At 27.8% G+C, this 57,309-nt stretch carries 69 protein-coding genes, 1 other RNA gene and 5 pseudogenes (2 of these 75 only partly in view); 19 read left to right on the top strand and 56 right to left on the bottom strand.

Annotation, left to right across the window (positions count from 1 at the left end; translation table 11 throughout):
- The 29 genes from OXH55_RS17715 to OXH55_RS17575 all read right to left on the bottom strand — a co-directional run.
- A protein-coding gene (locus tag OXH55_RS17715) for a hypothetical protein (RefSeq protein WP_268051450.1) crosses the window boundary here: on the bottom strand, nt 1-147 show its 5' end (the start). The gene continues 195 nt to the left of window position 1, outside the view; only the first 147 of its 342 coding nucleotides appear in the window; its start codon is at nt 145-147; its stop codon lies beyond the left edge, outside the window.
- A gap of 71 nt (nt 148-218) precedes the next feature.
- Entirely contained in the window at nt 219-1,157 is a 939-nt protein-coding gene (locus OXH55_RS17710; protein WP_268051449.1) for a hypothetical protein, read from the bottom strand.
- Nucleotides 1,157-2,614, bottom strand: a complete 1,458-nt coding sequence (locus tag OXH55_RS17705; RefSeq protein ID WP_268051448.1) for a phage portal protein — start codon at nt 2,612-2,614, stop codon at nt 1,157-1,159. The genes OXH55_RS17710 and OXH55_RS17705 overlap by 1 nt, the downstream gene beginning before the upstream one ends.
- Complete coding sequence (terL, locus tag OXH55_RS17700; protein ID WP_268051447.1) at nt 2,614-4,311, bottom strand: phage terminase large subunit; 1,698 nt, start codon at nt 4,309-4,311, stop codon at nt 2,614-2,616. Before terL ends, OXH55_RS17705 begins: the two co-directional genes overlap by 1 nt.
- Nucleotides 4,295-5,167 carry a terminase small subunit gene (locus OXH55_RS17695; protein WP_268051446.1) on the bottom strand — a complete coding sequence of 291 codons (873 nt, stop codon included), beginning with the start codon at nt 5,165-5,167 and terminating at the stop codon, nt 4,295-4,297. Before OXH55_RS17695 ends, terL begins: the two co-directional genes overlap by 17 nt.
- Before the next feature lie 75 nt (nt 5,168-5,242).
- On the bottom strand, nt 5,243-5,443 hold the full coding sequence (locus tag OXH55_RS17690) for a hypothetical protein (RefSeq protein ID WP_268051445.1): 201 nt from the start codon (nt 5,441-5,443) through the stop codon (nt 5,243-5,245).
- 152 nt (nt 5,444-5,595) lie between these two features.
- Nucleotides 5,596-5,904 carry a hypothetical protein gene (locus OXH55_RS17685; protein ID WP_268051444.1) on the bottom strand — a complete coding sequence of 103 codons (309 nt, stop codon included), beginning with the start codon at nt 5,902-5,904 and terminating at the stop codon, nt 5,596-5,598.
- Between the two features lie 143 nt (nt 5,905-6,047).
- Entirely contained in the window at nt 6,048-6,422 is a 375-nt protein-coding gene (locus OXH55_RS17680; protein ID WP_268051443.1) for a hypothetical protein, read from the bottom strand.
- A gap of 229 nt (nt 6,423-6,651) precedes the next feature.
- Nucleotides 6,652-6,963 carry a hypothetical protein gene (locus tag OXH55_RS17675; RefSeq protein ID WP_268051442.1) on the bottom strand — a complete coding sequence of 104 codons (312 nt, stop codon included), beginning with the start codon at nt 6,961-6,963 and terminating at the stop codon, nt 6,652-6,654.
- Between the two features lie 296 nt (nt 6,964-7,259).
- Nucleotides 7,260-7,628 (bottom strand): hypothetical protein, encoded by a 369-nt coding sequence (locus OXH55_RS17670; protein WP_268051440.1) that lies wholly within the window; start codon nt 7,626-7,628, stop codon nt 7,260-7,262.
- Nucleotides 7,571-8,077 carry an antA/AntB antirepressor family protein gene (locus OXH55_RS17665; RefSeq protein WP_268051438.1) on the bottom strand — a complete coding sequence of 169 codons (507 nt, stop codon included), beginning with the start codon at nt 8,075-8,077 and terminating at the stop codon, nt 7,571-7,573. Before OXH55_RS17665 ends, OXH55_RS17670 begins: the two co-directional genes overlap by 58 nt.
- 445 nt (nt 8,078-8,522) lie before the next feature.
- Nucleotides 8,523-8,705 (bottom strand): hypothetical protein, encoded by a 183-nt coding sequence (locus tag OXH55_RS17660; protein WP_268051436.1) that lies wholly within the window; start codon nt 8,703-8,705, stop codon nt 8,523-8,525.
- A gap of 98 nt (nt 8,706-8,803) precedes the next feature.
- Nucleotides 8,804-9,886, bottom strand: coding sequence for a hypothetical protein (locus OXH55_RS17655; RefSeq protein ID WP_268051435.1), 1,083 nt, complete (start codon nt 9,884-9,886; stop codon nt 8,804-8,806).
- 267 nt (nt 9,887-10,153) lie between these two features.
- Nucleotides 10,154-11,221: an HNH endonuclease gene (locus tag OXH55_RS17650; RefSeq protein WP_268051434.1), complete on the bottom strand. Its 1,068-nt coding sequence runs from the start codon at nt 11,219-11,221 to the stop codon at nt 10,154-10,156.
- Between the two features lie 15 nt (nt 11,222-11,236).
- Nucleotides 11,237-11,590: a nucleotide pyrophosphohydrolase gene (locus tag OXH55_RS17645; protein WP_268051433.1), complete on the bottom strand. Its 354-nt coding sequence runs from the start codon at nt 11,588-11,590 to the stop codon at nt 11,237-11,239.
- Between the two features lie 207 nt (nt 11,591-11,797).
- Nucleotides 11,798-12,310, bottom strand: coding sequence for a hypothetical protein (locus tag OXH55_RS17640; protein WP_268051432.1), 513 nt, complete (start codon nt 12,308-12,310; stop codon nt 11,798-11,800).
- A gap of 380 nt (nt 12,311-12,690) precedes the next feature.
- Nucleotides 12,691-13,200: a hypothetical protein gene (locus tag OXH55_RS17635; RefSeq protein WP_268051431.1), complete on the bottom strand. Its 510-nt coding sequence runs from the start codon at nt 13,198-13,200 to the stop codon at nt 12,691-12,693.
- A gap of 4 nt (nt 13,201-13,204) precedes the next feature.
- On the bottom strand, nt 13,205-13,363 hold the full coding sequence (locus OXH55_RS17630) for a hypothetical protein (RefSeq protein ID WP_268051430.1): 159 nt from the start codon (nt 13,361-13,363) through the stop codon (nt 13,205-13,207).
- Nucleotides 13,357-13,587 (bottom strand): hypothetical protein, encoded by a 231-nt coding sequence (locus OXH55_RS17625; protein WP_268051428.1) that lies wholly within the window; start codon nt 13,585-13,587, stop codon nt 13,357-13,359. The genes OXH55_RS17630 and OXH55_RS17625 overlap by 7 nt, the downstream gene beginning before the upstream one ends.
- Nucleotides 13,588-13,659: 72 nt before the next feature.
- On the bottom strand, nt 13,660-14,448 hold the full coding sequence (locus OXH55_RS17620) for an HNH endonuclease (RefSeq protein WP_268051427.1): 789 nt from the start codon (nt 14,446-14,448) through the stop codon (nt 13,660-13,662).
- Between the two features lie 95 nt (nt 14,449-14,543).
- On the bottom strand, nt 14,544-14,876 hold the full coding sequence (locus OXH55_RS17615; protein WP_268051426.1) for a hypothetical protein: 333 nt from the start codon (nt 14,874-14,876) through the stop codon (nt 14,544-14,546).
- Nucleotides 14,877-14,889: 13 nt separating this feature from the next.
- Entirely contained in the window at nt 14,890-15,657 is a 768-nt protein-coding gene (locus OXH55_RS17610) for a hypothetical protein (protein WP_268051425.1), read from the bottom strand.
- 90 nt (nt 15,658-15,747) lie between these two features.
- Nucleotides 15,748-16,113, bottom strand: coding sequence for a hypothetical protein (locus OXH55_RS17605; RefSeq protein ID WP_268051424.1), 366 nt, complete (start codon nt 16,111-16,113; stop codon nt 15,748-15,750).
- The gene (locus tag OXH55_RS17600) at nt 16,094-16,288 is read right to left on the bottom strand and encodes a hypothetical protein (RefSeq protein WP_268051423.1); all 195 of its coding nucleotides are present in this window, start codon (nt 16,286-16,288) and stop codon (nt 16,094-16,096) included. Before OXH55_RS17600 ends, OXH55_RS17605 begins: the two co-directional genes overlap by 20 nt.
- A 126-nt stretch (nt 16,289-16,414) precedes the next feature.
- Nucleotides 16,415-16,963: a sigma-70 family RNA polymerase sigma factor gene (locus tag OXH55_RS17595; protein WP_268051422.1), complete on the bottom strand. Its 549-nt coding sequence runs from the start codon at nt 16,961-16,963 to the stop codon at nt 16,415-16,417.
- Nucleotides 16,964-16,972: 9 nt separating this feature from the next.
- Nucleotides 16,973-17,152 carry a hypothetical protein gene (locus tag OXH55_RS17590; RefSeq protein ID WP_268051420.1) on the bottom strand — a complete coding sequence of 60 codons (180 nt, stop codon included), beginning with the start codon at nt 17,150-17,152 and terminating at the stop codon, nt 16,973-16,975.
- A complete protein-coding gene (locus OXH55_RS17585) occupies nt 17,134-17,505 on the bottom strand; it encodes a hypothetical protein (protein WP_268051419.1) in 372 nt (123 codons plus the stop codon). The genes OXH55_RS17590 and OXH55_RS17585 overlap by 19 nt, the downstream gene beginning before the upstream one ends.
- Before the next feature lie 13 nt (nt 17,506-17,518).
- The gene (locus tag OXH55_RS17580) at nt 17,519-18,556 is read right to left on the bottom strand and encodes a nucleoid-associated protein (protein WP_268051418.1); all 1,038 of its coding nucleotides are present in this window, start codon (nt 18,554-18,556) and stop codon (nt 17,519-17,521) included.
- Nucleotides 18,557-18,805, bottom strand: coding sequence for an AbrB/MazE/SpoVT family DNA-binding domain-containing protein (locus OXH55_RS17575; protein WP_268051416.1), 249 nt, complete (start codon nt 18,803-18,805; stop codon nt 18,557-18,559).
- Between the two features lie 134 nt (nt 18,806-18,939).
- Here OXH55_RS17575 and OXH55_RS17570 point away from each other — a divergent pair, with 134 nt between their 5' ends.
- Nucleotides 18,940-19,122, top strand: a complete 183-nt coding sequence (locus tag OXH55_RS17570) for an alpha/beta-type small acid-soluble spore protein (RefSeq protein WP_268051415.1) — start codon at nt 18,940-18,942, stop codon at nt 19,120-19,122.
- A 151-nt stretch (nt 19,123-19,273) separates the two neighbouring features.
- Here the strand turns inward: OXH55_RS17570 and OXH55_RS17565 are convergent.
- The 8 genes and pseudogenes from OXH55_RS17565 to OXH55_RS17530 form a co-directional block, all read right to left on the bottom strand.
- A pseudogene (locus tag OXH55_RS17565) lies at nt 19,274-19,589 on the bottom strand (single-stranded DNA-binding protein); the annotation flags it as partial.
- Nucleotides 19,590-19,634: 45 nt separating this feature from the next.
- The gene (gene dcm, locus OXH55_RS17560) at nt 19,635-20,762 is read right to left on the bottom strand and encodes a DNA (cytosine-5-)-methyltransferase (RefSeq protein ID WP_268051413.1); all 1,128 of its coding nucleotides are present in this window, start codon (nt 20,760-20,762) and stop codon (nt 19,635-19,637) included.
- 170 nt (nt 20,763-20,932) lie between these two features.
- Nucleotides 20,933-21,886, bottom strand: coding sequence for a phage replisome organizer N-terminal domain-containing protein (locus OXH55_RS17555; protein ID WP_268051412.1), 954 nt, complete (start codon nt 21,884-21,886; stop codon nt 20,933-20,935).
- A gap of 416 nt (nt 21,887-22,302) precedes the next feature.
- Entirely contained in the window at nt 22,303-22,581 is a 279-nt protein-coding gene (locus OXH55_RS17550; RefSeq protein WP_268051411.1) for a hypothetical protein, read from the bottom strand.
- 17 nt (nt 22,582-22,598) lie between these two features.
- Entirely contained in the window at nt 22,599-23,537 is a 939-nt protein-coding gene (bet, locus tag OXH55_RS17545) for a phage recombination protein Bet (RefSeq protein WP_268051410.1), read from the bottom strand.
- Nucleotides 23,538-23,550: 13 nt separating this feature from the next.
- Nucleotides 23,551-25,227 carry an AAA family ATPase gene (locus OXH55_RS17540; RefSeq protein ID WP_268051409.1) on the bottom strand — a complete coding sequence of 559 codons (1,677 nt, stop codon included), beginning with the start codon at nt 25,225-25,227 and terminating at the stop codon, nt 23,551-23,553.
- 261 nt (nt 25,228-25,488) lie between these two features.
- The gene (locus tag OXH55_RS17535) at nt 25,489-25,638 is read right to left on the bottom strand and encodes a hypothetical protein (RefSeq protein ID WP_268051408.1); all 150 of its coding nucleotides are present in this window, start codon (nt 25,636-25,638) and stop codon (nt 25,489-25,491) included.
- 57 nt (nt 25,639-25,695) lie between these two features.
- Nucleotides 25,696-25,890: a hypothetical protein gene (locus OXH55_RS17530; RefSeq protein ID WP_268051407.1), complete on the bottom strand. Its 195-nt coding sequence runs from the start codon at nt 25,888-25,890 to the stop codon at nt 25,696-25,698.
- Nucleotides 25,891-25,969: 79 nt separating this feature from the next.
- Here OXH55_RS17530 and OXH55_RS17525 point away from each other — a divergent pair, with 79 nt between their 5' ends.
- Nucleotides 25,970-26,524 carry a hypothetical protein gene (locus OXH55_RS17525; protein ID WP_268051406.1) on the top strand — a complete coding sequence of 185 codons (555 nt, stop codon included), beginning with the start codon at nt 25,970-25,972 and terminating at the stop codon, nt 26,522-26,524.
- On the opposite strand, the gene OXH55_RS17520 is transcribed toward OXH55_RS17525, so the two are convergent.
- The 4 genes from OXH55_RS17520 to OXH55_RS17505 all read right to left on the bottom strand — a co-directional run bounded on the left by OXH55_RS17520 (nt 26,481) and on the right by OXH55_RS17505 (nt 27,903).
- Nucleotides 26,481-26,693, bottom strand: a complete 213-nt coding sequence (locus OXH55_RS17520; protein ID WP_268051405.1) for a hypothetical protein — start codon at nt 26,691-26,693, stop codon at nt 26,481-26,483. The two genes, OXH55_RS17525 and OXH55_RS17520, sit on opposite strands and share 44 nt — an antisense overlap.
- A gap of 288 nt (nt 26,694-26,981) precedes the next feature.
- A complete protein-coding gene (locus OXH55_RS17515; protein ID WP_268051404.1) occupies nt 26,982-27,230 on the bottom strand; it encodes a hypothetical protein in 249 nt (82 codons plus the stop codon).
- Nucleotides 27,231-27,282: 52 nt separating this feature from the next.
- Nucleotides 27,283-27,594, bottom strand: a complete 312-nt coding sequence (locus OXH55_RS17510) for a hypothetical protein (RefSeq protein WP_268051403.1) — start codon at nt 27,592-27,594, stop codon at nt 27,283-27,285.
- Between the two features lie 87 nt (nt 27,595-27,681).
- A complete protein-coding gene (locus OXH55_RS17505) occupies nt 27,682-27,903 on the bottom strand; it encodes a helix-turn-helix transcriptional regulator (RefSeq protein ID WP_268051402.1) in 222 nt (73 codons plus the stop codon).
- Between the two features lie 153 nt (nt 27,904-28,056).
- On the opposite strand from OXH55_RS17505, the gene OXH55_RS17500 reads away from it, so the two are divergent.
- The gene (locus OXH55_RS17500) at nt 28,057-28,470 is read left to right on the top strand and encodes a helix-turn-helix domain-containing protein (RefSeq protein ID WP_268051401.1); all 414 of its coding nucleotides are present in this window, start codon (nt 28,057-28,059) and stop codon (nt 28,468-28,470) included.
- Here OXH55_RS17500 and OXH55_RS17495 read toward each other — a convergent pair.
- The gene (locus tag OXH55_RS17495; protein ID WP_268051399.1) at nt 28,467-28,631 is read right to left on the bottom strand and encodes a hypothetical protein; all 165 of its coding nucleotides are present in this window, start codon (nt 28,629-28,631) and stop codon (nt 28,467-28,469) included. The two genes, OXH55_RS17500 and OXH55_RS17495, sit on opposite strands and share 4 nt — an antisense overlap.
- 312 nt (nt 28,632-28,943) lie before the next feature.
- On the opposite strand from OXH55_RS17495, the gene OXH55_RS17490 reads away from it, so the two are divergent.
- From OXH55_RS17490 to OXH55_RS17470, 5 genes are all read left to right on the top strand, one after another.
- On the top strand, nt 28,944-31,502 hold the full coding sequence (locus OXH55_RS17490; protein WP_268051398.1) for an AAA family ATPase: 2,559 nt from the start codon (nt 28,944-28,946) through the stop codon (nt 31,500-31,502).
- Nucleotides 31,503-31,752: 250 nt separating this feature from the next.
- Nucleotides 31,753-32,472, top strand: coding sequence for a hypothetical protein (locus OXH55_RS17485; RefSeq protein WP_268051397.1), 720 nt, complete (start codon nt 31,753-31,755; stop codon nt 32,470-32,472).
- 756 nt (nt 32,473-33,228) lie between these two features.
- On the top strand, nt 33,229-34,197 hold the full coding sequence (locus OXH55_RS17480; RefSeq protein ID WP_268051396.1) for a hypothetical protein: 969 nt from the start codon (nt 33,229-33,231) through the stop codon (nt 34,195-34,197).
- A 1,360-nt stretch (nt 34,198-35,557) separates the two neighbouring features.
- Nucleotides 35,558-36,007, top strand: coding sequence for a DUF6978 family protein (locus tag OXH55_RS17475; RefSeq protein WP_268051395.1), 450 nt, complete (start codon nt 35,558-35,560; stop codon nt 36,005-36,007).
- 11 nt (nt 36,008-36,018) lie between these two features.
- Complete coding sequence (locus OXH55_RS17470) at nt 36,019-36,786, top strand: DUF1829 domain-containing protein (RefSeq protein WP_268051394.1); 768 nt, start codon at nt 36,019-36,021, stop codon at nt 36,784-36,786.
- Between the two features lie 783 nt (nt 36,787-37,569).
- Here the strand turns inward: OXH55_RS17470 and OXH55_RS17465 are convergent.
- A complete protein-coding gene (locus OXH55_RS17465; RefSeq protein ID WP_268051393.1) occupies nt 37,570-37,926 on the bottom strand; it encodes a hypothetical protein in 357 nt (118 codons plus the stop codon).
- A 303-nt stretch (nt 37,927-38,229) separates the two neighbouring features.
- On the opposite strand from OXH55_RS17465, the gene OXH55_RS17460 reads away from it, so the two are divergent.
- The 8 genes and pseudogenes from OXH55_RS17460 (at nt 38,230) to OXH55_RS17425 (ending at nt 47,363) form a co-directional block, all read left to right on the top strand.
- Entirely contained in the window at nt 38,230-39,765 is a 1,536-nt protein-coding gene (locus tag OXH55_RS17460; protein WP_268051392.1) for a serine/threonine-protein kinase, read from the top strand.
- Nucleotides 39,766-40,126: 361 nt separating this feature from the next.
- The gene (locus tag OXH55_RS17455) at nt 40,127-40,300 is read left to right on the top strand and encodes a hypothetical protein (protein WP_268051390.1); all 174 of its coding nucleotides are present in this window, start codon (nt 40,127-40,129) and stop codon (nt 40,298-40,300) included.
- A gap of 15 nt (nt 40,301-40,315) precedes the next feature.
- Nucleotides 40,316-40,846: pseudogene (locus OXH55_RS17450) on the top strand (FRG domain-containing protein); the annotation flags it as partial.
- A gap of 942 nt (nt 40,847-41,788) precedes the next feature.
- On the top strand, nt 41,789-43,045 hold the full coding sequence (locus tag OXH55_RS17445) for a hypothetical protein (protein WP_268051388.1): 1,257 nt from the start codon (nt 41,789-41,791) through the stop codon (nt 43,043-43,045).
- A gap of 947 nt (nt 43,046-43,992) precedes the next feature.
- Nucleotides 43,993-44,179: non-coding RNA, 6S RNA (gene ssrS / locus OXH55_RS17440), on the top strand.
- A 239-nt stretch (nt 44,180-44,418) separates the two neighbouring features.
- Nucleotides 44,419-45,093 (top strand): hypothetical protein, encoded by a 675-nt coding sequence (locus OXH55_RS17435; RefSeq protein WP_268051386.1) that lies wholly within the window; start codon nt 44,419-44,421, stop codon nt 45,091-45,093.
- 221 nt (nt 45,094-45,314) lie between these two features.
- The gene (locus OXH55_RS17430) at nt 45,315-45,623 is read left to right on the top strand and encodes a hypothetical protein (protein ID WP_268051384.1); all 309 of its coding nucleotides are present in this window, start codon (nt 45,315-45,317) and stop codon (nt 45,621-45,623) included.
- A gap of 174 nt (nt 45,624-45,797) precedes the next feature.
- Entirely contained in the window at nt 45,798-47,363 is a 1,566-nt protein-coding gene (locus OXH55_RS17425; RefSeq protein ID WP_268051383.1) for a recombinase family protein, read from the top strand.
- On the opposite strand, the pseudogene OXH55_RS17420 reads toward OXH55_RS17425, so the two are convergent.
- Nucleotides 47,341-48,393, bottom strand: a pseudogene (locus OXH55_RS17420) (YifB family Mg chelatase-like AAA ATPase); the annotation flags it as partial. The gene OXH55_RS17425 and the pseudogene OXH55_RS17420 sit on opposite strands and share 23 nt — an antisense overlap.
- Nucleotides 48,394-48,608: 215 nt before the next feature.
- Between OXH55_RS17420 and OXH55_RS17415 the strand changes: the two are divergent.
- Both OXH55_RS17415 and OXH55_RS17410 read left to right on the top strand, forming a co-directional pair.
- Complete coding sequence (locus tag OXH55_RS17415; RefSeq protein WP_268051381.1) at nt 48,609-48,977, top strand: YraN family protein; 369 nt, start codon at nt 48,609-48,611, stop codon at nt 48,975-48,977.
- Between the two features lie 318 nt (nt 48,978-49,295).
- Nucleotides 49,296-49,643 (top strand): annotated as a pseudogene (locus tag OXH55_RS17410) (ATP-binding protein); the annotation flags it as partial.
- A gap of 705 nt (nt 49,644-50,348) precedes the next feature.
- On the opposite strand, the gene OXH55_RS17405 reads toward OXH55_RS17410, so the two are convergent.
- From OXH55_RS17405 to OXH55_RS20150, 4 genes are all read right to left on the bottom strand, one after another.
- Nucleotides 50,349-50,522 (bottom strand): hypothetical protein, encoded by a 174-nt coding sequence (locus OXH55_RS17405; RefSeq protein ID WP_268051380.1) that lies wholly within the window; start codon nt 50,520-50,522, stop codon nt 50,349-50,351.
- 133 nt (nt 50,523-50,655) lie between these two features.
- On the bottom strand, nt 50,656-50,856 hold the full coding sequence (locus tag OXH55_RS17400; protein ID WP_268051379.1) for a GNAT family N-acetyltransferase: 201 nt from the start codon (nt 50,854-50,856) through the stop codon (nt 50,656-50,658).
- Nucleotides 50,857-51,048: 192 nt separating this feature from the next.
- On the bottom strand, nt 51,049-51,186 hold the full coding sequence (locus OXH55_RS20155; RefSeq protein ID WP_336296795.1) for a hypothetical protein: 138 nt from the start codon (nt 51,184-51,186) through the stop codon (nt 51,049-51,051).
- 170 nt (nt 51,187-51,356) lie between these two features.
- Complete coding sequence (locus tag OXH55_RS20150) at nt 51,357-51,617, bottom strand: AAA family ATPase (RefSeq protein ID WP_336296794.1); 261 nt, start codon at nt 51,615-51,617, stop codon at nt 51,357-51,359.
- 118 nt (nt 51,618-51,735) lie between these two features.
- Here OXH55_RS20150 and OXH55_RS17390 point away from each other — a divergent pair.
- A pseudogene (locus tag OXH55_RS17390) lies at nt 51,736-52,602 on the top strand (IS6 family transposase).
- Between the two features lie 377 nt (nt 52,603-52,979).
- On the opposite strand, the gene OXH55_RS17385 reads toward OXH55_RS17390, so the two are convergent.
- The 8 genes from OXH55_RS17385 to ffh all read right to left on the bottom strand — a co-directional run.
- Nucleotides 52,980-53,765 carry a ribonuclease HII gene (locus OXH55_RS17385; protein ID WP_268051628.1) on the bottom strand — a complete coding sequence of 262 codons (786 nt, stop codon included), beginning with the start codon at nt 53,763-53,765 and terminating at the stop codon, nt 52,980-52,982.
- Between the two features lie 28 nt (nt 53,766-53,793).
- Complete coding sequence (gene ylqF / locus OXH55_RS17380) at nt 53,794-54,636, bottom strand: ribosome biogenesis GTPase YlqF (protein ID WP_268051377.1); 843 nt, start codon at nt 54,634-54,636, stop codon at nt 53,794-53,796.
- Nucleotides 54,637-54,743: 107 nt separating this feature from the next.
- On the bottom strand, nt 54,744-55,091 hold the full coding sequence (gene rplS, locus OXH55_RS17375; RefSeq protein WP_268051376.1) for a 50S ribosomal protein L19: 348 nt from the start codon (nt 55,089-55,091) through the stop codon (nt 54,744-54,746).
- Nucleotides 55,092-55,234: 143 nt separating this feature from the next.
- Entirely contained in the window at nt 55,235-55,951 is a 717-nt protein-coding gene (gene trmD, locus OXH55_RS17370; RefSeq protein ID WP_268051374.1) for a tRNA (guanosine(37)-N1)-methyltransferase TrmD, read from the bottom strand.
- Nucleotides 55,948-56,436 carry a ribosome maturation factor RimM gene (rimM, locus tag OXH55_RS17365; protein WP_268051373.1) on the bottom strand — a complete coding sequence of 163 codons (489 nt, stop codon included), beginning with the start codon at nt 56,434-56,436 and terminating at the stop codon, nt 55,948-55,950. Before rimM ends, trmD begins: the two co-directional genes overlap by 4 nt.
- An 83-nt stretch (nt 56,437-56,519) precedes the next feature.
- Nucleotides 56,520-56,747: a KH domain-containing protein gene (locus OXH55_RS17360; protein ID WP_268051372.1), complete on the bottom strand. Its 228-nt coding sequence runs from the start codon at nt 56,745-56,747 to the stop codon at nt 56,520-56,522.
- Nucleotides 56,748-56,766: 19 nt separating this feature from the next.
- The gene (gene rpsP, locus OXH55_RS17355; RefSeq protein ID WP_268051371.1) at nt 56,767-57,024 is read right to left on the bottom strand and encodes a 30S ribosomal protein S16; all 258 of its coding nucleotides are present in this window, start codon (nt 57,022-57,024) and stop codon (nt 56,767-56,769) included.
- A gap of 33 nt (nt 57,025-57,057) precedes the next feature.
- Nucleotides 57,058-57,309: the 3' end of a signal recognition particle protein gene (gene ffh, locus OXH55_RS17350; RefSeq protein WP_268051370.1), read on the bottom strand. 1,101 nt of this gene lie beyond the right edge of the window; 252 of the gene's 1,353 nt are visible here — the last part of the coding sequence; its start codon lies beyond the right edge, outside the window; it ends in the stop codon at nt 57,058-57,060.

The raw sequence follows: 57,309 nt of genomic DNA, 5'->3' as shown, positions 1-57,309 counted from the left end.
AGCATTTTTTATAAAGCTTAGAGCTTCTTCTCTCGTCACATTATGATTTCTCTCATTATTTATATGATTATCATCAAAAGAAAATCTACTTAAATTAATATTTTTGGCTGGAATATTAATTTTCCCTTTAATTCTAATCCCCCTCAAATCATTTTTTATATTTAAATTATACTATAATTTTCCTATTTTAATGCAGCTAATTCACCAAAAACTTTAGATTACCTTCTTCCTATCCCAAATTCTTGACCATAATCTCCTATCCATTTATCTAGTTTAGCATTCTCTCCTCCATTTACCCATTCTATAAGTTCTTCTCTAGCTTGTTCTATAGGTATTGTTTCTTGAGTAAAATAACATAAACAGTTTGGATGCTGAATAGGACATTCATCAGGTTCAAATATCTTTCCTGCATACTCATCACATATATCAGTTCTTCCATGCATTCTTAAACTATGACTAGGACTTAAATTCCACTTAAACCCTTCACAAAACGGATTTTTCTTTGAACCTTGAATATAACTTTCTGTGTTAGAATGAGTTAAACTTGTCCTGGCCAAACGCTGGGATTGATAAGCTATGCTTTTATTTATTCCAGGTACTCTTGTATGTGTTATCATCTTCTTTTTAGGATTAATATACTGTTCTAATTGTTTTGCTAATTCTCCAGCACTTCTACGTTGAACAGTATTAACTTTTATAATTCTATTAAGGTCCTTACCATTTCTTTTAGTTATGTTCCAAATTCGTTTATCTAAAGTTAATCCATCTTTGTAATAATCACCACTTACAATAGTTTTGGCTACATCTACATTAAGCTGAGTAAACATTTTTCTAAATGTAGAACTTAAATCCTCATGTAGATCCATGGTTTCAAAATAACTCAATTGAACATTTGATGCTATTTCTACACTAGCTTTTATTCCTTCTTTAATTGATTTACTTAATTGTTGTTGAAGTTCTCTAGTGTACTGCTTAATAGTTTTCTGTAATTCTGACAACTGCCTTTGTTTTAAACTCCCTGCTTTACTTTTAGCAAGTCTTTCAGTTATTTCTTTAGCAGCCTCTTTATAAATATTAAGAACTTCCTTTTCTTGCTTTAAAGTAAGTTTCAAAAACTTTTTGCGTGATTCTAGTACAGTTTGTTGATATAAATTCATTATCCATCATCACCATTCAAATCATCTTGCACTGATTTTTGAAATTGGTCCTGCTCTGCTTCATTGATAGTTTTTATATCTTCAGCTATTTCCTTCATTGCCCCTTCTGCATCCTCATCATCTGCAAAATCTTTTATATAACTCCTATGACTTCTAACGTTATTTTGAACTTCCTCCATAGCAAGACGTTTCTGGTCCTCTTCATCTTCTGGAATAGGATAGTTCTTTTTAATAACTATGTTGTGTTGAAGCTTATCCCATTCATGATTCCAGTCATCATAACAGTTAAATTTGCCACAAGCTTCTACTATTAGTCTCAACATTGACCTTATAACCGGTTCCCAATCATGCCATTTTTCTGAACATCTAGCTATTAAATCATTGTACATATATTTTATAGACTTTGCAGATGGAACATTAGCAAGTTGTTCTGGTCTTGGTATTCCTAACTTCTCATACATTGAATTCTCAAGCCTTGTAAGATATTTATCTACAGGTTCTGCATTAGTAAAAGCACTTTCAACTTTTTTTAGATCAGCTTTCCTATTATCAATACTTCTTAAAGCTATTACAGAGTTAGGTGCTACTTTTGCATTATTTACTCCATCTTCTTCTGCATCAATAAATACATTCATACCAAACATGTTAAATCTAAGAGCATCACTAAAATCACTCAACTTACTGTTGTATTGGTTTTGAAGTGGTTTTAAATCTTTCAAATCACTTGCGCCTAATGAACTAGTTAAACTTTGCTCATTGACAATTACCCAACATGGTAGCTTGCTTAATCCAGTATCTTTAGTTACCGTTTCTATAGGTGTCTCTAAATCATTACCTTTAAATTTTTCAGTTTTTAAATAACATTTATCATTTTGAATGAAGTAAGTATATCTAAACCATATCTGCTTACTTACCTCTTCCTTAGCTGTAGCTGAATCTTGCTTGACCAGACTTATAGAAACAATTTGACTTATATCATTGGGATTAACCTCATAATTAAAATCATTCATATCATGATAAAAGAGCCTTACCGGTTGTCCTGGATTAGCTTCCATTCTCAACAAGACTCTCTTTGTTACTGTTGCTAGTCTAAAGGCTTTTAGTGTATTGCTCCAAAACTTATTTCCGTTTAATATACCATCTATATACTGCCTTAACTCTTCTGCTTTTTCCTTATCAGCTTTATCATAAGATTTAAATAATATATCTGGTTCCTTACCAAACATAAATCTAGCTTGTTTTGCTATTAGTGGCTTTACTTTATTATCAACTACTTGTGAAGGTACATAATCTAAATCATCAGTTACTATCCAATTTTGACCTAAAAGGTCCATATCACATATGGCAGCTTCTTTATCTTCATATTCACCTAAATAGAAAAAGTAATCTCTTCTTGCCTTTTTTCTTTCATTTAACTCTGAATTACTTAGCTTAAGCAGCTGCTGTTTTATATCCATTAGAATATTGCACCTCCTCTCCTTTTATTTTTATAGATATTGTTTTTAAGGCCCATACCTTTGTTGTAAACTTCTTTGTTGTATTCAACCTTATTATTTTTAGCAAGTGTTCTACAACCTTCGAGTGCATCTGGACCATCATCATGATCTGCCATAGGAAAGTAACTTAATTGCTCTAGTAAAAGCTTAAATCTTTTATTAAACTTTATATATTTGTTCTTAATATCTGGTTGAAGAGTTTGAATTCTCATTACCTTATCTGAAGTTTGTTGAATTTCTTTTATAGGTAAATACAATCCTGCTTTAGCACTTGCTTTTGTTAATTCTTCTTTTAGAAACCACTGAAACTGATTTGTCTCTGCACCAAATGATAAATAACCTCTGCCATAAGTATTTCTTAGCCATTTTTCTTTTTCTAATATATCCTCAATTATTTTACTTGGATGCCTTCTTTCTATATCGGCATCTATAACATACATATAACCAGTTTCATTATCTTTTGCTATTGTAATAATTGCAGAATAGTCACTAGTTTTGTTTTTACCTAATGAAGGATCTACAAAACCATAGAAAGTAAATTTTTCATCCTTAAAGCTAATAGCAGCTTCGTTATAAAAATCAATCCATTCTTCATTAAATAAGCAATCATCAGGATTGATAGGCTCATTCTGTTCTTCTGAATTAAAGGAAGCATCTCCCTCTGATACTTTCATAACCATCAAATCATAATAAGTAAGTTTATCTTCCCAAAGTACTTCTGTATCTTCTAGCATTTCCTTTTTATGAGCATAAAAAAAAGAATAAGCTTCATTTAACCTATTCTCATTACTTAAATCAGTAAATAGTCTTTCCCACTGCTGCCACAATTCTTGATGTAAAGCAAAAGATATTACTGCTTTATACTTTTTAGTTTTATATACTGGATTCCTTAATACTTTAGCAAGCAAACTATCATAATGAAGTAAAGTACCTATATAAACTATATCTGTATAATCATCACCAGCTTTTGATACAGCTTTATAAAACCAATTTTCTAGTTTCTTTCTTTGCTCTGGAGTTCTAACATTTTCATCATTCTCTATATCATCAAGAACTATTAAATCAGGTCTCCAGTTCTTATGCTTTCTACCTCTGACCTTTTTACCAGCTCCTAATGCTTCAACTTTTATATTTGTATTAGTTAAAAGCACATTAGACTTCCAAACCTTACCTGACAATTCTCCAAAATCAGTTTTAAATGCTTCGTTCTCTTCAAATTCTTCTCTAATATTAGTTAAAAAGCTTTCAGCCTGATCACTAGAATCTGAAATTATTAAGATATAATGCTTATACTGATAAACTATAGAATGTATAGTGTCTTTAAAAGTTAAGTTAGTACTTTTAGCATGTCCTCTTGGAGCTGCTACTGCAGTTTTAGTTCCAGCTTTATTTCTTATAACATTCTTATTCCAAAGAGTATCTAGTTCTCTATGAAATTCAGGAGTTTCTCTATTAAAGTAATGAGAAAAATAAGCTTTGCCAAAATACTCAAGATCTATTTCTGCTAACTCTTTTCTTAATCCATTTGGTCCTGATTTTTCTCTTCCTAATACATAATCACTAAATGGTTTCTTCCATGATTTTTTAAACTTCTTTTTAAATTTCTTTTTCAGATACTTCCAAAGCAGTCTTTCTTCTTCTCTAGTCATCATCTTCATCATCTTCCAAAATAGCTTTTAATTCATTTTCTGTAACCTTATTATGTTTTGGTTGCTCTTGAGTTTTTAATTTGCTTTTCTCAATCTCAAATTTATACTTAGCCATCTTATGCTTTTCTTCTTCAATTTTTCGCTTAAACTTATCAGGAAACAAATCAAAATACTTTTCAAGTTTTTCAAGTGCTTTCATTTTATCATGAAGCTTAATTTTAACTCCATTTTTACCTTGAGATACTTCTTCAATAATTGTTCCATCTACCATGTAACTATCTTTAAAATCTACATAGTTTACTAAAGCTTTTACTTCATTACCTTCCTCATCTTTATCTACTACAATTTCTTTCTTACCATATTCAACATAGTCAGTTATATCTGCAAAAGCTATTTCAACATACTTTCTAAGTACATCCATAGCATCTATAAATAACTCTTCTGTCATTTTGCCTTTAAGCTTTTTTATCTCCTCTTTCACCTTACGATTTCTTACTAACTCACTTCCTGTTACATGTGCTCTTTCTGGTGAATATCCAGCTTTAATAGCTGCCATAGTTTGATTAAATGATTTTAAATAGTAATGACAAAAAAGTCTTTGTTTATCAGTAAGTGAAGAGTTCATTAAAACTTCTTCCACATCCTGTTGCATTGGCTCTTGTACACTTTTTTCTATATTCTTTTTTTGTGTGCATACTTTTTCTTTTGTATGCACACCTTTTCTATTCCATTTATATCTTGTTTTCCATGACTTAACTGTATTTAAAGATACATTATATTTAGTTGCTATATCTTTATACTTCATTCCAGTTATATAGTCTTTTTCAGCTAATTTTTTTATATCTGGTGCTCTTATATCTGACATAGTTACATTGTCACCACCTCACCTATTGTTTGTTTTGGGTATAAAAAAGAACTCTTAACAGAGTTCTTTTTTTATCTAAATTAAATCAATTTTTATACTTTTTACTTTTCGATCATTCTTACCGTTATGTCTATCCTTAATCCACTCAAACACATTTGAATAAGAATAATTTATTATTTGTTCTTCTAAAACCTCACCATTATCATATTCTATTTCAATCTTGTATTCACTTGCACCTGTTTCGGAATCTGGTGAATTTATATACCCTGTTTGCATTAGTAACTCCCCCTTACATGTAAATAATTCTACACTTTAAGAGTTTTTCCCTTCTTTTATTTTACATTTTATAAATAATTTATATTTAAAATATAGACTCTGGATAATAAAATGAGATGCTAAACAAAATAAAAAAGAACTCATGTGAGCTCTTAATAATTATTCTTTAAATTTTTTCTTTTTATAGTTTCTTTTTTTAATAACCTATTTTCACAAATACTATTTAAATATTTTAATCTCTCTTCAATTGAAAGTTCCTCAAAATGCATAGTGTCCTCTAACGTATCAATTAATAAATCAACTAATTGATTTGAACAACTTTTACAAACACCTATAGGCATTTTGGCAGACCAACATCCTCCATTATTAATTTTATCACCACAAAAAACACATGTTGATAATTGTTCCCTGCAATCATGTGGAATTGCATCAACTTTCTTTATATCACTTATCTTAGACATATACTATTCCTCCTTTATGTAATATTTTCTATGCTAAAAGTAGATTTCCTACTTATTTTTAAGGAAATTATAAATTTCGCATAATTTTTATTAGTTTTACATTTTCATCTATTCTCATAATTAATTATGTATATTTTTTTATTTTATAACTGTTTTTTATTTTTGAATACTATTAATATTTGTATTTTAAAATTTTCATCTAATTCTCCATTTAGAGTTAAAGATGTAGAGTTGATTTCATAATCAGTTATTTTATCAACACTAATATTCGTATGATCTAATGTATCAATCTCTTTTTCTGGATTGCATCTTGTTATCATGATTGTTTTCTCTGAAAAATAAATATTAAAATATTCATAGTGTGTTTGAACTAAAACTTCATTATTGTTACTGATTATATTGACTTCACCTCTACATATGTACTTTTGGGATTTATCTATGATGTCTTTTAATTGCTTAAGCTTTTCAATATCTATTTTATTTATTAATTTTATGTCTTCTTTAAAACTTGTACTCATATTCTTCACCCCCTTAATAATAACTTCTATATTAAGGTATATTTTCCTCTTTTTTAGTAACTAGTTTAAATTTATTTACAGGGATAGATTGTACCTATCCCTGTAATATATTCTTTTGTACATATATCTAACCTTTGTATATGGACAATAGCTTTTGTAATGAATGCATGCATTATAATATTATGCTTACTTATTATTTAATAGAGCTAAAGATATACTTATACTTTTTCTATTTACAGTAATTTTTCAACCATTCTATTAATTCATTAAGAACTGTAATATTAAAATCTTCCATTTCTACTACTGGAGTTCCTTTACTTTTATCCTTTTCGTCATCAACAATTACTTCAATAACAATTTTATCATTATTTTCACCAACAACTATCATTCCAACCTTATTATTATTTTTACTGTTGAATCCAACTACCTGAGTTGATGGGTTAGTTTCCAAAGCGCTAATTTCACTAAAATCTATAGTACTTATTAAATTTTTCTGTAGTATTTTTAATATCTCAACAAATTTATCTTTATCGTATTTCATCTTATTACCTCCTTTCTATGCAATAACTTCTAGTTTCTCTTAATTTCTATTTTTTATCAAAATACTAAAATTAATAAATAAAAGATTGATTTAAGGTATTGCCAATCTTTTATAATTTGTTTAAAATAAAAAATTGGTTGTGTTTTAAAAAATCATATATGTTTTTGGTATTTCAAGAGTATGATTCAAGTTTACATTTAAATTTTACTTTACATAATTAAAACTATGTAAATATCTCTCTATTTGCATTAAAAAAGAGCTTTTATTAGCTCTCTCTTCTTAAACTTTTTTTATTTTTATGCTGTTTCTTTAACTATCATTTGTATATTTTTATATTTAGTATTACATATGTTTTTTATAGTTGTTTTTCTAGCATTATAATCTAAGGCTGCCATGATTAAACCTATATCCATTGTTTGAAGTTCACTTAATGATTTATTTATTTCAGTATCAAAATGTTCCCTTGTTTGTTTATCTTTAGTTTCTAATAATTGTTGCACCTTCTTAGCTGGATATCCTAGTGAAGCTCTATTTAACATATCTGATTCATTTGAATATATATATTTAGGGGTTTCTTTTCCTTCATGAGTTAAACTATATTGACTATCTAAAGCCTTACATAATTGTTTGAATCCTTCTTTTGAGGTTCTCTTACCATTGTCCAATATTCATAATTTCTTAGTGCTTTCTCCATTAATATAAAGTAACTTCTAACTAGCTTACCTTTTTCTTTAACTTTTTTACTTGAATTACCGTCTAAACCTGTAGACATAGCCACATGCTTTGCAGTTTCTAAAGTTAATTTTATTACTTGTTTTGGTCTACCATCTTTTATCCTAATCTGGCTAAAACCCCATTCTAAGCCATTCTTGAATACTTCTTTTATTCTTTTATTAGCCCATTTGCTAAATTGTCCATTTGGTTTATCTAATTGCTCCCAAAGATTTTCAACATCAATTACAAAACCATCTACTCCATCTTGTAATAATTCTGGAAATGTCTTTTGATACTTCATTATAAATTTTGCTTCATCTTCTGTAAAATTTAACTTCTCTATTAATTCCTTCTTTTGAAATACTCTTACTTTTGCATCATTAATTTTTACAGTTCGCATGTTATTCTTTCCCCCCATTATCTTAAATAAAAGGAGGGCAGGTATTTATCCTGTAAATTCCTTTTGTGTACAAGCCCTTATTTGTAATAATTCCCTTTTTGCCAAAGCATATTCATTAATTTTTATTTTTTTGTATAAAAAAGAACGTGTCTCCACGCCTTATTTGATTTGCTCATATATTTAACTTTTTCCTATGATCTCTTTTATCTTCCCCTTATATATTTTTGTCTCATTTTTTTATAAAAGCTCTGATATATAAGTTTGTTTTGGAAGATTATTAAGTTTTTATATCCTTATAAAAAATTGTTCTAAATAAAAATTTAGTGATATTTCAAAGCGAATTTATATGTTCTAGGTTATTTCGAGAGTTTGGTTCAGGTTTACATTTAAAATTTAGTTTACATAATTATAAGTATGTAAATAAATCCTATCCCTTGCTAAAATCTTACTTTACTTGCCTTAAAACTCCTCTTCTTCTTTTGTAAATACGTCCTTCTTCCATAATCTGCTTATAATCATTAAAAGAGAGGTGCTCTTTATAGCTACCTCTCCTACTTTGTTTTTTTATCTTATTCAACTCTCTATATGCTTCTGGTTGCTTCTCTTTAAGTATTTGTCCTATATTCACACCTCTCACTCCTTTAAATTTAAAATAAAAAAGAACCTATTGCTGAATCAGTTCCAAATTAACTGATCCTAGGTTCTCTAAATATGTATTATTAACTTTTAAGATATAAATATCTTTTTTTGCTTTTTATCTTGTATTTCTTTATCTACTTTTTCAATTATTTCATATATTTCTATTTTTCTATCTTGAATTTTTCTAAATTCTTGTAATGTTTTTTCGTAATCTTCAATAATAATTCCTTTATAATTATTTACATTTAAACTTCCCAACATATTAATTTCCATTTCCAAATCCCTTCTTCGAGAAAGTAATTCATTGTACTGTTTTTCAAAATAAGTTTTTCTTTTATTTAAGTCATCTTTGAATTCTTCTAATTTTTTTAAAGTATAATTACTATACACATAATTATTTTCATTTTTATATTGATATTGATTATATATAATTTTTTTAATTTCACTTTTATTAATATATTCTACATCCCCATTATATTTAATAAGTACTATAAAATCATCAACTACTTTGAAAATTTTACCTTTAGCAATTTCTTCATCGTTTTTGTTTATTAGATTAACCTTTTTTATATTAGCTATGTTACCTTGAAATGAAAAGAAAGCAACTATTGTAAATGTAACAAATGTAATACATAGAGCTAACCATAAATATTTCAGCAAATTTTCACCTGACGAACTTTTATACAAAATTATACCTAACATTCCTCCTGAGATTATTAGTAAGATATACATTTCATTCAAATTTATATTCTTTTTATTTTTTATCAAAATATTAATAATTTTTTCTGCTTTATTAGTTTTACGTAATACACTTTTAGTTCTTATGCATAATACTAATATATATATATAGCTTATTATTGGGATCACGTTAGATAAATTTATTGAAAATACATACTCTATAAAACAAACACATACCCACCCAATAAAGCAAGCTAATAACAATATTGTAATATATAGCATATATAATGTCTTTTTTGTTTTATTGCTAACACCAAAATTAAAGTTTTCATTAACTAATTCATTTTTTATACCTAATATTAAGTATATAGTAGTTACTAAAAAAATTCCTACAGGAAATATACTGTTTACAATATTGTAGACATCACTTAATTTATAGTTTGAATTTGAAGCAACCACATTAATTACACTATTTGCACTTAAAATAAACACTTTAAATCACCTCCACAAAACATATTTTATTCTACATTATTCCTTAAATTCCTTCAAAATGTAAAATAAAATAACACTAATTAACAAATTAAGATTTGTAACTAGTGTTCTGGAGATAATTATTGTATTGTATATTTTTAATTTTCTTTATTGGGTACAATAATATATTACTTAGAAGATTCTACCTTCTTAGAAATTTTTCATACTACTGTTGTAATATAAAGTTATACCTAAAATCCGTCATATATACGTCATTTTTCCTTCACGTTATTTATAATACGAATATAATTGCTTTAAGCTAATTTCTATATCACATTTCTGTAATCTTTCTTTTCTCTGGTTATATATTTCTTTTAAAAGTTGTTTCTTTTGTTCAAATGTTGAATGATGTAATTTCTTATGACATACTGGACAGAGACTTACAATATTAGCTTCAACATCTAAACTTACATCAAACTCATGTTGAAATTCCATTGGAATAAGATGATGTGCTTCAACATAATTCTTTTTAGTTCTATCACAAATAAAATATTTGTGACTACTATCTATTTCACAAGTATAATCAACATAAACTATAGCATTTTTAGCCTTTTTAGCAGATCTTGGCCATTTCTTATTATTACCAACTGTTTTAGCCTCAGGTTTTTTTTCGGATTTATCCTCAATTTCTACTTTTTCACCAATATCAATATTTTCAATTTGGTTTTGATATTCTATTTCCTCAATAGCTTGTAATTCTTTTACTGATACATTCATCGCTATTGTATCTTTTAATTCTTTTTTTAATTCGTTATATAAATTATCATCAATATTAACATACATAATAGATGACATACTTTTATTATCTAATACCTTTTGTCTTTTACCATCTTTAGCTTTACTATAAAGATATATATCTTCAGCAATATCCATATCTATTTTTGTTATTTTATAAAGCTCAATATATGCATAACTTCTTAGTTCACCTTCTATATACTCTTTTGCAGTACCTACTTTATGATGATAATATTCAGGTATGTATTCTACAATTGGATGATTACGTTCTACTTCAGCTCTTTTATAAGAATCAATATATTTTCCAACATACAATAATCCATTCTCTCTATCACAGAAAAAAACAAATGCATCTTCTCCTGATTTCATTTGTTCATGAATAATTTTTACTCTCTCATTCCATAATCCTTTCTTAGTAGGATTAGATGTAAAATGTCCCCAAACAACTTTTCTTTTTTCATTAAGGACATTTAAATGTTCTTGCATTGTTTTTCTTCCTTTAAATTCCCCACTGCCTTCTTCATGAAACTTAACAAATAAGTGTAAAGTATTGTTAATCATTGAATTTCCCCCTAGCTATAATTCATTATATTTTTTAGCATTTCCCTTACTTTTACTTACAGGATACTTTTCTTCATTCTTCTTTATCTTATCTAATATTGCTTCTTCTAAATTTATGTTAGTTTCATTGCATAAGAATAATAGGTACATTGCTACATCTGCTATTTCTTCTTGAACTTTTATCTTTTTTTCACTTTGCAGCAATTCTTTAATTTCCTCATTAGTTTTCCATTGAAAACATTCTAATAATTCTCCAGCCTCTATCCCCAAAGATATAGCTAAATCTTTTGGATTATGAAACTGCTTCCAATCTCTATTATCTCTAAATTGAATTATTTTTTTAGTTAATTCTTCAATAACATTTTCCATAATATTAATTCTCCTTGAAATGCACAATTTATATGACCTATATAAGTGTATTTATTATAACTTAAGTCTTATTATTTTATTCTACATTTTTCCTTAAATTCCTTCAAAATGCATAATAAAATAGCACCAACTAACAGCTATAAAGTCTGTTGCTAGTGCTTTTGGGATATTTAACATTTTACGTATTAATCTATTAATTCAAATTCACTAAAATTCCCAAACTATATCTTCTCCACTATACTCTTTCCCTTGTGGAACTGCTATATATACATCTATAGGTATATTAAGAAGAACAGCAAATAATACTAAGCCTTTAACTTGTCCTTTTCTTAGTTTATCTCTAGTATCTAGTCTTTTTACCTCTACAAGGCGCATTTCTTCAGGATCAGGTTTATATACTAACAAATCAGGTTCTTCAAAAGGATGTCTCTTTGGATCTCTAAATGGATAAAATACCTCAAATAATTTTCTAGCTTCCCAAAAACGTTCTTCACCAAAATATTTACGGATAATTTCTTCTCCTTCAGGATATTTCCCTAATTTGTTTCCTCCACAAATATTATACTGCTGATGAACACTATATCCCTGCGATTTTAAATAATTTCCAACTATAGATTCACCAAACCCATATGAACTTTCATCATGTTCTTCTTTCCATTGCTCAAGTTGTTGAGTTGAAAATTTAATTACTTTTGGTTTAATTGTAACAGTTAAACTCATTTTTTACTCCTTTCTATATATAAATACTTTTATTCAAATAATATGTTTTTACCTATATTATCAACCAATAGTAATATATTTTCACATTGCAAATAATATTCATCTCTCTAGCTATACATTCAACCATTTTTTTCCTTAAGCTTAAATGCTAAGTTTAAAAATACTTATTATTCTCCTATCTTAATAAATTTAAATCATTAAGAATTATTGTCACTTCAAGTATTTTTTATAACAAAAACACCAGCTAACAGCTATAAAGTCTGTTGCTAGTGCTTTTGGGGGATAATAAATATAAATCCTATTTATTTATGCTACCATTTTATCATTTTTTTCTTACATCTGTTATTCAAATTTAATGCACTTTTAATTCATCTTTCTAACTACTCTTCCCATTCAACTACATTTTCTATTAATCTTTGTCTTGATCTAGTAGCAGTAGATTGAGACATTCCTAATTCTTTTCCTACTTGCCAATCTTTTTTGCCTTCGCTATATTTTAGTTTTAGGAAATGTTTATCTTCTTCACTTAAATCATTTATGTTATCTTCGATTATTATATTATCTGCTTCTATATCTCTTAGTTCTTCTTCAAGTTGTGTAATTTCTTCAAATTTTCTAAATTGTTCTTTCAGTAGATTATCAGTTATTCTTATGGCTGTTCTTTCTGCATAACTTATCCCATCTGAACTTGTTTGAACTCTTTCTTCATATGTTATTGATCTTGACTCTTCAGGTATAGTAATGTTTATGTTTTTTAACCTTTTTTCTATATCATCAATTTGTTTATTTAATATTTCTATCTTATGATTTAAACTCCCTATCTTTTTATCTTTCCTAAAGTAGTTATATAGCTTCTTTTCAGTTTTTCTAAATATTTCTTTATCTATCATGCTGTTATTCCTCCTTGTCCATCCTTATTAAATCAGGCCTTTCTAATTTCTCATATTCTTTATCACTTATCTTCCTTGATGAAACTAATGCAACTATATCTATAGCAAATACTGATATTATTACAATTCCAAGTGCTATTGCTCCAGCTGTTATTTCTAACAAACATTACACCTCCTGATAACTTGTCCATCTACTATGATTTCTCCAGTATCCCAATTAATCTTTGCTGGTATCCATTTACCGTTCATCTTATATTTACAATCAAATAATTTGACTCTTTTATTTAACTTCATTGCTTTACTTACTAACCTTTCAAATTCTTTCTTATTGCCTGCCAAGTAGTCTATTATTGCTCTATTTGCTAACTTCGCTACCTCAGGACTCATTTATTTATTACCTCCCTATATATCTTCTTGACGTTTATATAATTTTTTATATTTGTTTGTTATTTTAAATTGCTACTTACTTTCTTTGTGGTAGCCTAAATATTCTAATATAAATTTTTCTCTTTTTTTACTGTAATAATGGTATTTAGGATACCATTCAAAGAAGTCTCTATCTTTTTTACTACAATTACAGCTTGTACAAGATGGTATTATATTGTTTATTGTGTATTCTCCACCTTTACTTAATGGTATGAAATGTTCTTGTGTTAGTGGTGCTTCTTTACCACAGTATGCACAGCGATTGTTGAAATATCGTTTTATTTGTTCCCATTGTTTATCATTTAAAGTGGCTAATAACTCTTTTTTTCTTGCTCTTCTTCGTTGTCCTCTAATTCTAATTTTTTCAGGATTATTTCTACACCATTCCCTGTGTATTTCATTAATCTTTTTTCTGTTGTTTTTGCGACGTCGTTTTTGAGTTTCATATACTTTATCTTTATTTTCTTTACAGTATTGTTTTGAATACTCAATTAATTTATCTCTATTTTTTTGATAATATTTTTTACTATATTCAGCATAACGTTCTTTATTGTTTTTATACTGTTGCTTTTTATAAGCACTATAACACTCTTTGTTTTCTTGATATTGTCGTCTTTTATGTTCATTTATTTTATTTTTATTGTTTTTATAGTATTCTTGCCAGCTTTTGGCTACTTCTTCCTTGTTTTGTACTTTGTATTTTTTGTTATATTCAGAAATTTTATCTTTGTTTTCTTTTCTATATTTTTTCATAACCTCTTTATTACATTCTTTGCATATATAGCTATATCCATCTTTGCTAGCCTTACGTTTATAGAACATATCTAATGATAATTTTTCACCACATTTAGTACATACTTTTGTTTCTATTTATATCATCTCCTTTTAAAAAAGAAGGAGAACTAGCCTTCTTTTTCTTACATATCTGTTTGATTTCTATATATACTCTGCAGAGCACTAATCTCTGCCTGTAAAGCTTGTGATTTATCTCTGCCAGCCTTATATTTGTATTCCGCCATATCCCTTTTAAACTTTAAATCAGATACATTAGCCCTTGCTACATCTCCAACTATACTTACTTGGACTTTTGCATCTCTTAACTTCATAATTTCTATTCCAAGAGCTTTTCTATATTGTTGTTCAGCTTCTGCATATTCTCTAGCAAGAGTGAAGAGTTTATCTCCACTCTTTTGAAGTCTTTTAGCTGCTGTATATATTTCTTGCCCTATATCTATCATGTCTAATGCCATTTACTCACCTTCTCTAAGCACACTTAATTATTTTTCTTACTGCATATCTTCCTATAGCTGTATGCTTATCTTCATAAACAATATTTAAAATGTAATCTCCTATGCCATAAATCCTAGTAATTTCTCCTTGAACTAATAACTTTTCTTTACCAATTGAAGCTACAACTATATCTCCAACTTTTACTCTTTTCTGCATTGCCTCAAGATCTTCCGGTAAACCTTCACTTTCAATATCCTCTTCATCATATAAAGCTTGTACATTGTTAAATTCCAATACCCACCCTTTTGGTATAATACTTATTACTTTATCTTCATACTCAACAAGGATGTTTTCGTCACCTTTACGTCTAATTTCTTTGATACCCTTATATTTGATTTTTAAAACTTTCAATTTTTCTTCCTGAAGCTCATTTGGTTTTAAATCTTCTCTGTAATATAAAACCTTATCCCATGGCATCACTGGTGATTTTTTATTAAAAGTAAATTCCTCTTTGCCACCTTTATTTACATAGATAGTTTTAAATACTTCGTTCTCTTTAAGTTCTATTCCGATACTCCCACCACAATATTGAATTATTCTGTTTAGTTTTAAATCTGCTTTGTATTTACCAATAATCCTTTGCTGATCTACTGTTATTTCTAAACCACTTTGCGTATTATTTTCTTTAATTTGTGTAACTTTTTTAACCTTTTCCGTAGCTTTTTTAACAGGTTGCGTAATTTCTATGTCCCAAACACTTAGTTGACCTGGAAGTTCAATTCTTTCTATAACTTTCCCCACTATTTTCACATCCTTTAAATGCAGGAGGTTTGTTTACTTTGCTTCTATCAAACCTCCCTAGTTGGTTTTATTTATATTTGCTTTTAGTAACTAATACATCATGCCTCCCATCATTCTTATAACAAGATCCACTCTTTCATATCCTTCTTCATGAAGCTTTAGAGTTTTAACTATCCTGTAAGTTCCTAACTCTGAAATTCCTAATAACTCACCAATCTCTTCTACTGTGTAATACGCTTTTGGAAATAAATCTAATAGTTTCTTCTGCAGCTCTTTCTTATACTTCAAATCTATTTCTCGATTTCTATGAGGACTGCTATTGCCTCTGTGATGTTCTATACACAAATATTTATGGTTAAGTTTAACTTCTTTCATATATGGGGCCTGACTTCTAAAAACTATATGATGCAATTCACTATATGGTCTTCCACATACGCTACATAATTTTAAGTTCACTATATTCAGCCTCCCTTTCTAACTCATGTAATCTATCTAAATCTCCTTCTGCTAACTCTAGCCTTGTTAATGAGTCATATACCTTTTCTCCAGTTGCATTATCAAATTCTTTTCTTGCTATCTCCAATTCTTTTTCAGCTTCTTGAATTTTATTTTTTATATCTCTTAATTCCATAACTTTCCCTCCATTTTTAACTTTCAGGTGGACAATTCCATAGCATGTCCACCTTTAAATATTGTATTATTGTTCTAATACCCTAATACACCTTAGGTATACAAATACCCAACTCATCCCTTAGTCTTACGCTATTAACTTATTGACTGCTTTTCGCAATATTCTGCATACTTGCACTTGACTTACCCCTATCTTCTTTCCTATCTCTGCTTGTTTTAAATCTTGCAGCTTATATCTTATACAGTTTTTCTCTTTTTCTGTGAGTTCTTTTATTCTTTCATTCATATCTAATATCTGGACTATAGAATCAAACTTTGCTTCATATCCTAATGTGTCTATTAACTTTATATCTCCCCTATCATTACTTCGATGTACAATTTTTTCTAAACTTATAGCTTGTACCGTATGTCTTTCATAGTCTCTGTTATGTTTAAGCAATCTCTTTTCAATTATAAAGTTTGCATAATATCCAAATCCTATTTTAGTTTCAGGATTATATTTGCTATAACTTTCCCATAAAGCCATTGATCCTACCTGATACAAATCTTCACTTTCAAATCTCCAAATCCATTTTTTAATATGCTTTTTTATTAACCTCTCATATCGGCTAAAAACCTCTTCAAAGCTTAGATTTTCTTTAATACCTTCATCAATGATAATTAACTTTTTTTCCATATTTCCCTCCTAGATTAGCACTGCTGCTCCACACTTAAAATCATTAAATTTAAAACTTTCTGTATAATTCTTTCCTTGTACTACTATCAAATGTTCTGTAATTACAATTACTCTACCTCTGAATATCTTAAACCCTTTATTTTTTCCTAGTTTGAATTTAACCTTTAACTTCATGCCTTCTTTAAACACTTTTCATTCCCCCTGCACTTAGATATGAACTCTTTCTTATCTATTCCTAACCTAATGCATGCCTCTTGTACTGCTGATGGAATAACTTCTTTATAAGGTTTTCCTGTTTTCTCTATTTCCTGATATGCTATTACTGCAGCTAATCCTGTAACTCTGTCTCTAATTTCTTTAAAACTTAGTTTTACTTCTAAACTTCTTTGAATCTCGTCTGAATGTTCCAACTGTGCTTTTGTCTTGTCTAATATCTGTTCAACTTCTTTATAAGGCTTGTCCAATAGTCTTGATATTTCTGAAACACGTCGTACCCTTTTATCTTCTGCTTGTTCTAATGCTTTTAATGCTTCAGCTCCCATTACTACATCCCCCTTATTTCTCTATATAATTTGAAACATGTTTTATAATCATGCTAATTGTTCCATCCCCATTTCTAACAATTTCAAATCTGCTGTTGTCTTTATATGCTTCCTCATTAATGTAAAGATCAATATCCTTGTCTATTTTCAATCTTATTCTCTTGAACTTCTTTTCAACCCATTCTCTATCTACAGCTATAGTCTCTGCTCCACTTTGTTCTTTAACAAATTCAACAAAATTTTGTTTAGTCTCAGTTTTATCTTTAAAGAGATCTTCTGCTACAGCCTTTACTTCAAATTTTTCTTCTTCGCTTAGCTTTTTCTTAATTGTACTTCTAACCATTTCTTGTGCTTCTGCATTTTCTTTTAGATTAGTTCTGGTCCATTTTTCTACTGCAGTAACAAAGTTTTTGGTCATATCTCTTTCATTCTCAATAACAGTACATCCAAGATAATTGGTTATAAAATAATTTGAAGCATATTCTTCACTATTTTTATTTTGGGTTTGCTTATCTATAACCATAAGATTAAAACTACTCTCCTCTTTCATAGGCTTTATAAAAGCACACTTTTGCAATTTCTGACCACTTCCAGGAAGTCCAGTAAATTGAGGTATAATATTTACACCAATTTTATTATTTATAAAATCTATAGTATGGACATAATTCTTTATATAATCCATTTTTAAAATTCCAAGTAGCGGACCATATTCTGTAGATATAGATACAACTATAAGATCACATGATGCTATACTCCCTTTACTTCTCATCAGTAAAAACATTTGTTGTGCAAGTTCTTTGGATGCTTCAAGTAAAGCACTTTCTCCATATAGAAACTGCTGAGAAATATCTTTTACAATGTTTTTCTCTTTATTGAATACTGCATACTTAAGTTCCTCATCTTTTAAGGATTTTTGTATATGTTTATTTAAGAATGTATACACCTCTTCATTTAGATCTAATTTATATTCATTCAAAATAGCTTCTTCTGAATTGTTATCCAAAATATGAACTATTGCTTCATTGATGGTAACCTCGTTTATATACTCCATTTATCTATTCTCCTTTAATTCCTCAAGACACTTCTTACAAATATTCTTGCCTTTGTAGTTCACAAGTTCACTAGCTTCTCCGCAGAATACACATGCTGCTTCATACTTTCTAAGAATTATGTCTTGTCCTTCTACAAATATCTCTAATCCTGTTTGATTTTCTTTTATATTCAAAGTCTTTCTTAATTCCTTTGGTAATACTATTCTTCCTAATTGATCTACCTTTCTTACTATTCCTGTTGCTTTCATTTGAAAATCCTCCTACTATTTTTATTTTTTGCTTGTATCTATTACTTACTTCCTCTTTTTCCACCCATTCGCCAACATATTTACGTAGGAACTGTACAACCTAAGGATATAACCTAATAAAGGAGGTAACATGTATGAGCTATCAAAAATTAGTACCTAACGCAAAACCTGGTTTAAATAAATTTAAAGCTGAAGTTGCTAGAGAGTTAAATGTGCCTCTAAGCGACTACAATGGAGACCTTACTTCAAAACAAAACGGTTCCGTTGGTGGCGAAATGGTTAAAAGAATGGTTGAATCATACGAAAAAAATCTATAATTTATATAATTGTCTGTACTATTTGGGGATATGTTCTTACATGTCCCCATCCCCTTTTAAAATGGGATATCCCCATCATCTATTGGAGTTATTTCTTCATCACGCCATTGTTGATTATCTTGGTTATACTGTCCACTTCTTTGTGGTCCATCTCCCCATTGAAGAAATTGAACTTCATCTGCCACTACTTCCGTAACATATCTTCTAGTACCATCTTGTGCTTCATAAGACCTTGTTTGAATCCTACCAGCAACTCCTATTAACTTTCCCTTAGTCACATAATTTGCTGTAGCCTCTGCTTGCTTATTCCACACGACTATAGGAATAAAGTCTGCTTCCTTCTGTCCATTACTAGAAAATCTTCTATCTACAGCCAATATAAAACTTGCTACAGCTTTTCCAGTACCAGGAGTAAATCTTAACTCCGGATCTTTTGTTAACCTACCTATCAAAACTACCCTATTCATAACTTTCTATCTCTCCTTTGCTTAAAAATCCTTTTATATTACGAACTAATCTAATCTTTTAGCAATTTCATAAATTACATTCACTGTTACACTGTTACCAGCTTGTTTATATAATTGTGAATCTGAATTAACTTTTTTTGCTTTTTGAAAATGTTCATCTGGAAATCCTTGAAGTCGCCAACATTCTAATGGAGTTAATCTTCTTATTTTTCCTTCAACATTGTAGATATCCCATGTATGTTTTTTATCTCTTGAATTTCTACCACTAGCTCTTACTGTTTTGGATATCATTATTCCATGTTGATCTTGAGCAGTTAATGTAAACATTGGTTCTCCGGCTTCCTTTATTCTTCTTCCATTTTGTCTTTTATTAATCCTATTAGGAGTTAATACAGGATTTACTAATATCTTTTGTCCTTCTCCCTTATTGGTTGTTATAGTAGGGCTTATCCCTTTACTGTCGTAAATATTTCCATTCATCCCTTTACCACTTGGATTTATATTACCTACTAAATACAACCCTGTTTTAGCTCCTCTACCACCTGCTTCACTTGCTAGAGTACAACTTAATCCATCACTAGCATATATTCTATTCCCTTGACTTCCTCCAATTAACTGCTTAAGAGTTTTTGAGTTACTTCCTCCGATAGGAAATATTTTTGGTCTACTTTCTCCTCTAAGATGTCCAATAATGAACACTCTTTTCCTGTTCTGTGGAACTCCGAAATTTTTAGAGTTGCACACCTGCCATTCTGCATTATACCCACATGCCCAAAGAGTTTGGAGGATTGTTCCAAAAGTCCTTCCTCCATTGTGTGAAAGCAGTCCTTTGACATTCTCAAGGAAAAGATATTTAGGTTTTCGTATTTTTGCCAACCGCATGATTTCAAAGAAAAGAGTTCCTCTTGTATCTTCGAAACCTCGTTGCTTTCCAGCAATTGAGAAAGCTTGACAAGGAAATCCTCCGCAGTATATGTCTGCTGCTGGAAGCTCTCCTGGTATAACATTTCTAATGTCATCTGCATACCATTCATCCTCCTTTACATCATGTATAGCCATATAGCTTTTATTTGCATATTTATCTATTTCACAATGGCCTACACATTCATGCCCTGCCATTTCCATACCTAATCTAAACCCACCTATGCCTGAAAATAAATCTAAAAACTTCATTTACTCCCCCCTATTGATGTTGCATAATATACTGATTTGACGTCTTATTTTCTCCTAAGAGCTACAGCTACTATTGCTACTAAAATTACTAAAAATAAAACTGTAACTAAATACTGTGTCCAAAACTGCATCCTATTCCTCCTTATGCTATTTGTTTTTTACTCCTACTTCTAACCCGATTCCCCTTGGTTCTTCCAACCTAATAGCTTTTTCTCTAACTCATCATAGTCATAAGCTCGCTGTTCATAGTTATTAAAAGTATCAACTTTTTCTGCAATCTTAGGTTTTGCTGCCTTTTGATTTAAGTATCCCTCGAATTTAGTACCAAATAGCGTTTCTGGTCTTAAGTACTTCTCCATATCTGTATTTAGCCATTCTGTACATTTGTTTTCTATAACCTTCTTAAAATCTTCTAGTGTAAACCCTTCTTCCCATCTAGCATGTATGAGTGTTTGAGTTTTTTTCGTTGTAGATTTATATTTAGTACCAGCTTTCTCATTCAAATAATTAATTATTTCTGAATACGGTATGTCTTGTTTAGAAGACTCAATATGTTTTATATCTTTATCTATATCTTTATCTATATCTATATCTTTATCTATATCTATATCTATTGCGTTACTTTTTGTTTTTGTAATGTTACATGTAACATTACAATTTATTTCTTTACCATTACACTCTGTTTCTTTCTCATTACCACTAATACAACTTTCTTCTTTTACTGGTAATTCTAAAGCTTTCTTTTTAGCTCTATACGCTGCTACTCTTTTTCTATTTTGTTCTTTTATTTTCTCCATACCCTGAATATTTTGGTGCTTTTCCCAGTTAGAAATACAAATTAACTGGTTATCATCAATATCAACCATTCCAAAGTTTTTAAATGTTTCTAATGCCATACGTACAGTGTTAAGTGGTCTGTTAAATAGTGTTGCAAGCATTTCAACTGTATATGGAATATTTTCAGATAGATATATATATCCATTGTTATTACATTTACCAGCTAAAACTAAAAGCTTAATCCAAATTATCAGTACTGTATCTTTTTCTGGCATTGCTTCTATTAATCTTATTTTTTCATCATCAAACATTGTTGTTGTTATCTTAATCCATTTTACTTCTGCCATTAATCTATCCTCCTTTGTAGATGAAGCAGTTACCTGCTCTTTTATATAACTTCCTTATCAAACACTATTTAATAGGCATCTGAATATCATTCAGATATCTTTTAAACTCTTTGATTTCTGTATTCAACTACTGTTAAACTCATGTACTAAAACCTTCCATCTTATTCCTAAAAGTTTTTACCTACAGCAACTAATCTCTTATTGCTCTTTAACTTTTTAGTTTTATCACTAGCAACTTTTACACTTAATTTTCTTTTCATTTTACTCCCCCATGTATAGTTTTCTGAAGTTTGTTATATACTAATATTGAAAAATTGCGTATGCCTATTGTATAATGAGGACAAGAGCTTTGCCGAGCTCTTATCCAATTTTAAAAGTCAATCAATTTGGAATGGGTGCTTTGCCGAGCACCTATTTTACTTTTTAGGAACTTCAACTCTTATAGAACTAGCAGCAAGTTCTGCATAAGTTTCTCCAAGTGTGATTTTTTCAAATAGCTCACAGCATGCTTGTTGCTCTATACTATTAACATTGTGAAATATAACTCTTGGATAATGTGCTGTGTCTGTAAGCTCTATCATTACAAATTTTTTATGTTCACTCACCCCCTCTTCATTCTCTAATCTTGCTGTATCATCATTTGTTATTGCTGTTATCTCTGCTCCTACTTCTGAATTGAATCTATGTTTTATCATTAACTCACACTCCTTTTCTAGAACGGTTCATCTCCAAGTTGTTCTATTGTCTCAGCTTCAACTTCTATAACTGTTTCTTCTTTCTTTAGCTCATATTTTTCTAATTTGTTAAGTAAATCATTAGCTTCTTCATATGTTAAATTGCTTAGGTTATATCCAAACTGTAATGTAAATTCTTTTAACTTACTTATATCAGCACCTTTGCCTTCTCCCTCTACAAGACCTTTTGTTTTTCCTAAACTGAATATATATTCTTTCTGCTCCTTTTGTGCTGGTTGAGGTATTGGCTCTACTTCATTAGCTTTTTTAATTTCTTCTTTTATACTTATTTTTTTTGTATCTAAGTGGTGATCTTCAACTCCTATTTCTTCTGGTGAATACATACCTTCAAAGTCTTCTGGAAATGCTTCTCTTAATGCTTGCACTAGAGCTACTTTTCTAATCATTGTTCCTGGTCTTTGTGTCCAGTTAGCGTTTAATGTACCATCTTTTTTCTTGCCTTCATATTCATTCAGATTAACTGATATTTCTACAGGATGCTCTTTATCTTTTCTATATGCCTTAGCCCATCCTCCTAAAAGTTCTTCTTCATCATGCATATAAAATGTGCCATTTCTAAACTCTATTACTTTGTTTAAATTAAGTACTATTACTCCTGCTTCATATCCATTAGATACCTTAGAGTTAGCAGCTCTCTTTGTAAATGTATCTTTTCCAGTTACTAGTGTAGCTGGTGAATTTCCATATTTAATTAAGTATGCTTCTCTTAAGAATGGATTAAGTTTTTGGTACTGACAAAGTTTTATAAACATCATAACTTCCTGATCTGTAACTTTATTTGCATCACCACTTACTAGATATTTCTTTACTATAATTGGTGAAAGTTTAATCTTTTCTCCATTTACCTCATAAGCTGCCTGACTCATTTCCATTAAATCATTTGAATCATTTCTCATTTTTTATTACCTCCTAAGCTATTTCTAATTTTTTACCTTCTGCTACTTTTGCTAATATTAGCTGTGTATCAGGTTTATTAAATGTAGTTATGCTTTCAGCATTATCAATGAATATTGGTAGTTTTAAATCCATAACATTCATTATCAAGTTACTTATTTCAAGTCCTGCTTTAATACGTTCTGCATTAGATAAAATATTAAATTCTCTACCTTCATAAAGTATCTTAAAATCATCTTTTAATTCTCCATCTTTAGTAAGTTTTTCAAATTGAAGAGTAACTTTATCTAAATATTTACCTATAAACTCACTTTGCTTTTTAAGCTTTATAGAATTAAATTGCTTAGCTCCATCTATTAAGAATTTAAGTTCACTTTTTCTTGCTTTATTTCTCTGTAACTCTTCTTTTGAATCTAGTATTTTTTGATTAATTTGTTCCTGCTGCTTAAGTAAGTTTTGTATATTAGCATTAAATATTTGAACATCTCTTTGTTCATCTTCTAAAATTTGAATTTTAGTTTTTAGAGCTTTCTTTTGTATTTCAACTACTTCATTCTTTTTCTTATTTTCTTCTTGAACTTTTGAAATTTGTTCCTTAATCTTAGCTATTTCATTTTGAATTTCTAGTCTATAGTTATTAACTTTCTCTGTATATTCATTTAATAGCTTTTCATTAGTCTCTTTAGCAGTTTGAATTTCTCCAGCCATTTTCTTACCTTTAGCTACAATAGCTTTAATTTTTTCAGTTAGTCTCTTTCTTTCAATTTCATTGATATCTATTTCATTACCACACTTGTCACAAGTAACTGTTTTAACTTCTAAGCTCTCATACTCTTTCTTTAGTTGCTTATAATCACTAAGTAGGTCCTGTCTAGTTCTTTCTAATCCTTTTACATCTTTCAACTCTGGCTTATCAAATGGAATTACATTAAGTGAACTCCTAAACTCTATTAATTTAGTTTCAAGCTCTTTTAATCCTAAATCTTCATTTTTTTCATTTTGCAATTCTTCAAGCTTTGTTTTTAACTTTATAAGTTCACTATCATCAAAGCTTTTTTCCTGTGGTATTTCTATCTTTGTTTGGCCATCAATTACACCTTCAAGATAGATATTGTCCTTTTCTAGCTCATCAAGATCTGATCTTTTATCCTGTAAGAATGTAACTGAGTTTCTAAAACCATTTTTAAGAAGTCTATCTTTTATAAAAGTCCCTAGTTCATTTAAAATCTCTTCCTTATCAACTTCCTTCATAACACCTGTAAGAAAATCTTTAGCAACCTTTGGTGTCATGCTTGAAAAATGAACTGGATTAAAAATTGTAAGGAATACGTCTTTTGCCATAAAAAACTCTCTAGCTAAATCAGCTGTAGAAACTTTCTTCTCATCTAAATAAAAGTCATTACAACGTCCTCTTTTCCTTCTAACTACTGTATGGACCTCTTCGTTAAATTCAATATCTAAGGCTACTTCTGTAAGTTTTGGCTTAGTGTTATTAATAAGTCTAGTTGTAGCTTTTTCATTACCGTTTAAGTCACATCCAGTTAATGCCCAGCAAATTGCCTCCCCTATCGTTGTCTTACCTTGAGCATTGTCTCCATTAATAACTGTGAAGTCTGATAAAGCAACTTCTTTTGTTTCTAAGTAGCTTTTAAAGCCTGTCATTGAAACTTTGTTGATTTTTAACTTATTCACTTTTCATTCCCCCTAAAAATTTGTTCTAACTTTTTATATGCTGCATAGAATATATTGATAAATCTATGCATTTTAAGCTTTTAAAAAAATAAGTATAAGTAACTCACTTTATATCTTTTGTTCTCCTACCTTGGTAAAGATTTTATAAATTTCAATGCTTCTATTTGAGCCTTTTTATCCTCTTCTGAGTTATAGTATTCTTTAGTTACTGTAGCTTGAAATCTTCCTGATTTAATCTCAAACTTTTCTACTGCTACTGGTTTACTGATGTTCTCCTCCTTTAACTATCAATGTTGAAACTCTTCTACATCTATTACATTTAATTTCAATTTTTAGACTGCCTTTAACTTCATACATAAAAAGTAATTTGTTGCACTGTGGGCATCTAAATTGATTCTTATCTTCTGCCAATTTTATTTCCCCCAATTCCTGTTCCATCTATCTTTTGTTTCACGAACCCTTAAATATTTAATTTTTATTTATAATTTTTAATGGTGCTAATAAAGCTCTTTCTTCTACTTTTCTTATTGCATCTTCTAGCAAACCTTTTGTAAATAATACTGTAACTTCCACCTCTTCAAATTCTGTTTCTACTAGCTTTAATATTTTTTCTATTGTTTCTTCTCTTTTGGCTTGTGTAACAGTAAGTTTTAGTTCACCCAAACTGTTACCTCCTTTTTCTATTTTTAAAGGATTTTAACTAATTTTGTAGAATATTATCATATAGAAAGGTGGTGATATCATGTTAATTTTTTTACAAAAATACAATGTAGTGCTTATGTTAATAGCGACTGGACTTTCTGCCCTAGCTACTGTAATTGTAGCAATTCTAAGCTACATAAATTTTAAAGAATTTAAAAATACTCGTATTGATGAAAGTAGAGCTTATATTGTCTTTTATATTGAAAAAACTTCAAACAATATAGTACATGAACTAATAATAAAAAACTTTGGTAAAACTGCTGGTAAATTAATCAAAATAAATATTGAACCTAAACTAGATTATAGTAAATGTGTTACTTCTCTTGATTTACCACTACTTACAGAATCTCAAAATATATATTTAGCTCCAAATCAATCTATTTCATCTGCTTTTGATTTTAGAAATTACCCTGATAAAAATTTCAAAATATCTTTAGAGTACGAAACTCTTGGCAAAGTATTTAAGGAATCCTATGATATTGATTATTCATATAGAAATACAATCGTAACTGCTTCACCATCAATCAAAAATACTGATGATGCTCTAAAAGCTATTGTTGAAAGTATCCAAGAATTAACTCAAAGACTTCGTTAAGTGATTTATTGATTTCTTCTATTGGATAATCAGTTTTATCAATGCTTATATTTACTTTTATGGCGTTTATACTATCTAGAAGGTTATTCTCTAATTTTGTTGATGGTACTACGCCATTTCCTATATCTTTATAGATATTTAGCTTTGTAGGATATGTTCTATTTTTCATCTTTTGACCTCCTTTCTCCAGTATTGAAATTTTCTGTGTAACAGTAAGTTTTAGTTCTTTCATACTGTTACGTCCTAAAGGATTTTTTACATTTTTGTCCAATAATACCACTTGAAAGGTGGTGAGTATTTATGAAAGAATACCGTTTAAGTATTGAAAGATTATCTCCTGAACAACAACTAAAAGAAATTGACTCTTTTAAAAGTTGTGGTTGGGATTATATAGGTACTTCCAAATTGGCTAATGCTCATGTTTTTGCAGTATTCCAATGGAATAAATCTTCCGACCCTATTCTTCCTGAGAGATACAGAAAATATAAATTTGAAAATCCTGTACATGCGGATAGCCTTCTTTAAATTCCTCTAAATATTCTGGAGTAAACATTGAAACAAACTTAGGATTTTCTTTCATACTTTCATAAAAACTTTTATCAGTAGTGATATAAAATCTTGATGTTTCTATTACTCCATAATCAAATGTAATTTTAGGTTGCTCTTGAGCTGGTACCTCAGGAGCAGAATTTTTATTAGTTGACATCTCTGGACCTCCTTTCTACAGTATTCAAATTTTCAAAGTACATAAAACATATCTAAGCTGATTTTTCTTCACTGCAAACTGAATATTTAACCATTACATCAATAAGCTCTGAAACAAAGTTCTTAGCATCTACTAAAGTATCATCTTTTAAAAGTGCTACTCTATTTATGGCAAATGTATATCTAGTCAATGTTGCTAATGAATTTTCTATACGACTTAAGTGAGGTCGCTTATATTGTTTAAGTCTTGGTTCCATTGATTTTTTTACTTTAGCCCAGTTACTTATGCCTTTACTATTTTCAAGTTCTTTCATGATTTCAGCTTTTATCTCACTTTTAAGTTTTTCTAGTTCTACTGGTGTCATTTTCTCCTCCTCCCTTAAAGTTGCTAACAAGTTTTAAATTCAAATGTATAAACTATAGTGAACAGATTTTCTTTAGTTTTTTTCCATTTAAATCGCCTTCTGTTCTTTATTGTGTACACTTTCTTCAAAAAAAATTTTTTCAATTGGTTCTCCTAAAACTTTAGATATCCTCACAGCTATATCACAAGACGGTATTTGCTTTCCATTTTCTATATTAGAAAGAAATGGTCTAGATATGCCTACTGACTTTGATAATGTTTCTTGTGAAATATTTTTTTTATTTCTAGTTTTAGCAATTATGTTTTTCATTAAGTACACCTCCTTAAGTTTTGTATTTGATTAATTACAATTTTATTGTAACTCTATTATTTGTTATTGTCAACTAAAAAATACATATTTTTCGAAAAAAAACGTAAACAATTGATTACATACTTGTTATAATAAATGTAAGGAGCTGATTACATGAAAACTTTAGGTCAACTTATAAGTAAATATAGAGAAACTTATAATTTATCACTAAGAGAATTTGCTAAGTTATGCGATGTAAGTCATTCTTATATTGATAAGCTTGAAAAAGGCGTAGACCCCTATTCAAAAAAGAAAGTTGAACCCACACTTGATACTATAGAAAAAATAGCCCAAGCGATGAATATGTCTTTAGAACATATTTTGTATAAAATCGGAAAAATAGATACTCATAAAAAAGAAAGATTCGAAAAAGCAGAATCTTTAAAAGACGAATTAAAAGAAATGATTATAAGACGTGGTATTGTAAATAATGAAGATGAAATAGATGCAAAACTCTTAGATTTAATTGAGCATTCAATAAAAACTTATGCTAAAAATACAGATAATGTAAAGAAGGAGGACAACTAATTTTGTCCATCCTTCTTTTTTTCTATTATCATTTCAGTAATTACATTTAGATCTATTTTATCTAAATTATCTATATTTTTATTAAAATATTCCTCAATAAGTATATCTTTATAAACTTGTCTACATTCTTCTGTATCTTTAAGAGTTTTAATTTTGTTCATCTATTCAACTCCCCTTTTGGCAATTTACCAGTGGCTAATTTTATATTACCACTTTTGGTTCGTTTTTACAAGAACATATGTTCGGTTTTTGTTCGTATTTTATTAAACAAATGAGATATATTACCAATATATGTTTATATATTCTAGGTATTTTTTGGTATAATTGTACAAGTATTGATAATTACACAATTAAATGTATTATGCATTAACAAACTTAATAGTTATCTATAGTGTAACTAATAGTTAAAATGTTGCTATATAAATATTTAGCTTTGTAATGATATTTTTATTCGCAAGAAAGAAGGAATTATTATGAAAACAGCTATAGACTTCTTAGTTGAATGGACAGAAAATATAAACTGGAAAAAGTATTTGTTAAATACTATATTAAAAACTAACGAGATTGATGTTGAAGTTACTACAAAAGAGATTATGGATATAATTAAAAATAATAAGGAAATTAGCTTGATTACTTCCCTATCTCAACACTCAGAACAAACACAATTATTCATAAAGGAAATTAAAAATCCTGTGAATATAAATGCTTTAGATCCTGAAGTAACATGTGAATTGGGAAAGAACTTAAATGTATTTTATGGAGAAAATGGAACAGGTAAATCATCTTATGTTAAGGTTTTTAGAAAGTTAGCAGATAATTATTATACAAATGCTAAGAATCTTAATATTATGTCAAATATATATACTACTGATGCAACTTCAGACAATCAGAATATTATAATATCCTATTCATATGGGAATATTGAAAAGTATGATTTGTGTGTAGATATCAATAGTAAACAAAATGATCTTTCAAGAATTAATGTATTTGATTCTAGTTCTGTTACTCCACTTTTAAATAATAATCTTACATTCAGTGTTTTACCTAAAGGATTAAATTATTTTTCTCAATTAACTAATTTATTAGATTCAATTAAGTTGAATCTTCAAGATATGATTAATAAACAAACAATTGAACAAAATAAAATATTTATCGATAGTTCTTTTTTATTAATTGCTGAAGATATAAAAACCATAACAAGTAGTGTATCAAATGTATCAAAACTTGAAGAATTTTTAAAAACTAAGTACCCATTATCAGAAGATATACAAAAGGAAATAGAAAAGATAGATATCAATATAAACGAGCTTCAAAGCAAAAATCCTGTTAGCATAATAAAGATTTTAAATACTCAAAAAACAAAACTTGAATCACTTAAGAATAAATTTGAATTGCTATCGTGTAAAGTAAGTACAAAAAATATTGATGCTATAAATGAAGTCGTAAAACAATATGATGAGTTACTAGAAAAAGAAAAGAACTACAATGAGAAATTTGCCAGTAAAGTGCACCATATAACAAATGTTAATAATGAATGGTCTAATTTTATTAATACAGCAAGACAATATTACAACTCAATAGAAATAGATTTGCCAAAAGAAAATGATAGATGTATTTTTTGTGGGCAATCTTTATCAAAAGAGCAGATTGATTTAATAAAAGTGTGTTTTGAACATATAAATTCCGAAACTAATGATGAAAAGAATCAAATAGAAAAAAAGATTCAATCATGTTATATAGATGAGATAGCACTAACTTTATCAAAGGAAGATGAACAATTATTCAATCAAGATAAAAAGGTTTTTGTTGAAAAAATAAAAAGCATTATTATCCTTATAGAAAAAAACAAGAAAATTTTCAAAGAAAGTCTTGATAATAAAAAAGAAGTACCCCAAAAATGTAGTATTAATTTTGAAAATATTATTGGAGAATTAGTAAATGAAATCAATGAAATTAATAGCAGACTTGATAATTTAGGAAAAACAAATGAAGAAACTACTGAAATTATAGATAATCTAAAAATTTCTAAAGATAAATTACTAAGGAAAAAGAAAATTTATGAAGCTAAAGAATTATTTTATAAATGGTATGGATATAAAGTAAATATAGATTTTTTGAATAATATAAAAAATAAATTTAAAACAACATCTTTGACTAAAAAATCAAAGGAAGCTTTTGAGGAAATCGTTGCTGAGGATTATACAAGTACATTTGATGAATATTGCAAATTTCTTGGAGTTCCGAATGTAAGCATTAAACTCAATCCTCATAAGGGGGAGACAAGAAGACGTAAGTATATAGTAAAAGAAAATACAAAGGTTACTGAAATTATGAGCGAAGGAGAACAAAAAGCTATTGCTTTAGCAGAATTTGTAACGGATTTAAAAATCAGAAAAAATTATTGTACAACACTATTTGATGACCCTGTAAGTTCTTTTGATTATAAAAGGGCTGAGAAGATTGCAAATCTTTTTTATGAAATATCAAAACAAAGGCAAGTTATTGTATTTACTCATAATATAATGTTTTATTATTATCTATATAATTGCTGTTGTAAAAATGAAAACAAAGAAAATAAATTCTTTAAGATTGATGAATTTGATAGAGATAATAAGGGGTTAATTTCCTTATCAACTGAAGGAAGACTTGAAACTTTGAAACAGATAACAAATAAGATAAAAAATGCTTCTCAGAGAATTAATAGTAAAGGTTGCTTAGGAGATGTACTTGAACAAAAACTAAAAGCAACTTATTCAGATATCAGAACATGGTGTGAGCTTATAGTTGAGGAAGGATTTCTAAAAAAGATTATAAGAAGATATGAACCGGATATTAGATTTACAATTGTACCTAAAATAACTAAAGAATTTGTACAATATTTACCTGATGTATCAAATTTATTTAATAAATCTTGCAGATATATGCTTGGACATAGTCAGCCGAATGAGACTCAAAATGTTAAGCCATCAAAAGAGGAATTTAACACAGATTTAGAGTTTGTTTTAAAGCTTTATGAAAAGTACAAGAACTAAGACATTTCAAGCTGTTTAAATTTTCAGGAACAAAATGCTACTAGAATGAAATATACTTTAGCTTCTCATTATCTATATTTGGTACAAGTTCTAATGTATAAAATCATCATATTTATTGAGGTTTAAGTGAATGATAACGTACAATAGCAAAACTTTATTATACCGTAATTAAGACTTAAATACGTATTTGAGTTGTAGTTAAAACTGTAATATATAAATTTTTTATTTTTCCATTAAGGGAGGACCGCAAATGATAATACCAATAATAAAATTATCAATACAAACAAGTGCTATTGATTGGATTAATGCAGTTTGTAGTATAATTACTGCAGCAGGTGTTATAGGAGGGGGTATATGGACTTATAATACATATTTAAAAACAAAAAATAAAGAAATGTATGAAAAAGTGTTATTAAGTGTTTATGCTCCTTTATATAAAATACTATATAGACAAGAATTTATTAGAGATAATATGCTTTTAAGAAAAGATTGCCCAAACAAGGATACGTCTACTACTGATTGTGCACCTATTTTAGATATAGAGACTTGTAAAAATGGTATAATTATTTCTCAAATAGGACGTTGTGAAATTATAGAAAAAACTAAAGAAATGAATTTAGCATACGCATCTCCAAAATTAATTGAATTATTGAGTGCTTATGAATTTGCTTGTAAATTTCAAGATAAACATAAAAGTGACTATCATATGTATATAGATGAATGTAAGAAAGATATAAATGATATAAATGAAAATACGAAACAAATAGCACATAGTTATGTTGCTTTTGATATTTCAATACATAATATTGAAAAAGATTTAATCCTTGAGATTATTAGAGGATTTAAACAGTATAAAAAAATGTTAGGTTTAGATAAAGATTGTTCAGTAGAAAATAATGAAATAAATAATAAATATAAAGTCGATTTTGATGAAATTAAGAAACAAATAGAAAGCGATTGCCAAAAATAGCGTTAAATATTAGATTAGTACAGAAATATAATGATTCTATTTTTTACTAGTTTCAACTAATCGCAAAATATATTTTTAGGATAGTGTTCAATAACTTAAAAATATTGATATTGCTACATTTGTATTTTGCAAAAATTTTACATCTTAAGGCACAAACAAGGTCAAAATACAAAATACAGGATTTTATGTTGCATATAAAAATTTAATGAGCATTATAAAATATAGAGTATGTTGTACCATTTAAACATAATAATCAGCTTCACATTATCCATATATTATGCGAAAAACTTGTTACATAATCAACTTACCTCTCAACACCAAAAGTGCTAATATAGATTAGCACTTTTTACATTATATACTTTATCTATTTTTTAAATAGACTTCTCTCCCCTGCTCCAAAATGGATGTAGAGGTGTTGGGTAAAGCTGCAGCATAATCATAACCAAATATTTTCTTCTTCAAAAGTGCTGTGTAGGCACTTTTTATTTTTATGTTTTGAGTTGTATTTCTCCCCTATTTAAGCTATCTATTTATGACTAACTAAAAAAATATTTTTCCAGTATATGTTTATCATATTGTGGTTTGTTTTGGTATAATATACAAGTGTTTGTAGTAATGTATTTTTATGAATGTTGAATTAAAGTTAAGATGTAAAAATATCTAATCTGTATTACAAAGTATATCAACATAATCTTATTTAACATAAAAGTCTAATAATGGGCATTTAAATAAATTAAATAGAAGGAATGATCTATCATGAAAATAAAATATACAGTTTTAGAAAACGGTCTTGATTTTGTGTTGTGCTCAATAAATAACTTGATGATTGCCACTGAAGATACAATAGATGAATATTCGAAAAAACGATTAATAAAATATTCTTTATTGCATTTATCATCTGGAATAGAGCTTATATTTAAATCCCGTCTTTTTAAAGAACACTGGACTTACGTTTTCGCTGATATGAATAAAGCCAAAAAGGAACTACTGATAAGTGGAGATTTTCATAGTGTAGATAATAACACATTATTCTCTCGGCTTGAAAATCTATGTAGCATTAAAGTTGAACAGCATGATGTTAAAATACTAAATAACCTTCGTAAACGAAGGAATCGTGCGGAACACTTCGACTTTAATGAACCAATTTTATCTGTAGAAAGTTTAATTCATAAGAGTATATCCATTTTAATTAAATTTCTTGTAGAGAATTATGATGTGAATGACTTTTGTGATGAAGAAACCACTTTATTCACTGAAATAAAGGATGCTATGAGAAAACTTACAAAACATTATGATGATGCAAAGGCAATAGCTCAAAAAATGTTAAATCAGACAGGATTAAGTGAGTATGCTGTCATCTGTCCAGAGTGTCAGGAAGTTTTTTTGCTTAGAGATGATAATGTCAAATGCTATTTCTGTGGATATGAAGACACTGGAGAATCAGCAGCTGACAACTATATTTTAAATATTATGGGTATAGATGGATATTCTACAGTAAAACATGGTGGTGAGTATCCCTTATACGAATGTTTACAATGTGGAAAAGATACGTTTGTGTTAGACTCAGAAAATGAAAGAGCATTTTGTTTTTCTTGTGATTTTGATTGTGATGTTAAAGAACTAAAATTTTGTAGTGATTGTGGCTCGCTTTTTTACGAGTCTGACGGAAAAGGTATAGGAATATGTCCAAATTGTATTGAGTATAAGCTTGGCAAAGATGATTAATAATCATAAAAAACACTAGGAAATTAATTGGATTTATAGAATGCTTTTGTAGTATATTAGACATAAAACATAGCTAACATTTTGAGTTATCTTACTTTATTTTGTCAAGGGGAGATATCATAGCAACAATTGAATAACTTGAACAAATATGTAACTGATAATATAACGTAATTTCCATTATCCATATACCTATTAGGCTAATAATGTATATTTGAATATAGATAGTATACTAATTAAGTATTGAACAAATTTATTAAGAGTTAGAATATGATACGGTGAGCCGTATCATAAAATTAAATATAGTTCTTGTTTTACTGTAGAATAAATAAAAAATAAGATATACATTTAACTATTATTGATATAACTGTTAACAATATGAAATATTAGTGGTATAATTCCATTATATATTGAAATAAGTTATTATTGAGATATTAAATTAGTTATACCGCAGGTGTCAGTTCGAATCTGGCTTCTCTCATTGATACAATTAATATACATTTAAGTAGTGATTGGTGGTTTGTAGGGGTGACAATTTCTACCCTATATTCTTATTTAATCACTGAATTTCTAAACAAATTAAATGAAATTGAAAGGATGATGTATATGAACGTGTTAATTTTTATCCTAGGGGCGGTCATGAGAGAATGGTGTAATGGATAGCATGGTTTTATAAATGACCCCTAGGTTTTCTAATATATTTGATTATTTATACTCTCAGAAATGAGAGTATTTTTTATTATCTAAAATCTTAATCTTTATGACTTTATTAATTATAACCAATGATAAAGAAATTTAGGAAAGAGTTTCTATAGAGTTAAATTGAAAGCTAGGAATTAATGAGAAACAACAAAACTGTTTCAGTTTTTTGTAAGGGTTCTGTCCCTAGACTGTTCTAATATAATAATTCAAAAATTAATTTTTATAGGTCTATTTAACTTCATATTACCCATATTATATGATAACTTGTTACACAAGATTAGAGTATTACATCTTAACGCCAAAAGTGCTAATATAGGTTAGCACTTTTTATATTATATACTTTATCTACTTTTTTAATATACCTCTCTCCCCTTCTATAAAATAGATGTAATGTGTAAAGCTCCAGTATAATCAAAAATAAATATCTTATTATTTTTTACAAGTGCTACTTTAGGCACTTTTTTATTTTACTTCTCCCCTATTTTTCCTCCCTGAATAACAGTAATAAATAAGATATATTCCCAGTATATGTTTGTGAGTTTATGTAATTATATGGTATAATTGTACAAGTATTACTTAATATATTCTTAGTATAAATTAAACAATTAACGCAAATATGACTTTTAAATATTCACAATACATAAATTAGAAGGTGATCCTATTGTTAACTAATAATGAATTTAATAGTTTAAAAAATATGAAAAAGGAAATACTTAAATGTAAACAGATTATAATACCAAAGCCAGGTAAGAAATTAATTTTAGATGTAATTTCCGTTAATAAAAAAGAGGATTTTAACATAAGTCTATATCGTAATAGAATTAATTTTGAAAAAATTACATATCAAAACTTACATAAAAGAACATCTACACCATTAATTAGAATTGACTTAGCTGGTCCACCACATTTTAATCCAGATGGTGAAAAAGTCCTTCCTCCTCACATTCATATTTACAAGGAAGGTTATGGTGATAAATGGGCTGAACCTTTAAACAATATATTTACAAACACAAATGACTTAGTTCAGCTATTATATGATTTTTTAAAATATTGTAATATAATCAACATACCCCAAAATATACTTTTTATACCTGTATTAACAAATCTTTAGGAGGTGATAACGTGAAGGATAAGTATATTTCAACTTTGATTAATGAATACGTAAATTGGTTAAAATCAAATATAACAGTTAAACAACTTGATGAATTTTTTGAAATAACGACCCCTTTTCTTGATAGACATAACGATTGCATACAATTATATGTAAAGAAAATTGATAAAATAAACTATTTACTTACTGATGATGGCTATACCTTAACAGATTTAGAAATGTGTGGATACTCCTTCTCTACCCCTAAAAGGAAAGAATTACTTAACACTTTATTGACTAGTTATGGAATTGAAAATAAAAACGGCTGTCTAATTACAAAAGCTACACATGAAAACTTTGCTATGAAAAAACATTTTTTTATCCAGGCAATAATTTCTATAAATGATTTATTTGTTACTTCAAAAAATAATGTTTCTAATTTATTTATAGAAGATGTAAACAATTTCTTAGAGCAATATGATATACGTTATATCGACAATGCAAAATTTACAGGTAAAAGTGGAATTGAACATAATTTTGATTTTATAATACCAAAATCAAAAAAACAACCAGATAGATATCTAAAAGTACTTAATTCCCCTAATAAATCAACTGCCGAAGCAGTTTTATTCTCTTGGACTGATATTTATGAAATTCGTAAAAACTCTAAAATGTATGTTTTCTTAAATGATATGGATAAAAAAATAAACTCTGATGTCATTACAGCTTTTGAAACTTACAATGTAACTCCAATTTACTGGTCAAAAAAACAAAAGTATATAAAAGAACTTTCTGCCTAAAACTTAACTTACCAACAATTATTTTACGTATTTTAGCTTTAATCATTTATAGATGTCATTACTATAAATAGTTTTTCAGTTATTTTCTAATAATTAAGTAAAAATACTAATATCCTATACTTATCAAGAAAGTACTAATAAATTAGTACTTTCTTGATTTTCTGCCCTCCCCTATTTCCAGCCCACTATTACATAATTTCATTCAATTTAACATATTTGTACATACTTATTAAATTTATAGTATAATATTTTATTTATAATATAGTTAATAAAGACGATTGCATATATCAACAACTGATTTTTTGCATAAAAACAAAAATATACTTTAGAATTTATGGGTTAAAAATCAGGAATATCCCCCTCTTTTTAGATAATATAGAACTTAGTAGTAATACCCTTTCTTTATAAAGATTAAAAGAGATCTCTAAATAATTTAAACACTACTATACACTATCTTTTGAATGAAGATTCAACACTTATTCTTGAACAAACTCTAAAAATGTCACAAATACAGAAAAAGCTATAAATATTATAATAAAATAAAGTATCCAGAATTAATGTTAAAAGGTGAGCTTTCGGATGATAATGATAAGATAATTTTAGTCAATGCTTTTAAAATGGTTATTAGAACTGTTAAACAAATAAGAGATAAAAGAAAGTAATATTAAGTAATATTATAAATAATCAGCCATCAAAAGTACTAATATATACTAGCACTTTTTACATATATACCTTTAAAATATACCTCTCTCCCATACTGCAAAGTATATTCAAAAACCTAATTTAATATGTTTTGTCAGATTTTTTTAGATAAATAGGTTTTTTACCTTTTATACTTACCAAATTTTCATTATACAAAATAGCTGCTATTGCACTGGCATGACGTGGTGTTAATGAACGTATATGGTTTTGGACATACTCGCCTAACCCTCCTTTAATTGGATTATCCATACTTGAACCTAATAGGTACCATTCTTCTGAGTCAATAAAAAAATTATTCAATATCTCTTGAATGTCAGTATCAGTAATTTCAAAATGTACTTTTCCCCACCTAATATCCCAAACTTCATTTGTTTTTTTATAAGTAATTACTTGTCCTCTTCCACTAATTGGCCTTATTTCACATTTATTTTCTAACATAACTTCACCTTCTATTTTAATTTATTTACAAATTTATATTTAGAACAATGATAACAGTATTATATCGTATGTACCCTATTATTTATTAAAGTCTTAGACTTAAAAATCGGTACTCCTTCTATATTATACCTATAATAATTTATATTTCCAATAACTGTTTGGATTTTATATACATAATTTGGTATAATTGTACAAGTATTGATTGTTACGTAATTTAAAGATATGATGTAATTAATTAGGGAGAAACTTTCAGTTTTTTAATACTATGAAAAAATCTAAAGATAATAGAAATGAGGGAATATAATGATAATAAAACCTGGAACGATAATTAAAGACGAAAGTAGCGAATATGTTATTGAAAAAATAATTGGTGAAGGAGGTTTTGGTTTCGTATACAAGGCAAAAAATATGACCAATGGATTAACTTATGCTATTAAAACTGTTTCAACTTCTTTTCAGGACGATAGCAAATTAGCAGCATTTGAAAATGAGATAAATATGGCTACTAAAATTACTTCGCCTAATGTTATAAATTATAAATTTACACATAATGGTACAACTTTTCCAGAATTGCCACCTTATATTATAATGGATTATGCAGATCAAGGAACGTTGACCGATATTTTAAAAAAACAAAAGCTTTCAGGAAAATTTTTTGATAATAATCAATTGCTGCAAATGTTTATCCAGTTATCAAACGGTATGTCAGCAATAAACGAAAAATTGGTTCATAGAGATATAAAACCTGATAACATTCTTGTTGATAGTTCTCAACTTAAAATAACTGATTTTGGATTATCTAAAGTTGCAGGTGAAAGGACAAGGACAATGTCTTTTAAAGGATATGGGACATTAAAGTATATTGCACCTGAAGCTTGGAATAATGACAAAAATACAATTCAAATGGATATATACGCTATGGGAATTGTATTCTATGAATTAGCTACATTGCAGCATCCATACAAAGTAGTGAATGACGGTGATGTAAGCCTTTGGAAAGAAGCACACCTATATTGTATACCAGATAATCCTAAAAATATTAATAAACATATTACCCCAAGCATTGGTTCACTAATAATGAAAATGCTTGAAAAATCAACCTCGAAACGATTTAATAATTGGGATGAAATAAAGCAGTATTTAGTTACTGACAAAACAGAAAAATCTAATATTGATGATATAATTGATAGTATGTTAAATACTCGATTACAAAAAGACACTACTTTTCAGAAAGAAAAGGCTGAAGAAGAACGTAAGAAAAAAGAAACTACTGATTTTTGCAAATTAGTGAAGTATCAGTACAATACATCTATTTTTGCACTTTTAAACAAATTTGTTGATAATTTTAATTCAAAATATCCTAATGGTAATATAAAACTAGAAGTAGGTAGTAATTATGATGAAAAGCTGATTAGAAATACTATAACACTTGTATCAGGAAAGGTATTAACAATAGAACTTGTTGCATTGTTAGAAAGAGATTTTGTTAGAACCCGAGAATATAATGATTTTGGAGAGATAATAACAAGAACTCAAGTTGAAATGCCAGTATTAAAAAATAGAAGAATATTTGCGTGGGGTAGACTTTATAGCAATGAACAAATAGGGTTTAATATTTTTTTATTAGAAAAAACTGGAGAAATATACGGGGAGTGGTTTTTAATGGAAAACACCAATAGTGGTTTTTCAAGAAGACGAAGACCTGAACCGTTTGGTTTTGAGCTTTCTGAACTAGAGAAAGAAATTCAGAATATTAATGTTATGAATAGGTATAATTCAAAAATATTTCCACTAGATATGAACAAATTTTATGAGTACATTTTTAGATATAACAGTTGATGAGCTATGTTAACTCAGTTACGATAAAAGGTTCATATAGAAAATAATACTTGAAAAGTGCTAATATAGATTAGCACTTTTTACATTATATACTTTATTTAAAATAGACTTCTCTCCCCTACTCTTTATTAAAATCTTAGACTTTATAATAACTCATTTGTTTTTCTGTAATATTCCTAAAATAATTTATATTTCCAATAATTGTTTAGATTTTTTTGGTATTATTTTGTATAATTGTACAAGTATTCATTATTAACACTTGTTTGCAATTAAAGCAATAATTAATATATTATAGCATCTTGTAAAATATACTATCTAAAATGTAACAAATATATTTATATTGATTTATGGAGGAATAAGAATGAACGAAGTAAGAATTACACGTTTTGAAGAATTACATAATTCTTTATCCAAATATAAAAAAGATAGCCGATGGTTATTTAGAGGACAAGCTGATATATCATGGAAATTAATACCTAAGGCTGGTCGTGCACCATATAACAAATGTTCAGATAAAGATTTTTTTATGGGTTGAAAAAGACGTGCTAAAGAATTTATAGGTACTGAAAAATATAATGATTGGGATTTACTTGCAATTGCACAACATCATGGTCTAGCTACACGACTTCTTGATTGGACATATAATCCTTTGGTTGCAGCATTTTTTGCTGTAGAAAAATATATTAATACAGAAGCTGTTATATATGCATATTTAGATCCTAAACATTTAATTACTGATTCTATTGGTCCATTTGATAATTATCACACTATCGGAAAATTCAAGCCTAATGGAGCAAGCAAAAGAATAATAAGGCAAAGTGGAATTTTTACTGTTCATTTTCCAGCTACACTTGAACTTGATAAAGACAAAGGTAAAAATTGTAAATTAGAAAAAATTATTATAGACAAAAAATATAGAAAAGAACTGCTATTTGATTTAAGTTTTTATGGAATTAATAAAGCATCAATGTTTCCAGATTTAGAGGGTCTTTGTAAACATGTAAACTGGCACATGGAAAATATAAATTATTGGACTAGCAAACAAATTGAAAATTTTGTTGCTGCAGATAGTGAAAATTAAATATTTCTTTTTTAAAAGTACTCTGCAGGCACTTTTTATCTTTATATTTTTAATTATAGTGCTCCCCAATTTGAATATTCCGATAGTATTAATAATTGAGATATATTCCCAATATATATTTATAGTATTTTGGATTATGTTGGTATAATTATATTGTATTTGTAGTTACGTATTTTTTCAAAATGCGACGTAAAAACGACATAAACTTAATTTTGAAAAATATAATATTGTGTTAAATTATTCGTTGAATTCAACATTTTTAATCATTTTTTATAGTGTATATTATATTAACTGCATTTTATTTCTATGTATTATGTATATGAAAATTTGTAATTATTTAGTATATATTAAATTATGGAGTTATTATAAACAGAAAACTATTTATTGCTTTTATTAAATTTATAAAGGAGGAATTAATGTGAGGCTAAAAAACACCATACATAAAAACAACTCAATTTGTCTTTTCATTGGGTTATTTAGTGGATTATTTATTTTCATTATATTTACCCTTTCGTCTTATCTGTTACTTATACATAATATATCTAACTACATTAGAGGCGAAATGGGAAAATATATTCTTATTTTCTGTATTATAATAGGAGGAATTCTATGCTTAAGCTTGTTATTGCTATATTCAATTTTAAATAGAGCCATTCAAATTCTTATAACTGAAAACTATAAGGAGAAAAAGAATATATTAAATAATTTAAAATCTACTGAACCCTCAATATTAAACAAAGAAGAATATAGTATTGGAGCTAGTAAATTAAAATCTAAAGATTTTAATTTTATTAACAATCATAAGACATCAAGTATTTTAAAGCTTTCAAAAAGGCTTTTATTAATTTTTTATTTTTTAGTGATTACTTGGTTTTTTATTATATTTATAATGATTTTGGGCACATTAAATAATCTTATGTTAAGGTTTTAAAGGGTGTTTATATGAATAAAAGGATCTTTTTAATCTTACTATTTACTATTTACTTGATATTTATATGCCCAATTACTGCACTTTCAAACGTTTATCCAAATGATTCCAAAATCACTTTTTTATTAGATAAAGGGGAGATTTCATCAGTAGTTATATCTATCAATGTTACGGATGCAAAAAAACCAATTATCATTCCCGTACCATTTCATTTAAAAGATGCTAAAGATTCATTAAATTCGTCTCTAGTTTCTATTTATAATGGAAATGCATATGGTTTAGTACTAGTCTTTCCTACAAAAGTTGAAAAGAACATGGAGATTTTATGCGATTACAAAAATAACGGGCTAGCTAAAGGAGTACACTTTTCTCAAAATACAGTTGGAAAAACCCTATTTGTTCCCTCACTTGATGAAAATTTGCTTCACAAAATTTCTTCAAGTTTTTCTTATTCAAATGTCATAGATTATGGAGAACAGATATATTTTAAAATTTTAGACGATTATATTGCTGATACAGAGGACAAAGGTGAAATATCTCATTCGCCACAAGCCTTACCTATGGCTCACTCTGGTAAGGACTATACTATTAAAATTGTTCCTCCTAAAACTGATAGTTCTAATAGTGATATTATTAACTTATTAATCATATTTTTATCTGCACTCCCTACGTTAATATTATCCGTAGCAACAGGAGCTAAGAATATGGGAAGGTATTTAGCTGCAAAAGCGTGTATATTTATTAGTTCAGTTTTCTTTATTATTGAAGTAATTCTTTTATATAATAAAGTTCTTAAACCATCATATTTTATAGTTAGCTTTATTCTTTTGACATTTACTTGGATTATATATATATTAATGAATAATGGTGATAAAATTTGGGACAAACTTGAAGAAACCGTTCATTCAAACCATGTAAGCAAGCAACATAAAAAATATCGTAAAAGCCTTTCCCATATAAATAGTAATCATGATGTAAAAGAATTTATACTTGACAATAATGCTTCAAAACTAACTATTTTAGTATTTAATGGTTTAGAAAAAAAACTTAATAATCTGACTCAACAAGAAAGAAATGAAATTCAAAATGCTATTGAAAACATACTATCAGGTGCTAATTCTAATTCAACTAATAATATTTCAATGTTAAGTGATAACCCTGAAATAACTATTATGAACGTATTTCCATTTTTCAATATAGTATATACTTCTCAATTTCCAATTGAAGGCAGTAAAAAGTTTATATTATTAGATATTGAAAACAAAATTTAATTTAGAGAAAAGGAGATTAACTCTCCTTTTCTTATAATATTACTAACTGTAGTGTATGTATATAATACTTATTTTTATAAAATATTATAAAAATATAGAACACTTTAAACAAATAATGCTAAGTTTTGAATTAAAGTAACTTTCCTATTCATTAATATAATTTTTTTCATCTATTTCATCAAAAAATAAAGTATTTATATCTAAGGTTGATTTCCTTTTTATACCTATTATCATAAAGGTTATCCTTGATGCATAACCTATGTGTCATATTATTACTTAAAGTTTTGTATTAAAACTATTTTTTTTCATCTTATTATCATATTATTACATTTTCAAAGAACATTTTTCATACATTTTATTTCAGTGATTACGCCGTTTAATCTACATTATGTGTTAATATAAATATTTCTTTTAAATCTTAACCTAGCATATACTAATGAAGCTTTGTACAAGCTGTTATTTTTCTCTGCACTAAATGCAGCTTTGCAATCCTTAGGTACTACTTTAGGGTTCTAAGCTATACTCCTTCCGTTCAAAAATAGTTATTCCTCTAAGGTTAATTGGGGGTACAAGCTTTTTTTAAACATTAGTTCCTAACTATAACTATTTTATATAGATTAGTTTCCTGTAAATAAGGTATTTCTGTAGTAAAACTAAAAAATGTCTTTCTAAAGTGCTATCTTACAAACAACAAATATAATAAAATTATTATCCTACATAACAATATTAAAAATATTATGACCCAATACTAAAAGTGCTAATATAGGTTAGCACTTTTTACATTATCCCCTCCCCCATTTTTCTATTTAGATAATTTATTTTCAGATACTACTTGTAAAACTTTCTTTTATTACCTTTAAAAAGTTATTGAATTATATATATAATCTTTATATAATAGTCTTCCGGTAAAGTTGTTTCAACAAATTTTAAATATAAATAACCAAGTTAATTATCTGGAATATTTGTAGCGCTCTTATTTTGAACCTACATCATTTATACGGGAGTTCAATATCTAAATGTGGATTAGTCCTATAAGACCAACTTTGAGTGGCAAGAACAGCAAAACATTTGTGAGAACACCCACCTATCGAGAGATAGGTGTCAAAATCAGAGCAGCGGTATTTTGGATCTATAAATTTAATTTAATATCAATAAGATAAGTACTTATATTATAAGCGAGGCAGACATGCCTCTCTTTTTTATTTGCCCCTATATTAGATTAATTAGATTTATTAAGTATTACATGATATAAATTGTATTAATGTAGTATTGTTTTATATTATAATAATACATTAACACCCTTTTAAATATATATATTGATAGTGAACATAATTTCATTAGATATATTTTATTTAAGTTTAGGGGGTTTGAACATGTATCGTTTACCATATAGCAATCAAAGTGAAGCTGCAAACTCATTTAAAAAATTTATGAGTGACAAAAACAAAAGATATACTGCTAGACCTTTGGATAGGTATCATCCTGCTACCACAAGGTGGTTATTAATACCAAGCACAAGTTGCCCTGCTTACAATTATGGTAAATATTCATTTTTGATAGAAGATAAAACAATGTTGATAGGCCTATACGTAGAAAAAGGTCTAGGACCAAAAGCATGTGGATTATATGATCCTAATCAAATCATCAATAGGAATTGGATATGGTATCAATTCTATGAAGATATGAAATCTGGAAAAATAGATGAGATTATTTCTGAAATTATCAAGAATAATCAACAATCAATCTACTTCTCAGTTGATGGTTATATAGATGATATTGCGAAATTAGAATATCATTATGTTGTATATGAAGACAGAATTGAAACTATTAAAAGTAGTAATAAGTTAGATAACCTTAACCAAATAACGAGAATATCTCAGATTCCTGAAAGTCTATCAACGTTGGAATACCTTGACTGGATGTGGTTAAATTTTTATATTGAAGTCCCATTTATAAAAAATGATGTAGATAATAATAATTTGAATACAATAAGTGAATATGATTTATATAAAAATGTATTAGAGCCATTAGAAAAATGGGTTAAATGACTTAACCTTTCAAGTAAATAAAACATATATCATACTATTAGATTATACAACACTAAAAGTACTAATTCTTTAGCACTTTTTTATATGTCTCTCCCCTATCTCTTCTATAATTCATAGGTAAATAAATATCAAATAGCTAATATATGTAATACTATGATATAATTATCTAAAAGTAATTTATTAGAAAATTGTATTATGATATGAGGGAAATGAGGGATAATTTGAACTGGTTAGGTCTATGTCCAATTATTATAGGGTTAATTTATTTAATGTATTCCATTTTATCCAGAAATAAAGTTATATGGTATCATAGAAGTGAAAAAATGATTGTGCTAAAAGAAGAAAGTTTCTTTAAGTTACAACTGTATTTTTCAATTGCAAATTCAATATATATGATAGCATTAGGAGTAATAATTATTATATATAATCTAGAAAATATATATGTCGTAGGCTCTCCAATACCTTTTCATTTTTTGAATTATTTATTTAAAATAGTAAGTAAGATGAAAGGATATGCTAAATATGAGTAATATAATAATTATATTTAAATATTGACACACAAACAAATGTTTGGTATATTCTAGTTAGAAACCCAATTTGAGGTTCAAAAAATCTATATATAGAGGTTCATGAAACCCATTTACAAGTCTAAAAGCTTGTAGTGGGTTTTTATTATTTTTTGAAACTAAGGAGGAATAAATAATATGAAGGTAGCAGTATACAATCGGGTGAGCACAGAAGAACAGGTTGGTAGAGACACGATTGAAAATCAAGTTATTTTTGCTAATAAATATTGTGATTTACATCAATTAGATATATACAAGTTTTATAAAGAAGAAGGTATTTCAGGTACTATTCCACTTGAACAAAGACCTGAAGGTAAACAATTAATTGAAGATGCTAAAAATAAAAATTTTGATACCTTATTGGTTTATAAATTAGATAGATTAGGTAGATCTGCCAGAGTTACTTTAAACTCAATATATGAGCTAGAAAGCTACGGAATACAAATTAAGAGTATGACAGAGCCTTTTGACACTTCTAATCCTAGTGGTCGCTTCATGATTACAATGCTTGCTGGAGTTGCTGACTTAGAAAGAGAAACTATTTTAGAACGTATGTGGCATGGTGCTAATCGTGCTGCTAGAGATGGAAGATGGCTTGGAGGTATAGTTCCCTATGGATATTATGTAGATAAAAATAAATACCCTCAGATAAACAATAAAACTATTCCTAATGTTAATATAAGCGAAGCTGATATAGTAAGATTAATTTTTGATATGGTCGCTAATAAAGGTTATAGTACTATAAAACTTGCAAATTACTTAAATACTATGAAAATGCCAACTCATTATAGTAAGGACCATAGAGGTAAAACAGCTAATATATGGAGACCTAATAATATAATAAGAATGATAAGAAATAAAACTTATATGGGTATACATGAATATGGGAAACGTTCTAAAAAACAACGTGAGTTAATAGAAAGAAAGGTTCCAGCTATAGTATCTGAGGATATTTGGAATAAAGCTCAACAAGTCTTGACCAATAATCAAATTGAATCTATGAAAAATGCTAAAAGAAGTTATCTTCTAAGAGGATTAATTAAATGTGGTGAGTGTGGCCTTACTTATCAAGGAGTTCGCTATGGATCTGATACAAAATTCTATTATATTTGTGGTGGTAAGACTGCTTATAGAGGACCTAAACAAGGTAAATGCTCTAGTAAAAACATACCTGCTTTATTTATTGAAGAAATGGTATGGAATGATACAGTTAATTTTATAAATAATCCTGGAGAAATTATTAAGGTTTTAGAGGAGAATATAAAAGATAACAAAGGAGAAATTAATAAGCTACAGCAAGAAAAGAAAACTCTATTAGCTCAAATGAACAATAAAGAAGCAGAAAAACAATCTATACTAGACTTATTCCGTAAAAATATTATAACTGCTAAAGATGTGGAAATCCAATTACAAAAGATAGATGAAGAAACTACAGCTACTCAAAAAATAATAACTGAAATTGATAAAAGTATTAATTCTACTATAAACTTAAAACAAAAATTTGATAGTGCTGAAACATTATTAAAAGACTTTCAAATAAAAATAAAAAAAGAACTGTCTTTTGAGGAAAAAAGAAATATTATTAGATCTTTAGTTAAAGAAATAATAATAAACACTAATGAAGTTAATGGAAGATTAAAAGCTAGCATATCCGTTAAATATTCTTTTTTCAATGTTGTTAACCACACGGACAAGGATTCATAGCACCAACAAGCATAAAATTAGCTGGATACGTAACACTTCCACTAAGTCTAGAAATTTTTATAACTCTGTCTTCTAAGGGCTGTCTTAAAACCTCTAAAACTTTCTTATTAAATTCTAATATCTCATCTAAAAATAGCACTCCATTATGAGCTAACGAAATTTCTCCAGGTATAAGTTTACTGCCGCCGCCCACTAAAGCTATAGAAGAACATGTATGATGAGGACTTCTAAAGGGTCTTTCTACAATCAAACCATTTGTTTTTTCTAAATTTCCAGAAATGCTATATATTTTTGTTACTTCTAAAGATTCTTCATAAGTCAATTTTGGTAATATTGTAGGAATTCTCTTTGCTATCATTGTCTTACCACATCCAGGCGATCCATGCAAAATTATATTATGTCCTCCAGATGCTGCTACTTCTACAGCTCTTTTACAACTTTCTTGTCCAATAACCTCACTGAAATCATTAAAAAAACAATTATTATTGTTGATTCCTTTGTTTTTAAAAGGCATTAAATCTCTATATTTAATAAAATAAATTACTTGTTTTAAATTTTCAAAAGGATAAATATTGGCTTTATTAATAACTGAACATTCTTCTGCATTATCAATAGGAACAATAAAGTCACTAATACCATTATTAACACCTTCAATCACAATAGGTAGTGACCCTTTAACCTTTTTTAGTTCTCCCAATAATGATAACTCTCCCATAAATATAAAATTTTCTATATCATTCATATTTACTTGTTGAGTTGCTGTTAAAATTCCTAATGCTATAGGTAAATCAAATAATGAACCTTCTTTCCTCAAATCCGCAGGAGCAAGATTAATAGTTATTCTTTTAATAGGAAATTCAAAACCTGAATTTATAATTGCTGCTCTTACTCTTTCTTTAGATTCTTTTACTGCGGTATCTGCTAAACCAACAATATTAAAAGCTGGTAAACCTGGAGATATATCAACTTCTACATTAACAATTGTTCCATTTATTCCAGTAAATGTTGCTGAATTTATTTTTATTGCCATCAAATCACCTCTAAATAAAATTATTACCACTTATTTTTTATGTAATCATATTTCGATATTTATTTTGTTTACTTTTATTTTAATTTACATAATTAAAACTATGTAAAGATATGTACCTCTATATTATTTATATTTCTATTGTACTTTTATGAATAAACAATTATTTTTTTGATAATAATTAAAATATTGAATTAATTATTATAGGAGTGTTTTCAATGGTTGGTTATAATAAAAAAATTGGTACACATGGAGAAAATTTAGCCCAATCTTATTTAGAAAAATTAGGCTATAAAATATTAGCAAACAATTTTAGATGTAAGGTAGGAGAAATAGATATTATTACTCTTTTTCCCAATACAAATTATATATGTTTTGTAGAAGTAAAAAGTAGGTTTACTAGTGTCTATGGTCGCCCTTGTGAATCTATTACGTATAAAAAAATACTTAATTTACGTCATACTGCTGAATTTTATATAATGAAAAATAAATTATATAATTATAATTTTAGATTTGATGTCATTGAAATCATATTTAACAATAATAATACTGATTACTTATTAGAACATATTAAAAATGCTTTTTAAAATCAACAAAAAATCAAAACTAATTATATAAATTATAAATAGTTTCTTGTATATTGTTTAACTTATCTAATCTATTCCACTAGTCAGAACCATATTTACATATATACCATTTCCCCCTATACTAGAGAATTCTTAGATAGATACTATCCAAGTTCTTCGTATCTTTCATTATCTTATTTCTTTTATCAAGACTCTACTTTCTCTTTTCATTCTTTTCAAGCTTTTTTTAATACTAGTACAACTTCAATAAAATTTTTCATATTACATTTATTCTAGTATTTTTATCTTTTATTAAATTACTAAATTTAATATATATGCATTTCTGGAAATTTAGAAAAAACAAATGGTTTGATTGTAGAAAGACCCTTTAGAAGTCCTCATCATACATGTTCTTCTATAGCTTTAGTGGGCGGCGGCAGTAAACTTATACCTGGAGAAATTTCGTTAGCTCATAATGGAGTGCTATTTTTAGATGATATATTAGAATTTAATAAGAAAGTTTTAGAGGTTTTAAGACAGCCCTTAGAAGACAGAGTTATAAAAATTTCTAGACTTAGTGGAAGTGTTACGTATCCAGCTAATTTTATGCTTGTTGGTGCTATGAATCCTTGTCCGTGTGGTTTCTGGCGAAGTGGAACTAAGGAATGTACATGTAGTGACTATGAAAGGAGTTTGTTTTCAAAATATACTTTAAGTTTACTTTTGATTATTATATTTATATACTTGATTTCAAATACATTTCATTAATTTTGTTTTCTTATTTTTTATAATTTAATTAGGGTTTACATTTAAAATTCAATTTACATAATTTAAAATATGTGAATTAAATTTTAAAATTATTTTTCCTGAATATAAGTTCCATCGTCATACCTCGCGCATCCTTTTTAAATAAAAGAGAACCTATTACTGAGTCAGTTCCAAAGTAACTGCTCTAGGTTCTCTAAATATGTCTTGTTAAATTTTAAGAACTATAATAAATTATATATGAAATTCATTGTGTAAAAGATTCACCAAGGAATTTTCACACTATTCTTAATACTATTATAATATAAAATTATATATAAAATCCATTAAATTTATCATTTTTCGTCATTTTTTTTGTAACTGTATTCTCTTTAGTTGTAATTTATATATTTTTTATTATTTTTTCTAATTCATTTAATATTGCTTCTTTTAAATCTATATTAGCATCATATATATTAATTTTGCATTGGAAACATTAATAGTATTGCCCATAATATTAATTATACTTAAGTTCTTTTAAAATGTATAATTAATATTCTTTAATTTATTAGCCACAGCTTAAAATATACTTATACTCCTAAATAAAATAAGGATACTACGCTAAGCAGTATCCTTTAAAAATAATAATTAATCTTTTGATTTTCCTAAAACATACATAACTACTTGATCATTAGTTTCTGATGAAAAAGTAGTTGTATACCTATCAATAAGTTGCCATCCTTGACTAAGAAATTCATTAACTTCATTTGTACTTGAAGTTTCAATTACTTTTGTGATATTAAATAACTCTTCAGAAACCATTTTTATACCACCCTTCACATATAATATTCCACAAAAGTACTTGGAATGTAACAGGGAAATTATGGGTTACGGATTATTCAGCAATTGGTAAAAAATAATTTTCTTCATTTTCTTTATTTACCTTAACCATATATTAGCAATATTTATTAACCGTTTTAAAACCTGATTTATTGTAAAATTTCTCTTTATCAGCTGTTGCTAGATAAAGAGTTCTTACTTGCATTTCTTTCTGATTTAATAGCTTTTCTATCATCTCATTTCCTATTCCTTTTCCTCTATAGTCTGGATGAACTAATACATCAATTATTGTTGCCCATCTAACTTCATCACTCAATCCCCCTTGACATTCCTATTAACTTGTCATTATCCCACACCGTTATAATACAAGAGGATTTTTTATAATTTTTTGCCAATCATCATATTTGTATGTAACTTTCCAAGTTGCATAATTAAAATAAAAATTCTTTACTTGAAATATATTAATTTCCTTTGAATTACAAAATCTAATTATAAGATAAATTTCTCCTTAATAATATGGTTCCATAAGTATATTCAACATTTTTTTAGGATTATTTATAACCTCTTTCATAATCATATAATTGTCTGTTTCTTCATATTTAATTACTTCAAACTCATCTTCTAAATGTAAAATAATTGCATGCATATGCCATTATAATTGGTGAAAATTACAAAAAATCATTCACCATATGAGTACTCATGTAATGACCATCCACCACATACCCCATTAGCCCCTAATTCATCAATTTTTCTGCAACATTATAAAAACTTTCTGTTCGTAAGAAAAAACCATCATCAGTTTTTTAATTTCTTTTATTACTTTAATATATTTAAACAAGCCTGAATGAGAATCTCTAGTTGAAAAATTAAAATTCTTTGTTCTCCAAAACCATAAGCAATTGCAAGTGCTTCTAAAATACTTAATTTACCTGATCCATTCTCACCTATAATAAACATAACTCTTGGATGAAAATTTAAAGTATGTAAATTACGGATTGCTGATAAAGAAAATGAAGATATTTTATCTCTACGTAATTCTATACTTCTTAAATATTGGTCAATTTTTGATAATTTCACAATCCTCCCCGTCATATATTTGGATCTGTTAAGTTATATGACATTGTTCTTCTCAACCCTATAAAATATAATAAGTTTGCTAACAACCAAATATCCCCCCAAGAAGTAGAGAAGAGCAATGAACAAAACAAATGTAAAATGCCCTCGTTGCCATTCCGATAAACTATATAAGTTCGGATTTGATAAGCAGGCTAATCAAAAATATCAATGTAAAAAATGTAACCACGTAATTGTTCAAGATCATAACCTCAATATAGATATGGCTTCTAGCACAGCTGTGTCAGGGTCTCTTTCTATTAAGGGAATGACATTCTCACTACATACCATCTTACCTGCTTTAACGTTGTATTTTTTAATAACTCATGACTAAGAGCAATTTAACAATTTCTGTTAGTTTCATACAATATAAAGATTTCACATGTTATTATAGCTATTGAACTAATAAATTTGCTCCTTACTTTAAAGCGAAAGCTGATAAGTTTAAGACTAGTTTAAATTTGCAATCTGATGAAACAGTTATTTTCATTAATGGTGAACGTTATTATTTATGACTAGCTATTGACTCCGAAACACGATTTGTTTTGGCCTTTCATCTAACAAAATCACGTAGTGAGGATTCAGTATTTACACTAATAAACCAAGTTAAACAAGTTGGAAATCCATAAAGCTTTATAACTCATAGACTACCTTCATATAATCAAACTGCAGTGAAGCTGTTGAATGAAAGCAATCATGTGCCTGTTACTCCTATGTCTAGTGACATAACTAATAACTTAATAGAATCTTTTAATAAAACATTCAAAACATGGTATAAAGCTAAAAAGGTTTTAATTCTTTTGAGAAAGCAAATAATCTAATATCCTTATTTATCTTTCACTACAACTTTATTAGACCTCATGGTTCACTAAATAAACTAACTTCTGGTGAAATAGCAGGGTTTCAAAGTGATAGCTTAAATAAATTCTCTTGGTTTGTAGCTACATAGTCTTTATTAATATCTTTGATTAACCTGCAAAAATCCGCTTTATTGCAGGTTTGTTTACCATACAATAAAATGTTCAAACTTATATGGTTTTCAAAGAACGAGTAATTCTACGAAATATTAAGCTTTTTTTCATATCAGCTTAACAGATTCATATATTTAATATTTTTTGCTTATCTTCTATATGAGATAATACTGTATAAATTATATTATATTTTTATTTAAGTAATTTAGGTTTACATTCTGTAGTTAGTTTACATAATTATAAATATGTAAACTAATTTTTATATATAGTTTATTCTTAAGCTATATATAAAGTAACAGGCTGTTGATATTTTATCAACAGCCTGAAAATTAACTAATAAAGTAGTTTTTTTATTTTAAAACATATTTAATATATTCTTTAAAAAGCTTTTTCTATGTATATGAGTAGGTCCATATTTTTTTATTGCTTTTATATGATTTTGTGTTCCATAACCCACATTTTTATCAAACTCATACTTAGAATATGTATCAGCATATTTCTTCATAAGATTATCTCTATATACTTTAGCTATAATAGAAGCACAAGCTATACTTGCACTTTTTGCATCTCCTTTAACTACAAATTCATTAGGATAAGCACAATTTTTTATTGCATATCCATCTGATAAAATTAAATTTGGTTTTATCTTTACACCTTCATAAGCTCTTTTTAATACTTCATTATTAGACCAAGCTATTCCCTTATTATCTATTTCATTATTGTCTATTTGAACTATAGAATAACTAATAGCTTTTTCTTTAATTATTTTATCAAGTTCTTCCCTTAACTTTAAAGATAATTTTTTTGAGTCATTGATATGCAATATTAAATCACTGTCACTTTCATAATTTAAATCTAAAACAACTGCTGCTGCTACTATTGGTCCTGCTAATGGACCTCTTCCAACTTCATCAACACCTACAATATATCCATTTTCTAAAAACTTTCTGTCAAAATTATATAGATTTTTTACTCTATTTATTTCTTTTTCTCTATTTATTATACTTTTACGTACATTTTCACTTAATTTTTGAACTGTTTTTCTATTATCTTTTTCCAGAAAATTTAAAATTGAATCATAATCACAATCATTATATTTTAATGCTGATGATATATATTTTTTTACGTCTGAAGATTTCATCTTACTAAAATCTAACTCTAACACTTTATCACGGCCTTTCAAGTGATATGGGTCCTAACTTACCACCTCTAAACTCATCTAGTATAAGAACAGCTACTCTATTATAATCAATATTTCCACCTGAAATTACAGCACCTCTTTTTCTTGCAATATTGTCCATGTTCTCTAATGCTTCATCACTTAAAGAACTTAACTTATATCTTTCCATTAATCTTTTAGGATAATTCTTTTGTACTCTTTCTATTAATCTAAGAGCTAAAGTTTCTATATCCATAATTTCATCTTTAATAGCTCCTGTAAAAGCTAAATTCAGTCCTACTTCCTCATCTTCGAACTTTGGCCATAACACTCCTGGAGTATCTAAAAGCTCTATACCCATCTTAGTCTTTATCCACTGTTTACTTCTTGTAACTCCTGGTTTATCTCCAACTTTTGCTCTATTATTTTTAGCCATTCTATTAATAAAAGAAGATTTTCCAACATTAGGTATACCCACAACCATTACTCTAGTAGTAATATTAACTAAACCTTTTGCTTTAAGTTTATCATGTTTATCTTTTAACAGTTCATCTAACAAAGGTTTAATACTATTCATTCCTTTACCACTAAGAGAATTTACAGTTGTAACCTTTACTAAATCGTTAGATAACGTTTGTATCCAATGTTTAGTTACTTCTTTCTCTGCTAAATCACTCTTATTTAAAAGAATTATTCTAGGTTTATCTTTACATATTTCATCAATATCCGGATTTTTACTCGATTTTATAATTCTTGCATCTCTTATTTCTATTATTGCATCAACAAATTTAAGATTTTCTTTAATTTCTCTTCTGGTTTTTGCCATATGTCCTGGAAACCAATTAATTGCCATATTACATAAAACCTCCTATGTGTAATTTTCATCATAATAATTATTATGATTATTTTATGCTTTAAATATAAATATATAAAAAAAAGGGACTTAACAGTCCCTATTTCTTATCTTATTAATTCTCTAACTTTTGCTGCCTTACCTACTCTATCTCTTAAGTAGTATAATTTAGCTCTTCTAACTTTACCTCTTCTTACAACCTTTATGTTTTCTACTAATGGAGAATTTATAGGGAAAGTTCTTTCAACACCAGTACCATAAGCTACTCTTCTTACAGTAAATGTTTCTCTTATTCCACCATTTTGTTTTTTAATTACAGTTCCTTCAAAAGCTTGGATTCTTTCCTTATTTCCTTCTTTGATTCTTACATCAATTCTAACTGTATCTCCAACATTGAATTCAGTTACATCTTTTTTAATTTGTTCAGCTTCTATAGCTTTTATTATATCTAACATGTGCATTCCCTCCTTATATTTTTTTGACGTTCTTAATCTATGTGTATATTAGACAGAGGACCGCCCGTACTAGCACGAAGCTTATTCTACCATAAAAATATATTTTTTTCAATACAAATTTGATATTTTGACAATAAATTCATTTAAATTTTTTTATCCTTTAATATCTTTTTATCCTCTACAGATAAATTTAATTTTTCAAACAAATCCCGTCTTCTTTCTCTTGTAATTAAAAGCGATTGTTTTCTTCTCCACTTTCGTATATTTTCATGATGTCCTGAAAGCAAAACCCCTGGTACCTTTTGTTCCTCAAAGCATTCGGGTCTTGTATATTGTGGATACTCTAAAACACCCTCATAAAAAGATTCTTCCATGAAACTTTCACTACAAGATAATACTCCTGGTACTAATCTACAAATACTATCAACAATAGGAATACAGGCCATTTCTCCACCAGTTAAAACGAAATCACCAAGAGAAATTTCCATATCTATATAATTATATATTCTCTCATCAATACCTTCATAATGTCCACATAAAAATATCATTTCTTTTTCTTTTGATAGTTCTTTAGCCATATCCTGATTAAACGTTTTACCTCTAGGACCTAAAAAAATAACTTTACCATTATTTTCTCTTTTCATTGCCCTTATTGAATCTACTATTGGTTGAGGTGTCATCACCATTCCAGCACCTCCACCATAAGGATAATCATCTACCTTTTTATGCCTATTTAGAGAATAGTCTCTTATATTGTGGGCTTTAATATTTAATATATTTTTTTCTACGGCTCTACCTAATATGCTGTGATTAAAAATCTCAAACATTTCTGGAAAAAGGGTTAAAATATCTATCCTCATTGCCATATATCCAGTGGTTTTATTACTATTTTTTTATTATTTGTGTCTATATTAAGTATAATGTCCTTAAGAGCTGGAATTAACACTTCATTTTCACCTTTTACCCAGTATACATCATTACTTCCTGTATAAATTATCTCATCTACGGTTCCTAATTTTTTGCCCGTTTCCTCATAAACTTCACAGCCTACAATATCTACTTCAAAATAAGTATCTTGATCAAGTTGTACTGCATCTTCTCTTTTAACTTTTATTAATTTATTTTTTAATTTTATAGCATCTTCAATAGAGTCTACTCCTTCAATTTTTACAATAACCTTTTTAGGTTGAAATTTACATCCTACTACCCTTATTTCTTCTCCATCAATATATGCCCTCTCTAAGCTTTTAAACCTATTAGCATCATCAGTAGTAGACTGTACTTTTACTTCTCCTTTAAGACCATGAGTATTTATTATTTTACCTACAGTTAAAAACTGTTCCATAAACTTCATACTCCTTTTATATTAATATATTTTAAAAGAGTTAGGAAACCCTAACTCTTTCTACATAAATTTATTATATGTAACTAAATTATTTCTACAACAACTCTTTTATTTTCTTTTATAGCTGCTGCTTTAACAACAGTTCTTATAGCTTTCGCTATTCTTCCCTGCTTACCTATTACTTTGCCCATATCATCTGGGGCTACTTTCAATTCAAGAATTATTGATTGTTCACCAACAATTTCATTAACACTAACCATTTCTGGGTCGTCAACTAATGCTTTAGCTATTACTTCTAGTAAATCTTTCATCTACTACACCCCCAGGTTACTATTTAGAAAGTTTTTCGTTTATTCCAGCTTTAGTGAAAAGCTTTTTAACTACATCTGTAGGTTGTGCACCATTCTTTACCCATTTAACAGCTTTTTCTTCATCTATTTTTATAGTTTTTGGTTCTGAAACTGGGTTGTAGTAACCTATTTCTTCGATGAATCTTCCATCTCTTGGAGATCTTGAATCAGCAACAACTACTCTATAAAACGGAGCTTTTTTAGCACCCATTCTTTTTAATCTGATTTTAACAGCCATTTATTTCACCTCCTTTAAAATATACATATCTATTTACATGAATGGAAATTTCCCAAACATACCTTTTTTAAAAGATTTCTGTTGACCTTTCATCTGTTTCATCATTTTCTTCATCATCTGAAAATCTTTTAATAACTTGTTAACTTGTTGAACTGTTGTACCTGAACCTTTAGCAATTCTTCTTTTTCTTGATGGTGAACTGCTTACTAAATCAGGATTTTTTCTTTCTTTAGCAGTCATTGAATTAATGATTGCTTCTATTTTTTTCATTTCCTTTTCACTTTG

Source organism: Clostridium ganghwense, assembly GCF_026735165.1.
Lineage (GTDB): Bacteria > Bacillota > Clostridia > Clostridiales > Clostridiaceae > Clostridium_H > Clostridium_H ganghwense.
The sequence above is the reverse complement of the archived record's forward strand: the minus strand, read 5'-3'. Positions and strand labels throughout refer to the sequence as shown.

What these genes read in the sequence shown, in the direction of transcription:
- OXH55_RS17625 (WP_268051428.1), bottom strand. Translation starts at nt 13,587, where the DNA reads ATGAGTCCTGAGGTAGCGAAGTTAGCAAATAGAGCAATAATAGACTAC.
- OXH55_RS17585 (WP_268051419.1), bottom strand. Translation starts at nt 17,505, where the DNA reads ATGGGAGCTGAAGCATTAAAAGCATTAGAACAAGCAGAAGATAAAAGG.
- OXH55_RS17415 (WP_268051381.1), top strand. Translation starts at nt 48,609, where the DNA reads ATGGTTGGTTATAATAAAAAAATTGGTACACATGGAGAAAATTTAGCC.
- bet (WP_268051410.1), bottom strand. Translation starts at nt 23,537, where the DNA reads ATGAGAAATGATTCAAATGATTTAATGGAAATGAGTCAGGCAGCTTAT.
- OXH55_RS17710 (WP_268051449.1), bottom strand. Translation starts at nt 1,157, where the DNA reads ATGAATTTATATCAACAAACTGTACTAGAATCACGCAAAAAGTTTTTG.
- dcm (WP_268051413.1), bottom strand. Translation starts at nt 20,762, where the DNA reads ATGAAGTTTTTAGATTTATTTTCAGGCATAGGTGGGTTTAGATTAGGT.
- OXH55_RS17680 (WP_268051443.1), bottom strand. Translation starts at nt 6,422, where the DNA reads ATGAGTACAAGTTTTAAAGAAGACATAAAATTAATAAATAAAATAGAT.
- OXH55_RS17690 (WP_268051445.1), bottom strand. Translation starts at nt 5,443, where the DNA reads ATGCAAACAGGGTATATAAATTCACCAGATTCCGAAACAGGTGCAAGT.
- OXH55_RS17600 (WP_268051423.1), bottom strand. Translation starts at nt 16,288, where the DNA reads ATGGAATTAAGAGATATAAAAAATAAAATTCAAGAAGCTGAAAAAGAA.
- OXH55_RS17485 (WP_268051397.1), top strand. Translation starts at nt 31,753, where the DNA reads ATGATAATACCAATAATAAAATTATCAATACAAACAAGTGCTATTGAT.
- OXH55_RS17505 (WP_268051402.1), bottom strand. Translation starts at nt 27,903, where the DNA reads ATGAAAAACATAATTGCTAAAACTAGAAATAAAAAAAATATTTCACAA.
- OXH55_RS17685 (WP_268051444.1), bottom strand. Translation starts at nt 5,904, where the DNA reads ATGTCTAAGATAAGTGATATAAAGAAAGTTGATGCAATTCCACATGAT.
- OXH55_RS17695 (WP_268051446.1), bottom strand. Translation starts at nt 5,167, where the DNA reads ATGTCAGATATAAGAGCACCAGATATAAAAAAATTAGCTGAAAAAGAC.
- OXH55_RS17575 (WP_268051416.1), bottom strand. Translation starts at nt 18,805, where the DNA reads ATGAAAGCAACAGGAATAGTAAGAAAGGTAGATCAATTAGGAAGAATA.
- OXH55_RS17645 (WP_268051433.1), bottom strand. Translation starts at nt 11,590, where the DNA reads ATGGAAAATGTTATTGAAGAATTAACTAAAAAAATAATTCAATTTAGA.
- OXH55_RS20155 (WP_336296795.1), bottom strand. Translation starts at nt 51,186, where the DNA reads ATGCATGCAATTATTTTACATTTAGAAGATGAGTTTGAAGTAATTAAA.
- OXH55_RS17635 (WP_268051431.1), bottom strand. Translation starts at nt 13,200, where the DNA reads ATGATAGATAAAGAAATATTTAGAAAAACTGAAAAGAAGCTATATAAC.
- OXH55_RS17495 (WP_268051399.1), bottom strand. Translation starts at nt 28,631, where the DNA reads ATGAACAAAATTAAAACTCTTAAAGATACAGAAGAATGTAGACAAGTT.
- OXH55_RS17455 (WP_268051390.1), top strand. Translation starts at nt 40,127, where the DNA reads ATGAACGAAGTAAGAATTACACGTTTTGAAGAATTACATAATTCTTTA.
- OXH55_RS17510 (WP_268051403.1), bottom strand. Translation starts at nt 27,594, where the DNA reads ATGACACCAGTAGAACTAGAAAAACTTAAAAGTGAGATAAAAGCTGAA.
- ylqF (WP_268051377.1), bottom strand. Translation starts at nt 54,636, where the DNA reads ATGGCAATTAATTGGTTTCCAGGACATATGGCAAAAACCAGAAGAGAA.
- OXH55_RS17620 (WP_268051427.1), bottom strand. Translation starts at nt 14,448, where the DNA reads ATGTTCTATAAACGTAAGGCTAGCAAAGATGGATATAGCTATATATGC.
- OXH55_RS17385 (WP_268051628.1), bottom strand. Translation starts at nt 53,765, where the DNA reads ATGAAATCTTCAGACGTAAAAAAATATATATCATCAGCATTAAAATAT.
- OXH55_RS17615 (WP_268051426.1), bottom strand. Translation starts at nt 14,876, where the DNA reads ATGGCATTAGACATGATAGATATAGGGCAAGAAATATATACAGCAGCT.
- OXH55_RS17555 (WP_268051412.1), bottom strand. Translation starts at nt 21,886, where the DNA reads ATGGCAGAAGTAAAATGGATTAAGATAACAACAACAATGTTTGATGAT.
- OXH55_RS17425 (WP_268051383.1), top strand. Translation starts at nt 45,798, where the DNA reads ATGAAGGTAGCAGTATACAATCGGGTGAGCACAGAAGAACAGGTTGGT.
- OXH55_RS17445 (WP_268051388.1), top strand. Translation starts at nt 41,789, where the DNA reads ATGAATAAAAGGATCTTTTTAATCTTACTATTTACTATTTACTTGATA.
- OXH55_RS17500 (WP_268051401.1), top strand. Translation starts at nt 28,057, where the DNA reads ATGAAAACTTTAGGTCAACTTATAAGTAAATATAGAGAAACTTATAAT.
- OXH55_RS17460 (WP_268051392.1), top strand. Translation starts at nt 38,230, where the DNA reads ATGATAATAAAACCTGGAACGATAATTAAAGACGAAAGTAGCGAATAT.
- rplS (WP_268051376.1), bottom strand. Translation starts at nt 55,091, where the DNA reads ATGTTAGATATAATAAAAGCTATAGAAGCTGAACAAATTAAAAAAGAT.
- OXH55_RS17580 (WP_268051418.1), bottom strand. Translation starts at nt 18,556, where the DNA reads ATGGAGTATATAAACGAGGTTACCATCAATGAAGCAATAGTTCATATT.
- OXH55_RS17525 (WP_268051406.1), top strand. Translation starts at nt 25,970, where the DNA reads ATGTTAATTTTTTTACAAAAATACAATGTAGTGCTTATGTTAATAGCG.
- OXH55_RS17480 (WP_268051396.1), top strand. Translation starts at nt 33,229, where the DNA reads ATGAAAATAAAATATACAGTTTTAGAAAACGGTCTTGATTTTGTGTTG.
- OXH55_RS17405 (WP_268051380.1), bottom strand. Translation starts at nt 50,522, where the DNA reads ATGGTTTCTGAAGAGTTATTTAATATCACAAAAGTAATTGAAACTTCA.
- terL (WP_268051447.1), bottom strand. Translation starts at nt 4,311, where the DNA reads ATGAAGATGATGACTAGAGAAGAAGAAAGACTGCTTTGGAAGTATCTG.
- OXH55_RS17550 (WP_268051411.1), bottom strand. Translation starts at nt 22,581, where the DNA reads ATGATAAAACATAGATTCAATTCAGAAGTAGGAGCAGAGATAACAGCA.
- OXH55_RS17570 (WP_268051415.1), top strand. Translation starts at nt 18,940, where the DNA reads ATGAGCTATCAAAAATTAGTACCTAACGCAAAACCTGGTTTAAATAAA.
- trmD (WP_268051374.1), bottom strand. Translation starts at nt 55,951, where the DNA reads ATGAGGATAGATATTTTAACCCTTTTTCCAGAAATGTTTGAGATTTTT.
- rimM (WP_268051373.1), bottom strand. Translation starts at nt 56,436, where the DNA reads ATGGAACAGTTTTTAACTGTAGGTAAAATAATAAATACTCATGGTCTT.
- OXH55_RS17665 (WP_268051438.1), bottom strand. Translation starts at nt 8,077, where the DNA reads ATGCGAACTGTAAAAATTAATGATGCAAAAGTAAGAGTATTTCAAAAG.
- OXH55_RS17675 (WP_268051442.1), bottom strand. Translation starts at nt 6,963, where the DNA reads ATGAAATACGATAAAGATAAATTTGTTGAGATATTAAAAATACTACAG.
- OXH55_RS17650 (WP_268051434.1), bottom strand. Translation starts at nt 11,221, where the DNA reads ATGATTAACAATACTTTACACTTATTTGTTAAGTTTCATGAAGAAGGC.
- OXH55_RS17520 (WP_268051405.1), bottom strand. Translation starts at nt 26,693, where the DNA reads ATGAAAAATAGAACATATCCTACAAAGCTAAATATCTATAAAGATATA.
- OXH55_RS17465 (WP_268051393.1), bottom strand. Translation starts at nt 37,926, where the DNA reads ATGTTAGAAAATAAATGTGAAATAAGGCCAATTAGTGGAAGAGGACAA.
- OXH55_RS17515 (WP_268051404.1), bottom strand. Translation starts at nt 27,230, where the DNA reads ATGTCAACTAATAAAAATTCTGCTCCTGAGGTACCAGCTCAAGAGCAA.
- OXH55_RS17435 (WP_268051386.1), top strand. Translation starts at nt 44,419, where the DNA reads ATGTATCGTTTACCATATAGCAATCAAAGTGAAGCTGCAAACTCATTT.
- OXH55_RS17705 (WP_268051448.1), bottom strand. Translation starts at nt 2,614, where the DNA reads ATGGATATAAAACAGCAGCTGCTTAAGCTAAGTAATTCAGAGTTAAAT.
- OXH55_RS17595 (WP_268051422.1), bottom strand. Translation starts at nt 16,963, where the DNA reads ATGGAAAAAAAGTTAATTATCATTGATGAAGGTATTAAAGAAAATCTA.
- OXH55_RS17490 (WP_268051398.1), top strand. Translation starts at nt 28,944, where the DNA reads ATGAAAACAGCTATAGACTTCTTAGTTGAATGGACAGAAAATATAAAC.
- rpsP (WP_268051371.1), bottom strand. Translation starts at nt 57,024, where the DNA reads ATGGCTGTTAAAATCAGATTAAAAAGAATGGGTGCTAAAAAAGCTCCG.
- OXH55_RS17640 (WP_268051432.1), bottom strand. Translation starts at nt 12,310, where the DNA reads ATGAGTTTAACTGTTACAATTAAACCAAAAGTAATTAAATTTTCAACT.
- OXH55_RS17360 (WP_268051372.1), bottom strand. Translation starts at nt 56,747, where the DNA reads ATGAAAGATTTACTAGAAGTAATAGCTAAAGCATTAGTTGACGACCCA.